The organism is Pontibacter indicus, assembly GCF_900156345.1.
Classification (GTDB): domain Bacteria; phylum Bacteroidota; class Bacteroidia; order Cytophagales; family Hymenobacteraceae; genus Pontibacter; species Pontibacter indicus.
The window spans coordinates 288357-346027 of the sequence record NZ_FTPP01000004.1 but is presented as its reverse complement, the minus strand read 5'-3'; the positions used below and the strand labels follow the sequence as shown (position 1 = coordinate 346027).

At 46.8% G+C, this 57671-nt stretch carries 53 protein-coding genes and 1 tRNA gene (2 of these 54 cut by a window edge); 27 read left to right on the top strand and 27 right to left on the bottom strand.

The window, feature by feature from the left end; all coding sequences use genetic code 11:
* The 6 genes from B0B12_RS18415 to B0B12_RS18395 form a co-directional block, all read left to right on the top strand.
* On the top strand, positions 1 to 79 hold the end of the coding sequence (locus tag B0B12_RS18415) for a TonB-dependent receptor (RefSeq protein WP_244554767.1). Its footprint begins 3290 nt before the window's first position; 79 of the gene's 3369 nt are visible here — the last part of the coding sequence; the start codon falls outside the window, past its left edge; its stop codon occupies positions 77 to 79.
* 119 nt (positions 80 to 198) lie between these two features.
* Positions 199 to 272, top strand: a tRNA-Ala gene (locus B0B12_RS18410).
* A 216-nt stretch (positions 273 to 488) separates the two neighbouring features.
* Positions 489 to 1268, top strand: coding sequence for a hypothetical protein (locus tag B0B12_RS18405; protein WP_076671929.1), 780 nt, complete (start codon positions 489 to 491; stop codon positions 1266 to 1268).
* Between the two features lie 30 nt (positions 1269 to 1298).
* Positions 1299 to 1547: a hypothetical protein gene (locus B0B12_RS20455; protein ID WP_170871913.1), complete on the top strand. Its 249-nt coding sequence runs from the start codon at positions 1299 to 1301 to the stop codon at positions 1545 to 1547.
* Between the two features lie 469 nt (positions 1548 to 2016).
* Positions 2017 to 5094, top strand: coding sequence for an Eco57I restriction-modification methylase domain-containing protein (locus tag B0B12_RS18400; RefSeq protein ID WP_076671927.1), 3078 nt, complete (start codon positions 2017 to 2019; stop codon positions 5092 to 5094).
* Positions 5095 to 5096: 2 nt separating this feature from the next.
* Complete coding sequence (locus B0B12_RS18395) at positions 5097 to 6755, top strand: N-6 DNA methylase (RefSeq protein WP_076671925.1); 1659 nt, start codon at positions 5097 to 5099, stop codon at positions 6753 to 6755.
* Positions 6756 to 6831: 76 nt separating this feature from the next.
* Here the strand turns inward: B0B12_RS18395 and B0B12_RS18390 are convergent, their stop codons facing one another.
* Positions 6832 to 7191: a hypothetical protein gene (locus B0B12_RS18390; protein ID WP_076671923.1), complete on the bottom strand. Its 360-nt coding sequence runs from the start codon at positions 7189 to 7191 to the stop codon at positions 6832 to 6834.
* A 438-nt stretch (positions 7192 to 7629) separates the two neighbouring features.
* A complete protein-coding gene (locus B0B12_RS18385) occupies positions 7630 to 8475 on the bottom strand; it encodes a hypothetical protein (RefSeq protein ID WP_076671921.1) in 846 nt (281 codons plus the stop codon).
* Between the two features lie 393 nt (positions 8476 to 8868).
* On the opposite strand from B0B12_RS18385, the gene B0B12_RS18380 reads away from it, so the two are divergent.
* The 8 genes from B0B12_RS18380 (at position 8869) to B0B12_RS18345 (ending at position 15519) form a co-directional block, all read left to right on the top strand.
* Positions 8869 to 9246 carry a hypothetical protein gene (locus B0B12_RS18380; protein ID WP_076671918.1) on the top strand — a complete coding sequence of 126 codons (378 nt, stop codon included), beginning with the start codon at positions 8869 to 8871 and terminating at the stop codon, positions 9244 to 9246.
* The gene (locus B0B12_RS18375; protein WP_076671916.1) at positions 9237 to 9725 is read left to right on the top strand and encodes a hypothetical protein; all 489 of its coding nucleotides are present in this window, start codon (positions 9237 to 9239) and stop codon (positions 9723 to 9725) included. The genes B0B12_RS18380 and B0B12_RS18375 overlap by 10 nt, the downstream gene beginning before the upstream one ends.
* Positions 9726 to 10305: 580 nt before the next feature.
* Entirely contained in the window at positions 10306 to 10887 is a 582-nt protein-coding gene (locus B0B12_RS18370; protein ID WP_076671914.1) for a hypothetical protein, read from the top strand.
* Positions 10888 to 10896: 9 nt separating this feature from the next.
* Positions 10897 to 12330: an ATP-binding protein gene (locus tag B0B12_RS18365; RefSeq protein ID WP_076671913.1), complete on the top strand. Its 1434-nt coding sequence runs from the start codon at positions 10897 to 10899 to the stop codon at positions 12328 to 12330.
* Positions 12331 to 12415: 85 nt separating this feature from the next.
* Positions 12416 to 12943, top strand: a complete 528-nt coding sequence (locus B0B12_RS18360; RefSeq protein ID WP_076671911.1) for a hypothetical protein — start codon at positions 12416 to 12418, stop codon at positions 12941 to 12943.
* A gap of 58 nt (positions 12944 to 13001) precedes the next feature.
* The gene (locus B0B12_RS18355) at positions 13002 to 13982 is read left to right on the top strand and encodes a hypothetical protein (RefSeq protein WP_076671910.1); all 981 of its coding nucleotides are present in this window, start codon (positions 13002 to 13004) and stop codon (positions 13980 to 13982) included.
* 151 nt (positions 13983 to 14133) lie between these two features.
* Complete coding sequence (locus B0B12_RS18350) at positions 14134 to 14889, top strand: DUF6602 domain-containing protein (protein ID WP_076671908.1); 756 nt, start codon at positions 14134 to 14136, stop codon at positions 14887 to 14889.
* A gap of 33 nt (positions 14890 to 14922) precedes the next feature.
* The gene (locus B0B12_RS18345; protein ID WP_139337841.1) at positions 14923 to 15519 is read left to right on the top strand and encodes a hypothetical protein; all 597 of its coding nucleotides are present in this window, start codon (positions 14923 to 14925) and stop codon (positions 15517 to 15519) included.
* Positions 15520 to 15619: 100 nt separating this feature from the next.
* Here B0B12_RS18345 and B0B12_RS18340 read toward each other — a convergent pair whose 3' ends face one another.
* From B0B12_RS18340 to B0B12_RS18320, 5 genes are all read right to left on the bottom strand, one after another.
* Positions 15620 to 16552: a DUF6371 domain-containing protein gene (locus B0B12_RS18340; protein ID WP_244554766.1), complete on the bottom strand. Its 933-nt coding sequence runs from the start codon at positions 16550 to 16552 to the stop codon at positions 15620 to 15622.
* An 82-nt stretch (positions 16553 to 16634) separates the two neighbouring features.
* Positions 16635 to 18059, bottom strand: coding sequence for a YfjI family protein (locus B0B12_RS18335; protein ID WP_083704300.1), 1425 nt, complete (start codon positions 18057 to 18059; stop codon positions 16635 to 16637).
* Complete coding sequence (locus tag B0B12_RS20795; protein ID WP_170871912.1) at positions 18056 to 18385, bottom strand: helix-turn-helix domain-containing protein; 330 nt, start codon at positions 18383 to 18385, stop codon at positions 18056 to 18058. Before B0B12_RS20795 ends, B0B12_RS18335 begins: the two co-directional genes overlap by 4 nt.
* A 69-nt stretch (positions 18386 to 18454) precedes the next feature.
* Positions 18455 to 19252 carry a hypothetical protein gene (locus B0B12_RS18325; protein ID WP_076671901.1) on the bottom strand — a complete coding sequence of 266 codons (798 nt, stop codon included), beginning with the start codon at positions 19250 to 19252 and terminating at the stop codon, positions 18455 to 18457.
* A gap of 3 nt (positions 19253 to 19255) precedes the next feature.
* Complete coding sequence (locus B0B12_RS18320) at positions 19256 to 20485, bottom strand: site-specific integrase (protein ID WP_076671899.1); 1230 nt, start codon at positions 20483 to 20485, stop codon at positions 19256 to 19258.
* A gap of 512 nt (positions 20486 to 20997) precedes the next feature.
* On the opposite strand from B0B12_RS18320, the gene B0B12_RS18315 reads away from it, so the two are divergent.
* Positions 20998 to 21423 carry a hypothetical protein gene (locus tag B0B12_RS18315; protein WP_076671897.1) on the top strand — a complete coding sequence of 142 codons (426 nt, stop codon included), beginning with the start codon at positions 20998 to 21000 and terminating at the stop codon, positions 21421 to 21423.
* A 211-nt stretch (positions 21424 to 21634) separates the two neighbouring features.
* Here B0B12_RS18315 and B0B12_RS18310 read toward each other — a convergent pair whose 3' ends face one another.
* The gene (locus B0B12_RS18310) at positions 21635 to 23362 is read right to left on the bottom strand and encodes an SIR2 family protein (protein WP_076671895.1); all 1728 of its coding nucleotides are present in this window, start codon (positions 23360 to 23362) and stop codon (positions 21635 to 21637) included.
* A gap of 259 nt (positions 23363 to 23621) precedes the next feature.
* On the opposite strand from B0B12_RS18310, the gene B0B12_RS18305 reads away from it, so the two are divergent.
* The gene (locus B0B12_RS18305; protein WP_076671893.1) at positions 23622 to 24056 is read left to right on the top strand and encodes a DUF2267 domain-containing protein; all 435 of its coding nucleotides are present in this window, start codon (positions 23622 to 23624) and stop codon (positions 24054 to 24056) included.
* A gap of 75 nt (positions 24057 to 24131) precedes the next feature.
* Here the strand turns inward: B0B12_RS18305 and cysK are convergent, their stop codons facing one another.
* From cysK to B0B12_RS18270, 7 genes are all read right to left on the bottom strand, one after another.
* On the bottom strand, positions 24132 to 25049 hold the full coding sequence (gene cysK, locus B0B12_RS18300) for a cysteine synthase A (protein WP_076671891.1): 918 nt from the start codon (positions 25047 to 25049) through the stop codon (positions 24132 to 24134).
* Between the two features lie 12 nt (positions 25050 to 25061).
* Positions 25062 to 25904, bottom strand: a complete 843-nt coding sequence (locus B0B12_RS18295; RefSeq protein WP_076671889.1) for a serine O-acetyltransferase — start codon at positions 25902 to 25904, stop codon at positions 25062 to 25064.
* 275 nt (positions 25905 to 26179) lie between these two features.
* Complete coding sequence (locus tag B0B12_RS18290; protein ID WP_076671887.1) at positions 26180 to 27349, bottom strand: MFS transporter; 1170 nt, start codon at positions 27347 to 27349, stop codon at positions 26180 to 26182.
* Between the two features lie 174 nt (positions 27350 to 27523).
* Complete coding sequence (locus B0B12_RS18285; protein ID WP_076671885.1) at positions 27524 to 27760, bottom strand: hypothetical protein; 237 nt, start codon at positions 27758 to 27760, stop codon at positions 27524 to 27526.
* Between the two features lie 263 nt (positions 27761 to 28023).
* Complete coding sequence (locus B0B12_RS18280) at positions 28024 to 28413, bottom strand: hypothetical protein (RefSeq protein WP_076671883.1); 390 nt, start codon at positions 28411 to 28413, stop codon at positions 28024 to 28026.
* Positions 28414 to 28956: 543 nt separating this feature from the next.
* Positions 28957 to 29451, bottom strand: a complete 495-nt coding sequence (locus B0B12_RS18275) for a hypothetical protein (RefSeq protein ID WP_076671881.1) — start codon at positions 29449 to 29451, stop codon at positions 28957 to 28959.
* A 4-nt stretch (positions 29452 to 29455) separates the two neighbouring features.
* Positions 29456 to 29950: a hypothetical protein gene (locus B0B12_RS18270; RefSeq protein WP_076671879.1), complete on the bottom strand. Its 495-nt coding sequence runs from the start codon at positions 29948 to 29950 to the stop codon at positions 29456 to 29458.
* Positions 29951 to 30077: 127 nt separating this feature from the next.
* Between B0B12_RS18270 and B0B12_RS20045 the strand changes: the two genes are divergently transcribed.
* On the top strand, positions 30078 to 32051 hold the full coding sequence (locus tag B0B12_RS20045) for a peptidylprolyl isomerase (RefSeq protein WP_083704298.1): 1974 nt from the start codon (positions 30078 to 30080) through the stop codon (positions 32049 to 32051).
* A 75-nt stretch (positions 32052 to 32126) separates the two neighbouring features.
* Here the strand turns inward: B0B12_RS20045 and B0B12_RS18250 are convergent, their stop codons facing one another.
* The gene (locus tag B0B12_RS18250) at positions 32127 to 32786 is read right to left on the bottom strand and encodes a thioredoxin family protein (protein WP_076671877.1); all 660 of its coding nucleotides are present in this window, start codon (positions 32784 to 32786) and stop codon (positions 32127 to 32129) included.
* Positions 32787 to 33190: 404 nt separating this feature from the next.
* Positions 33191 to 34120 (bottom strand): DUF1684 domain-containing protein, encoded by a 930-nt coding sequence (locus B0B12_RS18245; RefSeq protein ID WP_076671876.1) that lies wholly within the window; start codon positions 34118 to 34120, stop codon positions 33191 to 33193.
* A 299-nt stretch (positions 34121 to 34419) separates the two neighbouring features.
* On the opposite strand from B0B12_RS18245, the gene B0B12_RS18240 reads away from it, so the two are divergent.
* The 6 genes from B0B12_RS18240 (at position 34420) to B0B12_RS18215 (ending at position 39453) form a co-directional block, all read left to right on the top strand.
* Positions 34420 to 34674 carry an autorepressor SdpR family transcription factor gene (locus B0B12_RS18240; RefSeq protein WP_076672168.1) on the top strand — a complete coding sequence of 85 codons (255 nt, stop codon included), beginning with the start codon at positions 34420 to 34422 and terminating at the stop codon, positions 34672 to 34674.
* A gap of 5 nt (positions 34675 to 34679) precedes the next feature.
* Entirely contained in the window at positions 34680 to 35348 is a 669-nt protein-coding gene (locus B0B12_RS18235; RefSeq protein ID WP_076671874.1) for an SdpI family protein, read from the top strand.
* Positions 35349 to 35405: 57 nt separating this feature from the next.
* The gene (locus B0B12_RS18230) at positions 35406 to 36821 is read left to right on the top strand and encodes an alpha/beta hydrolase (protein WP_083704297.1); all 1416 of its coding nucleotides are present in this window, start codon (positions 35406 to 35408) and stop codon (positions 36819 to 36821) included.
* Positions 36822 to 36830: 9 nt separating this feature from the next.
* On the top strand, positions 36831 to 37262 hold the full coding sequence (locus B0B12_RS18225) for a GNAT family N-acetyltransferase (protein ID WP_076671872.1): 432 nt from the start codon (positions 36831 to 36833) through the stop codon (positions 37260 to 37262).
* 406 nt (positions 37263 to 37668) lie between these two features.
* Entirely contained in the window at positions 37669 to 38634 is a 966-nt protein-coding gene (locus B0B12_RS18220) for an NmrA/HSCARG family protein (RefSeq protein ID WP_076671870.1), read from the top strand.
* A 234-nt stretch (positions 38635 to 38868) separates the two neighbouring features.
* The gene (locus tag B0B12_RS18215) at positions 38869 to 39453 is read left to right on the top strand and encodes a flavodoxin family protein (protein WP_076671868.1); all 585 of its coding nucleotides are present in this window, start codon (positions 38869 to 38871) and stop codon (positions 39451 to 39453) included.
* An 84-nt stretch (positions 39454 to 39537) separates the two neighbouring features.
* On the opposite strand, the gene yidD is transcribed toward B0B12_RS18215, so the two are convergent.
* Positions 39538 to 39759 carry a membrane protein insertion efficiency factor YidD gene (yidD, locus tag B0B12_RS18210; protein ID WP_076672164.1) on the bottom strand — a complete coding sequence of 74 codons (222 nt, stop codon included), beginning with the start codon at positions 39757 to 39759 and terminating at the stop codon, positions 39538 to 39540.
* 95 nt (positions 39760 to 39854) lie between these two features.
* Between yidD and B0B12_RS18205 the strand changes: the two genes are divergently transcribed.
* The 3 genes from B0B12_RS18205 (at position 39855) to B0B12_RS18195 (ending at position 45613) form a co-directional block, all read left to right on the top strand.
* A complete protein-coding gene (locus B0B12_RS18205; RefSeq protein WP_170871911.1) occupies positions 39855 to 42182 on the top strand; it encodes a S46 family peptidase in 2328 nt (775 codons plus the stop codon).
* A 461-nt stretch (positions 42183 to 42643) separates the two neighbouring features.
* Positions 42644 to 43393 carry a PorV/PorQ family protein gene (locus tag B0B12_RS18200; protein ID WP_083704296.1) on the top strand — a complete coding sequence of 250 codons (750 nt, stop codon included), beginning with the start codon at positions 42644 to 42646 and terminating at the stop codon, positions 43391 to 43393.
* 18 nt (positions 43394 to 43411) lie between these two features.
* A complete protein-coding gene (locus tag B0B12_RS18195) occupies positions 43412 to 45613 on the top strand; it encodes a helix-hairpin-helix domain-containing protein (protein ID WP_244554765.1) in 2202 nt (733 codons plus the stop codon).
* Positions 45614 to 45615: 2 nt separating this feature from the next.
* Here B0B12_RS18195 and sigZ read toward each other — a convergent pair whose 3' ends face one another.
* From sigZ to B0B12_RS18155, 9 genes are all read right to left on the bottom strand, one after another.
* Complete coding sequence (gene sigZ, locus B0B12_RS18190) at positions 45616 to 46242, bottom strand: RNA polymerase sigma factor SigZ (RefSeq protein ID WP_083704295.1); 627 nt, start codon at positions 46240 to 46242, stop codon at positions 45616 to 45618.
* Between the two features lie 170 nt (positions 46243 to 46412).
* The gene (locus B0B12_RS18185; RefSeq protein WP_076671864.1) at positions 46413 to 46835 is read right to left on the bottom strand and encodes an ArsI/CadI family heavy metal resistance metalloenzyme; all 423 of its coding nucleotides are present in this window, start codon (positions 46833 to 46835) and stop codon (positions 46413 to 46415) included.
* A 120-nt stretch (positions 46836 to 46955) separates the two neighbouring features.
* Positions 46956 to 48848, bottom strand: a complete 1893-nt coding sequence (locus B0B12_RS18180; protein WP_076671862.1) for a DUF3857 domain-containing protein — start codon at positions 48846 to 48848, stop codon at positions 46956 to 46958.
* Positions 48849 to 48875: 27 nt separating this feature from the next.
* Complete coding sequence (locus B0B12_RS18175) at positions 48876 to 50813, bottom strand: DUF3857 domain-containing protein (RefSeq protein WP_139337839.1); 1938 nt, start codon at positions 50811 to 50813, stop codon at positions 48876 to 48878.
* Between the two features lie 80 nt (positions 50814 to 50893).
* A complete protein-coding gene (locus tag B0B12_RS18170) occupies positions 50894 to 52936 on the bottom strand; it encodes a DUF3857 domain-containing protein (protein WP_076671858.1) in 2043 nt (680 codons plus the stop codon).
* Between the two features lie 495 nt (positions 52937 to 53431).
* A complete protein-coding gene (locus tag B0B12_RS18165) occupies positions 53432 to 53800 on the bottom strand; it encodes a hypothetical protein (protein WP_244554764.1) in 369 nt (122 codons plus the stop codon).
* Between the two features lie 216 nt (positions 53801 to 54016).
* Complete coding sequence (locus B0B12_RS18160) at positions 54017 to 54796, bottom strand: TIGR03915 family putative DNA repair protein (protein ID WP_076671854.1); 780 nt, start codon at positions 54794 to 54796, stop codon at positions 54017 to 54019.
* Between the two features lie 15 nt (positions 54797 to 54811).
* A complete protein-coding gene (locus B0B12_RS20450; RefSeq protein ID WP_170871910.1) occupies positions 54812 to 54955 on the bottom strand; it encodes a hypothetical protein in 144 nt (47 codons plus the stop codon).
* A gap of 97 nt (positions 54956 to 55052) precedes the next feature.
* Positions 55053 to 56318 (bottom strand): putative DNA modification/repair radical SAM protein, encoded by a 1266-nt coding sequence (locus tag B0B12_RS18155; protein ID WP_076671852.1) that lies wholly within the window; start codon positions 56316 to 56318, stop codon positions 55053 to 55055.
* Between the two features lie 235 nt (positions 56319 to 56553).
* Between B0B12_RS18155 and B0B12_RS18150 the strand changes: the two genes are divergently transcribed.
* Positions 56554 to 57671: the 5' portion of a BamA/TamA family outer membrane protein gene (locus B0B12_RS18150; protein WP_244554763.1), read on the top strand. 772 nt of this gene lie beyond the right edge of the window; only the first 1118 of its 1890 coding nucleotides appear in the window; the start codon lies at positions 56554 to 56556; its stop codon lies off the right edge, out of view.

Sequence of the window (57671 nt, the reverse complement as noted above, 5' to 3'; positions counted from 1 at the left end):
TACAGCTCCTTTCAGAGACATCACAACACTTTCTACTACTTGGTATGCTCAGCTTGGTCTGCGTTACATCTTTAACTAAGAAGTAAGCAACCAGAGCAACAAAAAGGCGGGACAAATGTCCCGCCTTTTTTATTTTCAAAAACTAGCGCTCCGGCTTTTGCATATTCAAAATTTGTTCTAATTTTGTGACACTCAAACGGGGGATTAGCTCAGCTGGCTAGAGCGCTTGCATGGCATGCAAGAGGTCATCGGTTCGACTCCGATATTCTCCACATTGATTATCAAGCCCTTACGTCAAAAACGTAGGGGCTTTTTTGTTAGGGGGTCACACAAAAGTACACACAACCCCTCCAATTCTGTGTTTCACCTCTCCTTCTATCCTACATTAGTCACCTTTGAAGTCACACAAATAGGTCAGGACAGCATTAGCCTTTTTGCGGTTTGCAAGCTATATTTCTAAATAATTATGGCACTTTAAACTATAAGTCTTGAAATTAATCGACACAGCAAGCAATTTCTTCAAAGAAAGAGGTGTGGTTCAATTTGCAAATCAAATTTATTTTGATGAAGATGGAGAATCCTTTCTTAAAGGCTATAAAGAGGGGGAAAGCAACGAGCAATACCAAAAATATTATTTTATTCTAACCTTGACAAAAGAGTTAAAGAGGGGAGAAAAGTTAACTGAATTAGGTTTGAAGGGGGCTGTTATTTGGGAAACTTATGATGCAGAGGGTAATGTAACTTATAGAATAGGTAAAAGTAACACCCTAAGTACTTATGCCCCTTATGAACAATTATTATCCGAAAATAGCAGTCTAAATTATGCTGAAAAGCTCAAGGCTATAGAGTGGAGAGAAAAGAGAGAGAGTATTATTAAGAGAGAACAAAGCATTTGTGAAATCTGCAATTCTGAATGTTTCTCCAAAATTGAGCAGTACCTTGCCAACAAAGACAGAAAAGAAATCGATCTTAAAAAGAAATGGGCAAATGTTCACCACACCTACTATGTAGATGGTTGCCTACCTTGGCATTACCCGAATGAGAGCCTTAAATTGTTGTGCGCTGAATGTCACCAGAATCTTCATGAAAGTATCAAAATCGTTGTGTACGAGAATTTTGAATTCAATACAACGACCAAACATAAGACCTGTTTAAGATGCGTTGGATCGGGATATTTACCTGAATACTACTATTATTATGATGGCGTTTGCTTTAGTTGTGATGGCACAGGTTATGCAAGTTTAAAAACAAAAATATATAGTCGATAAGTGTTGAGGTTACTTTTCGTATGACTCCTTATGGAACTATACGAATTTAACTTAAAACCTCAGGCTGAACGAATTGCAGCGGTTTGGGAGCATGGATCTTTTCTCGCTATCAGGAGTGAAGCGTCTTATAGCATCGTTTTATACCACATGGGAAAGTTCTTTGCAGAAATATGGTATAATCCCAACAGCAACAGTGTAGAGCGAACCAGAAGCTTTAAGAGCCAAAGTTGCTTAAACCCTTACCTTGACTTGATTGATTTATCTGAATTAAAAGACTAATTGTAAAAGCTTATTACTGAGCTTTCTTTTTACTATCATAATCAGATTATAAAAATTAGTTCAGAACATACACTCAATTCAATTGCGCTTCATAAAAGAAGACGTAGATTCCGATTTTGTCCACCTCAAAAACTAATCTTCTACGGTTATTCTGTAGAGAATTTTAAGATGGATTTCTGGTTATACAAAATCACACACAACCTCTCGCATTTCTCCCCCCTACGCTTTTCAATACAACTCATTCTCTGTTTTGTATTCCACTCGTTGCTAAGAATTGAACGCTATAACCGAACTCGATTAAGTTAGGCTGTTCTCACTGCGTGTATACTTGTACGTGTATGCTTGTATTAGCTTTACAATGAAGAACTACATTGGCTTACCCCTAATAAATGCCTATATTTATTTCTTTGAATAATTACCATTACTGATTAATATCAGGACACACTTAGTGTTATAAAAGATATAGCCGATGCGTTTAATAAGAAGAGAAGAAGCACTTGAACATCTCAAAAGACTTGTAGAGGCCTTTGCTGATCAAGAATCATTTTATAAAAGTGACCGCTACAAAGAAGCTCAATTAAGGATAGACTTCTTAAACCCTTTATTAAAGATTTTTGGATGGGATGTGGATAATGAGGCAGGAAAATCACAGTTTTTGAGAGAAGTCATCCAAGAAGAGGAAGTAGAGGTCGAAGAAGAGGATGAAATAAGAATGAAGAATCCTGACTACACAATGCGTGTGTTTGGAGAACGAAAGTTTTTTATTGAAGCTAAGAAGGCCTCAGTAGCAATAAATAGCTCTTTAAAGCCTGCTTTTCAAACTCGAAGATATGGTTGGAGCGCTAATTTAAATATGTCAGTTCTTACAAACTTTGAATATCTAAATGTGTATGACTGTCGGACGAAACCTGACCCTACTGACCACCCCCACGTTGCTCGTCATAAAACCTTCCACTATAGTGAATTTGTAAAAAACTTTGACGAACTGTATGATTTGCTATCCTATGAATCTGTATCAAGTGGCACAATCGAAAAAGCTTTCGGCCAAGAACTACATGGCTCATATGCTTTCGATGAATACTTTTTAATCCAAATTAGGAGCTGGAGGCTGAAATTAGCCCAAAATATTTTAACTAATAACCCTAAGTTGAATGAAGAGGAAATCAACTTTCAGGTTCAACGCTTGTTAAACCGCATTATCTTTCTTCGTATTTGTGAAGACAGGGAAATTGAAAAATATGAGAACCTTAAGGAGGTAAATGGATATGAAGACTTAAAAGCTCTTTTCATTAAAGCAGATAAAAAATATAATTCAGGTCTATTCAACTTTATTGAGGATGAGCTCGCTCTTAAACTAATACTGGATTCTCAGGTCCTCATTGACATATTCAATGAACTGTACTATCCTCTAAGTCCATACGATTTTTCTGTTGTAGATCCTGAAATACTGAGTCAAATCTACGAACGCTTTTTAGGAAGTAGAGTAGTTGTGGAACATGAATTACAGGTGTATATCATTGATGAACCTGAAGTAGCTGCCTCTGATGGCGTAGTTCCCACACCAAAATCAATAGTTCGAAAGATAATTAATGACACTCTTATACATGTTGTAGATGGCAAATCTTTTGAGGAAGTACTTCAGCTTAAGATAGCTGATATTTCATCTGGATCTGGAACATTTCTTATATCTGCGTATGATTACCTTTTAAAGTACCTGACTGAGAAGGCCAGTACTGCTCAATTAAAAAATGGGTTAGCCAGATTAGGAGCAGGTGAAACAATACGGTTAACATTAAAAGCCAAACAATCAATATTACTGAATTGTCTATACGGTGTTGATATTAACCCTTATGCTGTTGAGGTCGCTCAATTTGGATTACTTTTGAAACTCTTGGAGGATGAAAATTCGTCAACTATCAATGAGCATATCAGTCTTTGCAAATCGAAAGTGCTCCCCAGTTTGGCTGAAACAGTAAAATGTGGTAATTCCCTTATTGATAATAATTACTTTTCTTTTAATCGGTCTGCACTTGAAGACAATACATTACTGCATAGAATAAAGCCTTTCGATTGGCAGGATGAATTCCCATTTCTTAAAATCAAAGGTTTTGACGCTATTATAGGAAATCCTCCCTATGTGCGCATCCAGCACATGGTCAAATATGCACCTGAGGAAGTCAAATACTACCAAAGTAAAAAATCAAATTATAGTGTAATAGTAGAAAAGTCTTTCGATAAATATTATCTATTCATCGAAAGATCATTGTCTTTACTTAACTCTACTGGTTATCTTGGTTATATTGTTCCAAACAAATTTTTTACGCTGAAAGGTGGAAGCAGCTTACGTAATCATATCATTACTAAAAGCTCTTTAGAAAAGCTGATATATTTTGGTGTTTTGCAGGTATTCCCAGCACGATCAACTTATACAACAATCTTAATCTTGAGTAAACAGGATAAAGAGGTTTTTTCTTTCATCAGAGTTAGAGAATTAGTAAAAGATTTAATAAAAGAGCCAGCACCAATCATTTACAAGAACAGTGAGCTTACTAAAGCTCCTTGGATGTTCGTTTTACCCGAGACACAGGAAATATTTGAACGAATAAGAACAGGGAGTGTCACCCCCCTTCTCTCCATAGCTGATATACCAGTGGGTTTACAAACCAGCGCAGACAAAATATTTATTTTTGAGCCTGACTATGAGACTGAGAGCACTATAACTTTTACTGATAAGGAAGATAGAGTCTGGGAAATAGAGCGGGGCATCTGTCTCCCATGTGTAATGGACGTATCGTTTAAAGTCTTCGATACTATAGAAGCAAATACATATTTAATCTACCCCTATAGAGAAAAAGATGGAAAAGCAGCACTCATTGATGAGGATACTTTGAAGTTAGAGTTTCCTCTATGTTGGGCATATTTGAGTCACTACAAACACAAACTTGTAAAGAGAAATATGAATGGAGTTAGAGACAAGATTACAAAAGAACCCATATGGTATCAATTTGGTAGAACACAAAGTTTAAACAAGTTCATAAACTCTACCAAAATAATATTCTCTGTTCTCTCAAAGGAGCCTAAGTACATTTTCGATGAATCAAACTTTCAGTTCACAGGTGGAGGAAATGGGCCTTATTATTCTATAATCAGCAAAACAGAATATTCCCCGTTTTACATCATGGCGATTCTAAGCCATCCAATTTTTGAAGCCATGGTCAGAGCAAAAACAAGTGAGTTTGAAGGGGATTATTATTCGCATGGCAAACAATTTATTTCGGAGCTCCCGATTAGAAAGATTAACTTTGCATCCTCAACTGATCGAAGAATCCATGATGAGGTTGTTGGTACTGTGAGAAACATTATTGACACGAAAAAAGAAATCAGAATCACAACTATATCTTCTAAGAGAGAAGGACTTCAACGCAAGAATAAACTCTTATACAACCGATTAATTGAACAGGTAAATATGCTTTATGGACTGTCTCAAGAAGATATAGAAACAGTAACAGGGGATGAACTACTTTATGCCCCTATAAACGAGGAATAATAATGGGGGTGGCATTAGAGGCAAAGATTGATAGTAATAAGCTTAGAGGAGGATACTATACTCCTAAGCCGATAGCGGATTTTATTTGTAGATGGGCTATCAGAAATACAGAAGAGAGGGTACTCGAGCCAAGTTGTGGAGATGGCAATTTTATAGAAGCAGCCATTGAACGTTTCCTTGATTTAGGTTTAAATCAGGAGAACTTGCACGGGCACATACAAGCTGTAGAATTGATTGAAGAAGAGGCCGCAAAAGCAAAAGAGCGTGCTGCTGTATTTGGTCTTAATTCTACTACTATTCTTAACTCAGATTTTTTCCGCTTTGTTAGGGACTTACCTGAAGACACTACCTATGATGTAGTAATTGGCAATCCGCCTTTTATACGTTATCAGAATTTCCCCGAGAAACATCGAGATCTGGCAATAACATTGATGTCAGAGTTAGGAATCATACCTAATAAGCTAACTAATATCTGGGTACCGTTTTTGGTTATAGCAGCTAATAAACTCTCTGATAATGGTAGGCTTGGGATGGTTATACCTGCTGAGCTATTTCAGGTAAAGTATGCAGCTGATACACGCGTTTTCCTTTCGCACTTCTTCCAAAGAATCACAATAGTAACTTTCAAAAAACTTGTATTTCAAGGTATACAGCAGGAGGTTGTTATATTACTATGTGATAAGCAAGTAGAGGATAATCAGGGTATCAGAGTTGTTGAGCTAAATAATCTGGAAGAGCTTTTAGAATTAGATGTTGCTCGCATCCAAGAAGCTCCTATAAAAGCAATAGACCATACCCGTGAGAAATGGACTAAGTACTTCTTGGATATAGAGGAAATACACCTCATGCGTGTTACAAAGGATGATGAGACTATAAGAACCTGTGGCTCTTACATGCAGGTAGATGTAGGCATTGTAACAGGCCGCAACGAGTTCTTTATGCTAAAAGAACAACAGGTTAGAGAAAGACATTTAGAGGAATATGTACGACGGGTCGTAAGTAAGTCGCCTCAATTAAAGGGAATTACCTTTAATGAGCAAGATTTTATAGATAACTCTAATTCTCAAAACACTACATACTTATTCCTACCTCCAAATGTCCCAGCAGATGAATTACCCCACGTCTGTCAAGAATACATTACTTATGGTGAGAGTAAGAAGCACCATACAGGCTATAAATGTAAAATACGCAAGCGATGGTATATTACCCCATCAGTAAGTAGGCCAGATGGTTTCGCATTACGTCAAGTGAATGAGTTTCCTAAGTTAGTGTTGAATCAAGGAGATGCATCCTCCACGGACACGATACACCGCGTTAGATTCAACCCAAATGTTAATCCTCAGTTAGCAGTCGTTTCTTTCTTAAACTCTTTAACTTTTGCATTTTCAGAAATCTTAGGTCGTAGCTATGGTGGAGGGGTACTAACTTTCGAACCGACAGAAGTTGAAGAATTACCACTGCCAATGCTCATAAGAGAGGACGCGGTTGATTTCAATCATATTGACCAGCTTATGAGGGAAAAGAGAATTGAAGAAGTACTTAATATAGTTGATAGAGCACTATTGATAGACCAATTGGGATATTCTAAAGAAGAGGCCACTCGCTTTCGAAATGTATGGAGGAAGCTCTCTAATCGTAGAATAAATCGCAAGAAAAAGTAGTTACCTTAATTCAAATGCAAGCGCCACTTAACTAAATTCAGTGGCGCTTGCATTTGAATTCTGTAGCTTTAACTGTCTATACACGAATTAACAAGACGTTTTCAGGATAATAGCCAAACTCCTGTTCATAAGACTTACATGCGGATTCTAAGGACTGCATTGCTTCCAACCCATTTCTATTTAAAGGGTCAAGATAGTTCATGTACCCAAAACCTGCATAACTTCCAATTTTAGGAGCGGGACTTACCCACAACTTCGCTTGAAACGGCTTCACACGCCTAACTGGCCCATCATAAACGAACTCAAAAGGCCGCCCTGCCATTGCCAGTTCTATTTGCTTCTTCTTTGGGTACATATCCTCAGAAGCCCTGCCACCAATCATAAACAGCCTTGTCGTATTGCTCTGCAAATATTCCCGTAGCTTTAGCTTATCCATACACAATCACTCTTTAGATTAGGGAATATGGCAAAATGATCGTTTGAATACAATACAACCTCTTGAAAAGGTCCACCTGACTCGAAAAAAGCTTTTACATGCTTATTAAGAAAGAATAAAACCTTTGAATTCGGAGTTGACAGAAAAAGGGACGGCTTTCCAAAGCTTGCTGATAGACGAAAAAAAATAAGGCGTTTATGGATGAGGTCGGCCTGCCCCAAGGAACACACCTTGAGCAACAAAACGCCGCCACTGGATCAATTTTGGGGCAAATTCGGGCATATTTTGTGCCACTCCCACCCAAAACGAAAATTTTATAAAAATTGTGTTTACAGAAGCCCCCGTTTTGACCCCCACCCCCTTTTTTTACCTCCCCCTGCCAGGATACCCCCAAGGGACGGTGCTGTATCTGGCACTTATGGGAGCTATAACCCCACGTTATGGTTTATATAAATTATAGTAGTGCTTCTTATACAAATAAACGTTGAAAACCTGTTTGCCATTATCTCCTTTCGTTGTACGAAACCTGCAAACGTAATTCTTCCCTTCGTAGTCCCCATGTGAGATAAGGGAATCTTCAACCTCTTCATGGTAGAAGTAGAAAGGCACGTTGTAGATGCTCATATCGCCCCCGTACTTTCTATGCAGCGTAGTGCAAAGGCTGTTATAGTACTCCCTATCTTCGTCAGTTACTTCTAAGTTTCGGCTTATCTTGTTTAAATCATCGCTGTACTCCATGAGCTTCTCACCGTAGGCATCCTCACAAAAGAGGTTCATCATGCCAATCCTGTTTTCGTGCGAGAACTTGTCTGGGAGCGGCAATGATCGGTGTATGAGCATTATCTCGATAAAGGACGCATTGAAAAATGGGGACCTAACGCTTTCCCCGTTCCATTCCACAACGGCGGCTTCTGGAGTAGTCCATATTTCAGCATCAACCCGTTCCCCGTCTAACGTAAAGGCTATGTAATCATTGGAATAGCCAGCAGGCATGACGTAGCAAGAACCCTTGCCCCCTGTTTGGCACTTAGTGCCGTTTCTGTATCCCTCTTGCTTAATTTGCTCAATCTTGTATTCTATTCGCCTGTCATGGTATGCGCGGTCAGTCCATGCCGTCGCAGGGACGCATTTAATCCCGAACAGGTCGTTAATTTCATCAGCCTTGCTGTCTGTTTTCTCTTCGTATCGCTCGACTTCATAGCGGCTTGTGCGCTTTATCTTCCTTGCCCCTTTGGTTAGATCCTCATAGGTTGTGTGAACAAAGTAATCTGGTATTAAAGACATTGGTAATAAGTATATGTGACTGCGGCAACCGCTCACATCCAATTCTATGTTTTATTCAGGACATTTACTTAATGAGAAGTGAAAAAAGTGAGATTTTTCCAAGTAGGTCAAAAATCTACTTAAAGATTAAAAACGCATTACAAATTATGAATAAGAGCGGCATTATCGATGGCCTACGTTCCGCAAAATATTGATGTCCTACAGTTTATATTTCATAATCTTTCCGACTTATCACTTACTTCTATTTAGAAAAACATATTATTGATTTAGATCGATGCAATAATCACAAAAAGAACTTAATATAATATGTCACTATCAAATAGAATAACATATAAAAAGCTAACTCATGAGGCATGCGAAGTGCTAAGCACACATTGGTACAATGTAGATAAAATGAGAGAGATTCAAGAGCCTAATCCATTTGCTTTCTTGGACCGCTGGGTCACAGAGAGCACTGTAAGCTTCTGCTATGATGAGCGTATTGGACAGTTAGGCAAAGACATTATTAAAGTGGTGAAAGAAGAAGTAGGTTATATACCCTCCATCACCTACGAACAAGAGATGAGTAACGCTTCTGAAGGAGCGGTAAATGATTATCGATGGGACATTATTGAGTTAGAAGTTGAAGGAGAAGTATACATAGGCCATATTTACAGGACACCTACTATAGCTACGTTAACTTGGGAGACCAATGGCATTTTTCACAAGGGATTTAATATCACCACTGGTAATATAGTTGTCATTGTGAAGGGAGAAAAGGGATGGGCTTAGATGTTACTGTACTTTTGAATGTTCAGCAGGTAGCAGAAGTAGACACATACTCAATGCACCTACAATCCTTTGAAAATTCGGGAACATATTTAATACACAATTTGGAGTACGTTAAAGATAGGTGTACCGCTTTTCAAGGGTACTGTGTAGGTGACGAGGCTATGAGCTTCTATGTAAGAAGCTACACTGATTATAGCGAGTATCGCCAGAGTCTGGCTGGACTGCTATCTACCACAGCTGAAGAGGTTTGGGATAATCCTGAAACCTACAAAGACAACGAATTTTATGAGCAAATATGCTTCCCAGATAATGAGGGAACGTTTGATCATATAGTATCTCAAAGGCTCTACAATGCCTATGTTAATAACAGCCTCAATGCGTTATTAGAACTTGATAAAGAGGACTACATCCTTTATATAAAATTTAAGGATGCTTTTCAGCTTGCTGCTGAAGGAAAAGGCATTGTAGTATACTATTAGTAATCGCAGGTAAAAGATTAACCTTGTGCTTTTGAATAATTAAATGGTTTTAACATTTGCCACAGTGAATAAGCACCTCTTGATATTCGTGATATTCCTGATATTCTTGATATAAGAGTGTATCACGAATATCAGGAATTCTGTGCTGGGTTTTTAAAGGGTCTTAGTAAGGTTAATGCAAAGGGTTAAAAGCTGCTAATACAACAAATATCATTTCAACATCTATCAGTAGCCACATAAAATAAAGTAGAAGTCAGATAATGCGACACACTTAGAGTGTTCAACTATGTTAGAGCAGGCACTCTAAGCTTTCTTATACCCAATAGTATTTCCTATAAATAACTGCTGATTTCTAAACCAGATTTTACTTAGTCTATCTATCAACTCTTTGTGAAAGGTCGGCAATATATTGTAAGGATTGATTGTATCTACTCTCATTAATAAAATTAGATGTCAACATAGCTGCCTTTTAAGTAAAGAATGATCAAATAAAATTAAGTATTAACAAATTTATATATTATCTTACTATTAGTAATATAACTTCTTTTTATACTTACTTTTAAAACTCTCTATACCATCCATGAAAGTAAAGATTGATTTTTATAGAAAATGCTTCAACTGCTTGTATGAGCCCCCCATTATGCAATCTCTGACATGGGATAATGGTTTTGATGAAGAATCTGACAAGGACTATGTTCCAAAGGATGAAGACGTTGAGACAATGCTAAGCCAGTTGCATTTATTCAGAAATATACGCTGTGAGAATTGTGATACTTCAGATAAGCTGGCTTTTTCTGTACAGTACGTAAATGAAAAGCCCTTTGGAGAAGAAAATGTTGCTGAGACACCTGAGGAGCTCTCTTATCCTGAACTTGAATACGAGATTCATAATTTCATATTAGAGAATGCAAAAGACGGCCCACTTGAGTTTACTCTTCACAATGGCGAAACCAAAGTAGGCGAAGTGGATGGCATTACAACGAGCATGACGGCTGGAAGCAAATCCTATGCTGTCAAAGTTTATAAAGATGTTGATCCTGATGAAGATGAATTTTTGCAGGAGAATTACGGAGAAGCTATAAGCTATGAATACATAAATCTTTCAGACATCCTCTATATTGATTTATGGACAACCTACCAAGAAATGCATTGGAGAGATTAACCAGCACTCATGAAAAAGTTTGATTTGAACATAGAGAAAATACTTGAAAATTGGGATTTAAAACACGCTGTTAGAGAGGTTATTGCAAATGCGATAGACGAACAACATCTAACTAATTCCAATGAAATTCAAATATTCAAAGATCAGCAAGGTGCGTGGCACATCCGAGATTTTGGAAGGGGATTACGGTATGAGCACTTCACACAGAAAGAAAATGACGAGAAGCTCTCTACGGATGGGATAATAGGTAAATTTGGGATTGGGTTAAAAGATGCACTTGCCACTTTTGAGCGTAAGGGCATCTCTGTAAAGATACTATCTCGGCATGGTGATATAACACTGGGTAAATCTCAAAAAAGCGGATTTGATGATTTGGTCACCCTACATGCATACATATCAGACCCAAGCATTCCAAGTTTAGTAGGCACTGACTTTGTGCTATATCAAATATTTGATTCAGATATCAACCTTGCGAAGCAGCTTTTTTTAAAGTTCAATCAAGAACAAGTTGTTGAAAATACAAAGTATGGTCAAGTCCTCCAAAAGTCGGGTTCTCAAGGTAACATCTATATTAATGGTGTGTTAGTAGCTACAGAAGATAACTTTCTCTTCAGTTATAACATCACACTCTTAAACTCAGCAATAAAGAAAGCCATCAACCGAGAAAGAGCAAACGTTGGAAGATCCGCCTACCAACTTATAGTAAAGAATATACTGCTTAGTTGTGAGTCAAAGGATGTCGCTGATTTATTAACTAACGATTTACGGCAGTATAGTTCAGGAAATGTGCACGATGAATTAAAGTGGCTTGATGTACAACAACATGCCGCAACAATACTGAACAAGTTTCAAAAGGTTATTTTTGTTACAGCCGAAGAAATAGAGAAAGGTACGGATTTAGTTGATGAAGCAAGAAAAGGTAATTTCCAAGTAGTAGCGATTCCTTCCAACTTACGAGATAAATTAATTGAACAGAATAAATTAGAATTAGAAAGGCAGATAGATAATCCAGAAAGCACTGTTGAAATGGTTAGAACTTTCAATCAATTCGTGCAGGAAAGAAATAATAATTTCGAATTTAAATTTATAGAAGAATCAGATTTAAGCTTATCAGAAAAAGCAGTGTGGAAGTTAAAAGATAGCGTTCTAACAATGATTGGAGGCATGCCTTTAAATGTACATGTAATCAAGATCTCTGAAACGATGCAAAAAGACAGCTTTACATTTCAAGCTGCTGATGGCCTTTGGCAACCATACGAGAATCGGGTAATTATTAAAAGAAGCGTTCTCCAATCAGAACAGAGATTCATTGGAGTACTGCTTCATGAACTTGCTCATGCAATGAGCGGGGCAACAGATGCAACAAGAGCATTTGAAAGTGAGCTTACGAGGCTTTTAGGAGTAATAGGTAACAGGGCAGTTTTAGCAAATCTTAAATATTAGCACCACATAACTTACCCACATTTCAATTTTTAGACTCGTTCCGCTTAAGAAATAAATTAGTCCACATAGAATTTAAGTGATTTTTATGCATCCCCTACAAGATAAATTGCGATTACAAACCATCAATTTACCAGAGACCGATGATTGTGAGTACATTGATGAAGATGTTTATTTATTAAAACTTCAAAACCCTGAATTTACTCTCTTTGATACAGTTATTATTAAACATCGCCCCGAGTATTTCACAAATAGATTATTTTTCATTTGCACTAATAATAATCTTGCAGTTGAAAACCTTGAAAGCTTTTTGAGTTTTATACTGCCAGTAATGGGCTATAGGTTAGAAGATGAAACAGAACTTGACAGATTGAAAGATTTGCTTAAGCGAGGTAAAGAATATTGGAAAGGAGAGTTCTCATTAAATACGGAAGATAAAACTACTTATCGCACTCGCATATCTATTGAAACAAGTGACTCAATAAAGGATTTAATCTATATAGATGAGGATGAGGCCGATACAATAGATGACATTTTTGAAAATTCACATTTTGTATTAGAGTTAGGACCTATTAAAACAATGCATGGCAGCGCAGGAATTACTTTTAACTTCTGATATTAAATGTGCATTCGAGCCACTGTAGTTCACAAGAATTTAATTTTACTGAAGTAATATGAGCAAAAGAAGCTATTGGTGCTACCGAGTAGATACAAGCAGACTGAAATTCTTCTGGAATGAATTAATTGAGGCTCGCTTACGCCAAGGATGGGGATGGGACTCAAAACAGGATCTGCGGAATTTTCAGTTAGATGAAGGAGCAGGACGTAATCGCCCCATGTTTAACAATGTAAAAAAAGGTGATGTTTTACTGATTCCGCAATTACCTAATTGGGGAGATGTTGCCTTAGTTGAAGCGACCGAAGACTGGAACAAAGGCTACAGATTTGACATCGATAAGAATACTGGCGACTTTGGCCATATTTTTCCTGCAAAATATTTAAAAAAGTTTACGAGGAATAATGAAAATGTAACAGGTAACATTCGCTCTACTCTTAAAAATCCATCACGCTTCTGGAGTATCAATCATTATTCTGAAGATGTTGAAAGGCTACTGCTGTCTCAGGAATCGGACCTTTCTAAAAGGCAAGATCATGAGAGTAGACTGGAGAGCTCTATTGGAAATGTTTTCAATGAGGTATTTGATGAAAAGTTATTTGCAGAAAAACTATTTGATAAGCTAAGTGAACAGTTCACCAGAGAAGAATGGGAGTATGCCTTAGTTTATGGCTTAAAGCAGTTGTTCCCATATTACCAGATCGATAGAGTAGGTGGAAAGGAAGAAAAGAATCACGGTACTGATATCTTAATCAAGCTCCCAAGTATCTTATCCAATCATGAGTATGCAATTGCGATTCAAGTAAAAGATTATGATGGCTTCGTTGGTGAGGAAGTAATTCGCCAGATAAATAGAGCCGATGCCTATTGGGCTACAGAGAATTTAAAGCTTATCGAAAAGATAGTCATCATTACAAAAGCGAAAAAAGAAGAAAATGTAAGGCTGCTTGAACATGATAAGAGTGTAAAATTCATTTTTGCTCATGAATTGAAGGGGCTTTTATCAGAAATTGGTAAAAGCTTCATAGGAATGAAATAGATTGATTATCCTGTTCTGTATCATCAAAGACCTATATCGTGTATCGTGCGATGTAGGCCTTTCTATTAAATAAGCATCTACAAAAAGCATGTATAGCTCTATATATATATTGATTAATATTTATTAAATAGCACCTATGTATTAAATATTAATGATGAATACATTAGATTTCCATAAATCGACTGCAGCAGAATTATTAGCTTTAACTAATAGGGTAAGGAACCTTGTTCGACATTGGGGAGAGGATGGCAGGTACAAAGAGGCTGTGTTAAAATCTGTTATTCAAAGGTTTCTTCCAGAGAAGTATCGCATCAGTACTGGGTTTGTTGTAAAACAAACTAATCAACGAGGCACGCATGAGTCCTCCAACCAGATTGATCTTTTGATATACGATACTTCTTACCCTGTGCTTTTTAGAGAGGGTGATTTTGTAATTGTGACACCCGATGCTGTGGAGGCCATAATCGAAGTGAAAGCAAACATTACAAATCAAGGGTTGTTGGGAGTAATCAATAAGGCTAACGAAGTTGGAGAATTCATATATAACGGTAGGTCTCCTAACAGTAAGCCCATATTTAATGGTATATTTTCTTATGCAGCAAATGTTAGACAAGTTTCTACTTTAAGAGAAGCTATTGAAACCAGTTCGCATGCAGAAAATTTCACAGGAGAAAGGTGTAAATACATGGTCAGCCAAATATCCTTTAATAAGGACTATTTTTACAAGTTTTGGCAGCATGAACAATTATTAGATAACCCAGCACATTATATCTATGAACTTCATGATCTCTCATTTTCCTTCTTTATCTCTAACCTAACCGATTTTCTGAGTGGTACATCAGTATTTGATAATAATCACTTATGGTATCCAGTAGATAAATCTATTCAGGTGCGTAGTCACTTCTAATGCCAGCTATCTAATCTATTAGAATTAAAAATAATGAACATAAAGAATAAATTGTACTTAATATTAGTAGGAATACTTTTTAGTGCATGTGGTAATAATACAGCAGATACCCCCTGTCAGGGTATCCCAAATTGCCAAATGTATGAAAGAGGTCCACATCGTTACACTATGGTGTATGATCAAAATATTGATGCTTTAGCAATTGAGTTTAAAATTGAAAACTTAAAAGATGATTTAAGAAATGTGGAAGGCCCTTTAGATGGGGGAAAAGTGTTATTACTGTTTGTGAATGGAGATGGGGAATATTTATTTGATGGCGCTCTTCAAAAACTACTGCCACAGCAGTTTCAACCAAATTCTTTTTCAGAAACTGACTTTATTGTGCTTAGAACCTTTTCAAAAAACCTTGCAGGGTATTATAGTAATAAAAAGACTGTTGGCTATTCCATTGACAATACACTGCTATTTATCAATCCTGTTACTAAAGAGATAGTGAAAGTTGAACAATTGAGTGGTGGGACCCCTGCAAAATCAATAAGTTATAGGGGATCTGCGCCACAAACTCAGTCATCTGCAGTTTCTCCTGAAAATATTATAAATACAGTAGTAGCAAGTTTAAGTAATATCTAATAATAGCCACAACTTGCTCTGACTTTATGTACTAACAGTTTAATATAAACTGATAAGTACATTAGGAAGAGGAAATGCATCTGCGGAGATCTGCCATTACTCAAGGCTTTATTCCCTGCTGATTTACTCTAATAAGAAAATCTGCTAAGTCGAGTCCGTTCTTCCTATCAACTTCAGTACCCCATCTTTCCAGTATATCGGAAACCTCAAAAGTGCTAATGTTACTCAATTGTATAGCTTTATTTGACCATTCCTCAAACCCGTTCAAATCAGGGTATAAAATAATCTCACGTCCCCGCAGTACTTGACACTTCTTATAGCTTAACCCATTTATACTACCAGCTGCCAACCAAATTAACTCTGGGAAATAAACACTTGCCACAATAGCAGTCTTTTCACTTTCAACTATAGCAACAGTTTTTTTTTGGCCTATGCTCAGTAAATGCTCCCCAAAGAAACACTGCTCTAAGTTATAATCAGGTAATTTTAGTGCACTATGCACCCAACTTACATGGTCCCGTGGATTTTTGATCCTCTTGCCTGTTATAGGATTGTATTGTATAATTTTTCCAGCCCTTACTCTGCCTTTAGTATCAACCTGATAGAATACCGTTGCTCCCTTCCAGCGTTTCGCAGTACCTATAAAATAGCGGCTGATCAATTGACTTATTTGTTCAGAACTAAAAAGTGTATTTATATATGCAACAAAGTTGTTTTGGTCATACTTCCGTAGGCTATTTCTAAATACAGTATCAGGTACATAACTAACTCCCTTACGAAAAGTTAACGGCTCCTCTTTTGGAGAAACATAATTATCATGTTGGTCAGGATTATTCTCAAAGTACTGACTTGGGGTGTAGTGATAGGAACATTTACTTATACGGTTACATCTACCGACATTAGCATTTAGATATTGCTCTGTATTCATGTCGATATAACGGGTAAACTCATTTCGTTTCTCACAACTTGGACAAGTATGCCTGCTCTTCTTTCCTGCGTATGGCTCCAAACAGAAGCGGTAATCATTATTCATAATTAAAAAGAATATTCTTGATATTCTTGATATTCTCTTAGTTTAGAGTTTCAAGAATATCAAGAATATCGGTCAAGAATACTTAAATTTTCTTGGAGTAATTGCCGTAGGACACTCTCTCAAATAAGGAATTATCGTTAAGAAAGCGTTTGAATGTTACTTCCGCTACGCCCTGACTTTTTGCAAGTAATAAACCTTGACCTGTTGAGAAATTAATTGGTAAGGACTGGTAAAGAAGTTTCTTCTCACTCGTCAGCTTATCTAAAGGAGAACTATCAAGAAGGTAGCGCTTTACCTTCATTCCCGTATTCCTAAAATATTCTATCAAATCAATAGCTCGGGCCACAGTATTCAATTCTACTGTTCGTTTATCGCTCTCACCAGCTGCCCATTGCATCATCTGCAGGATAAGAGAAAGACGTATTACGTAAACCTCGAGCTTACTATATAGCCCTTTAACCATATCGTTATCGGCACTATTACACTTGTCAGTGTTTTCCCGCTGCCACTCCTTTAACCTCGCATACCCTTCATCAGTAAAAGAAAGGACAGTAGGCGAAAGAGAGTCTGTTTCATCAATTGGAACAGGCAAATCCAAGAGATTGTTTACCATCACATGCCAGTTTTGAAGGTGTTGAGGATGAAGTTCTCTGTCACTCCAATAGCTTTTTTTTAACCCCTCAGGCATAGCAAACAATATACGGTCTGTGAACCCGTTTTGACTTCTGTTCCCCCTGCCAAGTTCTGACAGTATACTTTCCTGTATTGTACCTGCAACTGAGATATATGAACTTTTAATGAAGATCGGATCACCAGTTTTCCTATCAATAATAATAGGCTTGCCACTCCAATTGCTCAACCAAAATTCCTGATCACTCCCATTGTTATAACGATTAAAATTTTTGAACCAACTTGCCAGTTCGTCTACATATACCCCTATGCCTCGTTTGTTTAATCTGTGCGTTTCCGTCAAAGACTCAGGTGTAAAATCCTGAACTAAAAACTTATGCAGCACAGGCTTTATAGGTTCATCATATTCTGGTTTTGTCCTTCCTTTTGCTTTTATTGATATCGCTTTTTTATACTCATGTACTTTCTTCTCATACTCTCTGAATGTACTACAATCCCTATCTATTATAGGTCCTATGGAAAAACTCAGGGGATGACTTTTCATCGTTCCAGGAGCACCTACGAGTGCGATGTAAAGCAGAGCACTCTCTGTCCAGTTCTCTTTTACTTTTACCTTATGAGTGTTGCCTATAGCAAGTGAAACAGTATATAACATAGCTGTTCCAATAAAGTCAACAGGATATTGAAGGCTCTCTTGTAGTGCCAGTATTATGTGTTGAACTTTCTCTGGAAAAGCTGAAATTGGAAAAGAAATAGAATTATGTCGATCCAGACCCTGATAATTAGCACTTTTACCGTTAGCTTCTGCTCTGACTTCATCTAAAAAAGTTAACCCCGAAAAGTCAAATTCAGGGGATAAGGAATAACGATTACTCATTTATTCCCTCCCTTTTTTCGTGCAGAGCGAGCGAGCACAATACTAACTGTGTCTGAATCAAACTCATTTACCGTATGAGATTCAACCCATTCAAGTAATTCTCTACGGGAAAAAATGAGGCGATTGCCGTACTTCTTATTTGGGATCTTGTTTGTGGATGTAAGTTTGTATAGTTTAGACTTGCTTAGACCTGTTATTAATAAAGCATCTTTAAGAGTACATCGATCACTCTTCTGCTTGGTTCGGGCTTTTGTATTTAATGCATTACCTATGGCTAAGCGTATAATTCCCTCTAACCGTTCGGGTGTTGTGACTATTAATTCCATTGCGCTATAAGTTAAAATTGTACAGCGCAAAGGTAAAATCATGAAAAACGGCAGACCGATTTTGACTGGTTAGAAACGGTCGCTATTTTTCATATCGTTATTTCTGTTTTCTTCAAATTCCCTCAGCTCACACTTAGCTTCCTGATTATCAAAACCTTTCTCTCTCAAAAAATCTATTACTCTTTTGAAGTCTTTCTCTTTTTGTTTATTATTAACATCAGAAGCCGTTCTATCTGACGCTGTATAATATTTCCTATAGTGCCTCATCAGCTTCTCTCCGCTTTTAAGGCCAAACTCTTTTGCAATGTCGTCCGCATTATTAATATTCAATGGCCGCTTTGTATAGATGCAAAATAGAGCTATTTGAGCTAAGGTAATTGGCTGCTCATGTTCTATATCTGACGCCTCCTTAGCGTTCGCTTTCATATTCCTTGGAGTAAATTCCAACTCATGTAACCTGTCTTTCAAGAAAAGAAGTGTTATCTCGAAAAGCCAATGTCTTGACCATCGATTAGTTCTTTCAAAATATCTCTTATTCAGTTCTTCTTCACTTAAGTTTTCAGATTTATAATCAGCCGCAACCTCATTAAAGCTTCTTCTCCATAGCAAAGAAGGCTCCTTGTTAATTTCCTTAAGCTCAGACTTTATGTGTTGTCGGTACAGTTTTATAAATCGTTTCTCAGTACCTAATTTGCTGGAATCCAGATAACGCTTAAGCTCTATCTCATATATAAGCTTTGCTCTTGCCCTCCAAACTGAGTACTGCCCTATATGCGATGACTGCCTCTCTTCATCTTGTACTATTGCTTCCCAGAAAGCTGAGCTTTTGTATTTTGGGTAATCTGTTAGTTTCGAGTTATCTATCATATTTTAGAAGTTTGTTAACATAGTTGCATTCTTCACTCGCTCTTCCTTCTCGAATGACGCCAAGTAATTTTCTGTCGTCTTCAAATCATTATGCCCTAAACTCTCTGATATAAAGGCTATATTTGCGCCTGATCGCTTTAGTACCGTAGCGTAGCTGTGCCTTGCTGTGTAAGTGCTAATACTCGGAATACCCAGCTTTTTACCAATGGCCTTCAACTTGGTATTCATCAACTTTGTAATATTCTTAATCTTGGTGCGCTCTTCTTCTGGACTTTCTTCACCTTGTAAGATGGGGAACACAAAGGTTTCGGGGCTTTCTTCTTCATTACCCCAACGGCTTATAATAGTCTGCATTTCGGGTAAAAGGGTAGCGTATATCAACTTCTTTTTCTTTGCCTTTGCCAACGTCTTTTGTCGGTAAAAACATACCTCTCCATTAATAATATTAGTATATCTTAATTTACAGATATCAGTAATGTTTGCCCCATTGCATAGGTAAGAGAAAAACCAAAGATCACGGCATTTCTCTATTGTGTCGGTTTCGCATTCATACTGTACTATCTTCTTAATGTCGCTTAGGTTTAGGGCAATGTTTCTGCCTGCATGCTGTGGTATCTCGTACCTGCCTTTACCGAATGGGTGTTGAGCGGGTTTTATGATGTCTGCTGCTTTTGCTTCGTTTAGGACAACCTGCAAGGCTCGCATGTACATTGAAATAGTGGTATAGCTCTTACCCTCATCTAATAGATATTGCTCGTACTGCTTTAACCAATCAACTGTAATATGTTTAAACTCTACCTTTTTACCTTTTTTGAATAGGTCAATACTTCTAAGCGTATACTTATACCAATCAGAAGTACTTATCTTACCTTGGGCTTTCAACCCTTCTATCTTAGCTGTGAATGCAGCATTTAGGGTACTGCTCTGACCTTTGCTCAATTGGGCTTGTAAGCTATCAATACTGAACCTATCGTTTTTGATAAGCTGCCTGACCGTATCTTCAAACTCCTTAGCGAATTTCTGTATTGATTGTCTGATGGCTTTCAACTCCCTTGCTTTTGTGTTCGGTAGCTTTTCCCAATCTTCAACCGTTAGCCGCTTTCCTGTGGAATAGTAAGCCCGCTGCCGTTGGTAGGTGACTCTAACCTTAACAGGGCATAACCCATCTGTATTGGCTTTGCGGGTTTCAAGTATAGTAGCCAACGTAACGCCACAATCAGAAAATTCAAACATACTATTTGTGTTTAAATGTGTGGCCTATTAGGGGAGGGTCACACAAAGGTACACACAAATATAGCAAATGAATGAAAATTAAAGAAATGATATGCAAACTAAAATAGCACCTTAATCACTAAATATCAGCAACTTATAAAACACATATCAAAACATAAAAATAGAAGAAACACAAACTGTTTTGCATGGCATGCAAGAGGTCATCGGTTCGACTCCGATATTCTCCACTCTCAGTATCAAGCCCTTACGTCTAAAACGTAGGGGCTTTTTCGTTAGAGGAATACACAAAAGGACATACAACTTCCCCAATTCAATTCTTTTCCCTACAGAGCAACCGCCCTGTAGGGAAATCTATATTATGATTAGTGGCACAAGCGTGCATTACTGGCACATGTGGCATATATACTTGGGATTTTTTGTTTATATTTTTTAATATTAAGATAGATTGCGGTTATACATAATAAAATCGGCTCACTTTATCAGTTTCCCAATGGTCAATGCAAGTTAAATAAATGGAAAGTAAACTCGAGTTACAGCCTGTATTCCAAAATGAATACATCAAAGTATCTGAGGACAGAGTCCAAAGACTTATCTATGTAGAGTGGTTACAGCATCCGGACAGCCAAGCCCTGCGGGATGGATTTCGAAGGCTCGCCGACATTGTGTTGGAAAGTAAAAGCAAGTATTGGCTGAGCGATGCCAAGGCAATCCACTATTTGGAATTCGCTGATCAGAACTGGTTGCTGAATGAAATGGCGCCAGTGCTCAAACAGAGCCAGTTAGTCAAGTTTGCCCGCCTTACTACCCAGGAAGGAATGTTGATGATGGATGCAGCCCGGCTGTATGAAATGGTTGGAAAGCTCACAGCACTGGGTATCACAACACAGCTGGAAATGTTTACCAGCAAGGAAGCAGCACTGGAATGGCTCCTTTCATGAAAACCTCAGTATTAAAGTGAGCCTGCAGGTGGTGGATTTTATCATTGCCTATCGGGATCATGGAGTATGCTAAGCATGTATGTTGGATGGGCAAAGAGAGAACCCGGCTATACTGCATGCATAGACATTAACCCCGCCCATACTTTACTCACAGGACTTGCTTTCACAAACCATCCCTCTTTTCGAAATCGGTGTAGAGTTGGCTTTGCTACTAAAAATAATACCCCGACAGCTTGTCAAAATATTCCTTAAACTTCTTCTCGGTGTGTTTGAGGTCGGTTATATCGACAAATAGCGAGGGAGAGAACAAACTGCTGCCTTCTGCGTGGCTACTGATTTCTGAAGCGATCTGCTCGAAAGGATGCTTGACGCCGTTCTGTTTTACTCTATACCCGAACCTGCCGACAGGCGTCCTGCCTTTGCCAATTATTTTGGTGTGCGATAGAGCTAATAGGTATTCGAACCTGTCGAACAGGTTTTCATAGTCTTTGCTGTGTGGCAGGAAGGAATTGAAAAGCGGCTTCAGCTCAGAGAACAGCAATTCAGACATGGGCACGAGCTGCCTGTTCCCGAGCGCATCCCGCAATGTATCGTAATCGAGTACCTTTGCCACATGAACGTGGTCCAGAATAGGCGCTTCCCCATGCTTGACGTAGGACGTCATGGAAAACATACTGGACAATAACCTAAAGTCTTTCTTCAAAATGCTGGCGAGCCCTATGCTGTAAAGCAAGATGAGCCCAGGCAGTGTTTCCAGATCATGCCAAACGCCTTCCTCACTTGCCCGCTCCTTTTCAGATGTGAAGCAGGCCAGGCTGTTGAGCCAGATGGAATGGTGCTTTTCTGTTCCCCAATACACACCGTTCACAAATAGGCCACTAAGCGCGCTGGTTTGCTTGAAGTAGTAATTTACCCTTGCCTTTATTTCCTCACGCGTAGGTATAGCATTAAGCGGCAGCGCATCAAAACTTTTGTTTAACTGATCAACCTCTACCCTGATCAGATCATGAAGCGGTATAAACTTATCCTCCTGCGCAATATACTCCTTCAGTCGGGCGACTGCGAGCTGTAAATTTGACAGGTTTGAAGGCCTGGCACTTTCGAGCGTCTCTATTTTTTCGTGCAGCTCTTTGAAGAAAGAGTCGGCGTTCGTCATGCGCACAGCTTTTCCCCGCCTAATGTAAGCCAGTTCCTCCAGTTCATTGCCGACTTTGTCGGTGTAAGTGAAGTAGTTCGAGAACCTGAACTTATTGGACGTCTCCAGCGCCTCTTTCAGCACGCTGTCGCTCTCGGCAGACCAACCGCAGGAAATCAGGCCGAAGTTGTCCGACACATAGCGCAGTAATTCTGAGAGTCGTTCTTCGTATTTGTCCGCCTCACTTTTAGCATTCAAAAAACTTGAGTCGATGTAGTCGCCGTTGATCTTGATGACTGTAACTTTTGCATGAACGATCGGAAGAGAGTTCACGATATGACCGGGGCAGCTGATCACGACAGGTTCAATACCGATGCAGCGCAGAGCATTTTCCATCAACCTGTCCAGGGTGGTGGTCAGAATTACGCGTACATACCCTTTGCTAACCAAGCGGGCGATGGTCTGGTGCGCGAGTGTTGGCTTCTTCAGCCCTTGCTCCAGCTCTGCCTCACTGGGCTCGAAGTATCTCCGCAGCAGGTTGTGTCGTTCCGTTTCCGTGTTGGCCAGTGGTTCAAGTAGACTTGCGTAGCCTGGTTTTACACCAAAGCGCTCCACAAACCAGTTCTCCGGATTTGGCTCACAGCCCGAATCCTCCAAAACAGCGATCTGCCTGATCAAGTCCGAGGCGATGTCTCCGGCAGTAAGTATACCGGCGCCTTCGGCCACATCGGAGCCAAGCAGCAGCGCAAATGCGCCCTTATTGTTAAAAACTGAGTGAGCAACGGAGGAGACCAGCGTATTCATACTATGCAATGCTTCTATACCGGTACAATATATAGAACTTTTTATACTTAATCCACTAAAAGTTTTTCTAATTCAATTCTGCCTCAGGTATATACAATCTTTACCCCATCTTCCCGCACGCTACCATCAGATTTCGGCAGGAAAGTGAAACCTCCTCACATCTAGCACCATAGGACAAATTGTACCTAAGCCTCGAATAAAACGGAACATGTTCCTCCCCGTACCATATAGGACATAACGCTTAAAGAAGGGAGGATCTATGCCATTTATTTTTGAAGAAAACATCAGAGATGCAACATTGCTGCTCCAAAATGTGGCAGCGGAGCTGCAGACAGAAGATCTGAACAAAGCCGGTCGAATTTTCAGGGCTGTGCTGCAATCCATCAGGGATCGGCTGCCCGTACATGATGCCATCCAGTTTGCGGCCCAGCTCCCCACACTTTGGAAAGGCATCTATTTCGATCAGTACGAACCGCACAAGGTACCCGTAACGATCCGGGACTCAAACGATTGGATCAATTACATCCGGAGCAAGAACGCCTTTGCGGCTGATAATGATTTTCAGCAGGACGAAGAAATTTCCGCCTCCTTCCAGGCTGTGTTCCGGGTTTTGCAACGCACCATGCCGGAAGACCACCTACTGAAAGTGAAAGAATCACTAAAAGAACACCTGCAGGAACTACTGCCTGCCTAAACAAAAAATGCGCCGCCTGTTGCCAGATGCAACAGGCGGCGCATTTTTTAGAGAGATAACTTACTGTAGTATACCCTACACAAAAAGCCCCTCCACAGAAAGATAACGCTCACCCGTATCGTAACAGAAAGTCAACACCCGGGCACCGTTCGGAATCTCCTCGTCCAGCTTCTGCTGCACAGCGGCCAACGACGAACCTGATGAAACCCCCACAAACAGCCCCTCCTCTACAGCGGCTCGCCTTGCAAAGTCGTAGGCATCGTCGGCTGCCACCTGCACCACGCCATTGAGTAAACTGGTGTCCATAATAGAGGGCACAAACCCGGCACCTATACCTTGAATTGGGTGCGGGCCTGGTTGCCCCCCGCTCAGTACCGGCGAGGCAGCAGGCTCCACCGCGTATACCTTGAGGTTAGGGAAATGTCGCTTCAGTACCTTGGCCACACCCGTAATATGTCCGCCGGTCCCCACTCCAGTGATCATGTAATCGAATCCTTCCGGGAAATCAGTCAGGATCTCCTGCGCGGTGGTTTCGATATGCACCTGGGTGTTGGCCTCGTTGTCGAACTGCATGGGCATCCAGGAGGAGTCATACTCTTCGAGCAATTCGCGGGCCCGCTCGATGGCGCCCTTCATACCCTTTTCGCGCGGCGTCAGCTCCAGCTTGGCTCCGTAAGCCGCCATCAGCCTGCGTCGCTCTATAGACATGGATTCTGGCATCACCAGAATCAAGTGGTAGCCTTTTACGGCCGCGACCATCGCCAGCCCTACCCCCGTATTGCCGGATGTTGGTTCAATAATCACACTATCTTTCTTTAGGAGACCCTTTGTCTCGGCATCTTCGACCATGGCCAGGGCGATGCGGTCTTTGATGCTACCGCCCGGATTGGCGCGCTCCATTTTCATCCATACCTCGGCTTTGTCTCCGAACAAGCGGTTTATTCTTACGTGGGGCGTTCTGCCTATTGTTTCCAGTATGCTATTCGCTTTCATATGTGTGTCTTTTTAGATTGAAAAATTCAGAACATCGGCTCTATCTTCGTAATAACTCACTTTGATCTGCGGACGGTGGTATACCCTGGCAAAAGGAGGCACACTCTCGGTGAGCCACACATTTCCGCCTATGATGCTGTCGTGCCCCACCACCGTCTTGCCACCCAGTATGGTGGCGCCGGCGTAGATGACCACATTGTCCTCAATGGTCGGGTGCCGCTTCAGGTTAGCCATCGATTTCTCAACACTGAGCGCTCCCAAAGTCACACCCTGGTATATTTTCACATCGTTCCCAATGTCGGCCGTCTCCCCGATCACAATACCGGTACCGTGGTCGATGCAGAAGCGTGCGCCTATGTTAGCCCCCGGGTGGATGTCTATACCTGTACGGGCGTGGGCGTAAGTGGTGAGCACACGCGGCAGCAGGGGCACCCCCATGCGGTAGAACTGATGTGCCAGCCTGTACACAGCCACTGCGAAAAAGCCGAGATAAGTCCGTATCACCTCGTCTATGTTTACGGCGGCCGGATCGCCTGCCTCAATAGCGGCGGCATCGTCCATGAGCTGCTGCTGCAGGTCGGGGAGACTTTTAAAGTAGGCGTCGGCAATTTCGTCGGGTTTGCCGGGCAGGCGCTCCTCAATCCTGTACAAAATCTTCTCCAGATCGGAACGCAAAAGCAGCACATAGGCCTCCACTTCTGAGCGGGAGTTGAAAGAGCGCTCTGAGTGGGACGGGAAGAGCAATTGCAGCAGCCCCTCCAAGAAAGCGCAACTCATGGAGTGTGGCACCACATGGCGGGCCTGCTGGTGCACCGTCGTGAGGTGGTCAATAAAAGCTGGGCTGATCCCTGTCATGGTGCTAGTGAAACAACTGGTCCTGGCTATTGTTTTATGGCAGTATACACAACAAACTGCTATACGTTCAGGCAGTGCTCTCCGACCACTTCTGACACGAAATATTGTCAGCGCACGCAGTGTGGGCAATAAAAAGAGACCTTCCTTGCAAGGAGGCCTCTACAAATAAGTTACAGGTATAAATGAAAAGCGCACACCGTCACGGCGCTCTGCACAGCATTCAGGTATAGGCTATACCTGCTATTCTATACCTTACATGCCGTTGGAACACTAAATCAGTATTTCCGGTCTTTCACAATAAAGTTGAGGTATAGAAACCCGAGGAGGGCAAATACGCCGCCCGTCCAGAACACCAGACTGAAGCGGGTGGGGTCGTTGGCATAGATCCAGCCGGAGGACAGGGCGCCGAATCCTATACCTGCCTCCAAGGCAATGTACATGGTGGCCATCGCCCGCCCCCGGTGCTCCGGGTGGCTCAGGTCGATGGTCCAGGCGAAAACCGTTGGGGAATTCATGCCCACTGCCACGCCAAACACAGCCGCCGCCAGCAGCAGTTCAGTCGCCGTGTCCGCCAAGCCTACCAATCCCATGGCCACCACCAGCAACCCTGAGCTAATCTTTAGCACCCGTATACGCCCGAACTTATCGGAGGCCCGCCCCGCCAGGAAACGGATGGCCAGCGAGGAAAGCGTGAAGCTAGTGAAAAAGAGACCTTTGTTCTGAATGCCCAGGTGCTCGCTGAAATCCGGAATGATCGTGAGGATGATGCCGAAGGAAACTACGGTCAGCATCATCACAATAGAAGGATCGAGCACGCGGGGCTCGAAGATTTCTTTGCGGGAGATTTTGAGTAGCCCCATCCGGAAGCGGTTCGGGTTATCCAATGTTTCGTGCATGCGGGCCACCACGGCTACCGACAGGAAGGCAGCGGCTGACGAAGAGTAAAACATGGCATCGAGCGAGAAACTGTTGGCGATAGAGGCCCCCATGGCTGGCCCGGCTGCCATCCCCAGACTGCCAGCCAAGCCCAGCAGCCCTGTTGCCTCGCCCCTGCGCTCCATCGGAATAATGTCGGCCACGTAGGCGGCCGTGCCGGTAGGTGTGAAACCAGTCGAGAAGCCGTGCACCAGGCGGAGCAGCAGAAACGCCGCCACCGAACCGGTAACAGGGTATAGGAAACCACACAAAATGCAGACAGTTCCCCCGATCAGCATGACAGGTATGCGCCCCATTTTGTCGGCCAGCTGCCCGCTAAAAGGCCTTGACAGACCAGCCGTCAGGGTAAAAAGTGAGATGATCAGTCCCTTGTATTCAGCACCGCCCAGCTGCGTGATGTAGTTGGGCAGCTCCGGGATAATCATGTTGAAGCTTGCAAAAAAAAGAAAAGAGCTCAGGCACAGCAATCCAAATTGAAGTCCATACACACGCGTTTTCAGCTCGGCCATAGTCGGTTCAAAGCCGCAAGTTCCGAAAACAATTGCTTCAAAGCTATAACCAGAGGGGGCAATCCGCCTTGTTTGGGTTGCCAGTATGCGTATACCTGGTTTTATGCAAGGCCTATGCTTAAAAAAAGCAGCTCTAAGGCTGCCTAAGACATTCTACTGGGGAAGGTGTGAGACTTAATCGAAGCCAGGGCAGCTGCCTTTTTTATAGCGCTTCCTTTTTACCAGGCCGTCTTTTTTGTAAGCAGAGGATTTAAAAGAAAAATAGGAAGCTGTTTTATTGCCGGATACTGCCTGCTTACTGGCCTTGGTCGCTTTGTCGTACCTGGCTGATTCCAGTTTTGTGCCTGCGTTGCTGGCAAATGAAAGAAGCATCATGGCGCTGATCAAAGCAGTATAGAATTTTAACTTCATGGGCTAAAAGGTTAGAGCGTGGGATAACTTACATTGCAATATTAATATAAAAATATATATTAAAAAATTAATTAATTATATTTTATGTGTTAATAATTACAAAATATTATTACAGGCTGACTAATTGTAAGCTGAAGTCAGTTTTGACATCACTAAACAGGATGGTTTGCGGGTTGCTGAGTTAGAAAGTTTGGAAAGGGAAAGGGAAGCGAAGCTTTAATGGTATGAGAGCGCTGCAAAGCATCTAGAAAAAGCGAGGCAAATTACAGGTCCGCAATTGACCCAGGCACGTTAAACCGGATACCGTTAACGGTTATGTTATGCTGCAGGGCGGCTAACTGCAGGTTAACTGCCACCTGGCTGGCCAGGTTGTGACTCTCGATGTCCGCCAAGTGCAGTGACCGCTGGTTTCCGCCTTGCAGGTCGAAAATGATACACTGGTCGCTAAACTGCATAGCCGCAATGCTTCTCCAGTCCAGGCTATGCTCTCTGCTGTAAAAATTTAGCCTGTAGGAAATCTTGTTGGGCGATATGGCAACAAACACATTTTTGAGCGATACTTTATCTGTACCAAGCGCCACCAGGTATAGCCCCACCAATGCAATTATACCCGCTGCCGCTCCCCACAGCCAGCGGGCTTCCTGACGCAGCAAAAGATTGTAAATTAGTGCTCCCCCGCCTCCACATGCCATAAACAACCCTAACCAAAGCAGCCTGTCTTTGATCCTACGCAGTTGTCGGGCTGTGTAAAAGCTTATGTACATGGAAACTATTGTAAATGGATGACTTACAGCAAGACGGAGGCGACTAGCAGCTAAGATACTAAATAGTAGAAATTAATGAATATAATTGAATTAAAATACAATACGACAGGATTTTATTCAGGTTATATTTTGTTTAGAATATATTAATTCCAGTTAATTATAATTTATTTTATTATATTTATAATAAATTTGTGCATCATGAGCTAACTGCAAACAAATAGTACAATTATAATGGAGGTAATAAACATGGCACGAGCGTAGGTATAGTATTAGTTGAAAGCAGGCTGTGAATGAGGAAGAAGTTATCTAATAGGGCTTATCACCTATACCTGCGAGTGGCTTACCCATAGAGCACAGGACTATATGTCGGCAGCTATAAAAGTAACGGGGTTTTAGAGATAAAGCTAATTGGGAAATGCTAGGGCCAAGTCTTTACTGCCTGACGCCCTGTGCACTTACCGGCACCTTGTTTACTTCGACTTGCTGCTGTATGGCGGCTAACTGTATACTGACGCTCACGTGGTTGGCCGTTTCGCGACTCTGGATATGCCCGAGTCGCATGATCACCTGCCTGCTGTCTTTCAGGTCGAACACCAGGGTATGCGCAGTTGCTTGAATGCTGTCGATAGTGTCCCAATAGATCGTGTGCTCGGTTCCGTACAGGGTAAGACGGTAAGCAATCCGCTCCGGCGTCATCGAAAAGTAAGCATCCTTCAACTGCAGGTGGCCAGCCCCTACGGCAAACCCCAGCGAGCCAATGGCACTTACCACCAGTGCACCCACTGCCCAAATCCATCTGATTTCTTCACGAGCGATAAGCTCACCGGCCAGGGCAGTCAGTCCACCGCAGAGTAGCAGTATACCTGTCCAGAGCAGTAGTTGCCTGGTCTTTTTCAACTCTTTGTGAGGGTAGAGGTTTACGTACATAGGGTTAGTGCTGCGTTTCTTCCAAGGTTATGCCTTTTGATTCTGCAATCTGAGCCAGTACCTTGCGGACGCGCTGCAGCTTCCGGGTATGATTGACCGTGTCCAACGCAATTTCATGCCGTTCCTCATTCTTGAGCTCAAACTCCAACACAGACCCTCTAATGCTCATCCGCTCCACTTCTTCCCACTCAAATTCGTGCTCTCGCTGCATAAAACCGAGCCGGTACCGCACGCCCAGCTCCGAAATGCTCAGGTGGCGCTGGTAGCCGGGGTTATGGTCGAGCCACACGGAAACCATGAAAAGCGCGAAAGGTAACAGGCTAAACAGGTATAGAAAGGTCATGGCCGAGTGGAAGTCCCGGACCGTAATAAGCTGATACAGAAGCCAACCGTGCAAAGCCACTGAAAGCAGGGCCAACACGAAAAGCAGACGCTCCACCTGCGACCGAATGCCGTAGGGTTTGGAAAACAAACGTATGCTAATGCCAGTGTGCTGCATCGGAAGATTTAGTTTTAAGGATTCAATATACTAAAAATCCAATGGATGCCAAACTAATTAATAGCAAAACATTTTAGCAGGGCTATATTACAGGCATTTAGTATATTGATGCGCTTAAGCATACACGATGAAAAAAAGCTATACCCTCTTATTTGCCCTCGCCGCCTTTGCAGCCTGCCGACAGCAGCCGCAGCAAAGCACAGCGGTGACCACCGACACTGCTACCCAACAAATCAATAAGTTCTCGGACGCCACCTTACGCGAACTCTATACCTTGCAGGACGAGCGCAAGACTACTGAACTGCTCAACTTCCTGAACCACCCAAAGCCGCAGTACCGCCAGGAAGCAGCACTCGCCTTCGCCTCGGTGCAGGACACGCTGGCCATCCCGCAGCTACTCATTTCGCTATCCGACACCAGCACCTCGATCCGGGTGGCGGCAGCTTATGCCTTGGGTCAGATCGGGCATAAGAAAGCCCAACAGGCCATGATCCGGCACCTGCAGCAGGAGCAGCAACCGGCAGTACAGGCAGAGGCCCTGGAAGCGCTCGGCAAATTGGCTGACAGCGGCGGCCTGAACTTTTTGGTCAACTACCAGGCTGCTACGGCAAAAGCACAGGCTGGTCAGGCCTGGGGGTTATACCGGGCGGGCTTACGCCAGGTCAGCAGCGAGCAGGCCGTGAAACAAGCCGTGCAATGGCTGACAGAGAACAAATCGGAGGAAGTGCGACTGGCGGCCGCGCACCAATTGGCCCGCACGCCCAAGATCGATCTGTCGCCCTACCGCCAGCAACTAACCACTGTGGTTACTTCAGACCCATCGGCGGAGGTGCGCATGGCGGTGGCGCAGGCTTTCGCTAAGGTAAACGCCCGCGACAAGGCTGCCCTGCTTTCCGGCGTTGTGCAGAGCGACCCGGACTACCGCGTTCGCCTGAGCGCGATCCGCTCCATGACGGGGCTCGAGTTTGAAGAAATAGACAAGGCCATCCTGACGGGCCTCACCGACCGGAACATTAACACGGCAGTTGCCACGGCAGAATTTTTGCAGGCCAACTTTGCCGGCGTGGACAGCAATACCTTGCGCAAGGCCCTGGCGCAGGTAGAGGACGGCCGCGTGCGTGCCGGGCTGATCTGGGTGATTCTGCGCAACAGCCCTGATAAGACCAAACTGAGCCAGGAATACCAGCAGCTATACCTGCGCACTCAAAACCCATATGACAAAGCACATCTGCTCAAAGCCCTCTCCGCCGACTACAACAACCATCAATTCATCGCCAAAGAGACCTTTGCCGCCCCGCAGCCCGTTATTGGCACCTATGGCATGGAGGCCCTCACCGCCATGCGCCAGCAGGGAGACTTTCCGAAGGCTTTGGAGCAGGAATTCGCCAACATCTTTAAGCAAGGTATAGCCTCCGGTGATGTGTCGTTGGTGGGCCTGGCAGCGGGTGTGATCCGCAATCCAAAGCTTAACTTCCGGGAGGTATACCGCGACCATGCCTTCCTGACCGCGGCACAACAGAAACTCGTGCTGCCGCGCGACATGGAAACGAACATTGAACTACAGAAGACCATCGACTACCTGAGCGGCAAAGAGCAGTCCGAGACTCCGCAAAACCCTTTCACGCACCCAATCGACTGGAAACTAGTGCAGACCCTGCACCCAGACCAACAGGTGGTGATCGAGACTGAGAAGGGCACAATTACCCTGGAGTTATTTGTGGAGGACGCACCGGGCTCGGTAGCCAACTTTGTGGAACTGGTGAACAAGCAGTTTTTTGACGGGCTGTACTTCCACCGCGTGGTACCCAACTTTGTGGCGCAGGGTGGTGACAAGCGCGGCGACGGTTGGGGCAGCTCCGACTACTCTATTCGCTCAGAGTTTGCCCTGCTCCATTACCGCGAGGGTTATGTAGGTATGGCCTCTGCCGGAAAAGATACCGAGAGCAACCAATGGTTCATCACTCACTCCCCTGCCCCCCACCTAGACGGCCGCTACACCATTTTCGCGAAGGTGGTGGAAGGTATGGAAGTAGTACACCAACTGGAAGTGGGCGACAAGATCAAACAGGTGAACCTGATTCTGCGGGCTAAAACCAATTAATAACCCACCATCCAGGTATAAAAAAAGCGGCGGCCTTCATTAAAGGTCGCCGCTTTTGTATAAATGGAACTGCGATTAGAGGCGTTCCATTGGCTGCTCTTCAATTGGCTGCAGGCGCGCCCATTGCGGAATCAGTTGTCTGAACTCCTGCAACAGAGTTTTGCTGCGGTCTTTGCCATACCAGCCGTGTAGCTTTTCTGCAAACTCCTGATAAGGTACGTTCTGCGCTTTCATATCCATGAACAGCTCCTGCGCAGCCACCGGCCGTGGGCCCCAGGTGCCGAGTTCTTCCATGGTTTCGGCGTCGAGCACGATCAGCTTCGGAATGGAGCGGCCACCGTTGGTCAGGTAAGCGTCTATCACCTCTGGGTACTCATCGCGCAGCAACAGCTTCACGTCAATCAGCGGCGAGGCTTCGGCTACTTTCACAATGGCTGGCACCGTTTGAGCAGCGTCGCCACACCAGGCCTCCGTCACAATCACCCAAAGCATTTTGTTCTGCACCCGCAGCATCAGCTCCACCAGCTCATCATCCAGCACAGTGGTCTTTTCGACACGCCGCATGCGCTGGGCATTCATGCGGGTATACTCTACCATGGCTTCAGAATGGTCTGTCCCCGTGGTTTTGTTCTCGGCAAGTAGTTGGTCAATTAATTCCCGGTACTGGGTATAGTTCATGGCCTGCGCCAGATGTACACTCGTAATTACTGTATTAGGTTTGGTCTCTTCAATCATAATCTACATTTAAATTTTCACGGAACTATATATTAACAGTTATATGTTCCATTAAGTTCCTTTTGCCCGAAAGCTCCTGCATCCCCTGTCATATACTACCCTTTTAACATTAAATTGTTTAGAGTTTATGTCTGGCGCTTTGCAGAACCGTTAAGGTATAGCCAAAGGCATTTTGCCCTCCTGACTTGCCGCAAGGGAGCCGAGTCCGGGAGCGCAAACGACGCGGACAACATATTCTGCTGCGCTAGCTATACTTGAAAGATACTAAAACATACCAGCCAGCGGAACGATGCCAAGATCCAAGTTACACTACCGCCCTTGCCTACTTGTGTAAATAGCACCGGGTGCATCCCTATTGAGCTGCCGCAGAGATGCCCGCATTGGGTAAGTTTTTAAGGTATAGCTTAGTATTCGCCGTAGGACTTTTCTCCGGCTTCGATCATGATGGGAAGGAAGTTCTGACGGGGAGGCAGTGGGCAGGTGGCGTAGGACACAAAGTCGCAAGGCGGGTTGTACGCCTTGTTGAAATCTAGCACGGTGGTGCCGTCCGGCCCCGGCTTGTCGGTGTTGATGTAGCGGCCAGCGCCATAAGTTTCGATGCCGTTGGTTTTATCGGCGAAGATAATGAAGAGCTCCTCCCCGTCCAGCAGCGCGTCGAGTTGGTACTGTTGCCCGTTCAGGGTAAACACCAGCGTCCCCGGTGAGTCCTGCATGGAGGTTTGACCCACAATATTGGTAATGGCTAGCTGCTTCGGGGTAGGGTGCGGCACAAAAGTGGCCTTCAGGCGCCAGTCGGCCTTTACCGGAAAGCGCTTGATGCCCTTGAAGTGCACCAGGGCATCGTTCTGCAGGTCGCGGAGGCGAATGCCATACCGGGTGCCGCGCTTGATCACGAACCAGGTAAGCGTGCCGTGCGACAGCCTGGGCACCGAGTCCATCGCGGAGGTATAGAGCAGGGTTTCGCGCACGGGCATTCCTTTCAGCAGCACTTCCACGCCTGGTCGTATGGTGGTCGTTACGGTATCGCCTTTTAGGGTGATGATGCCTGCCCGGGTCGGAATCTTGCCCTCCGGAAATGTGAGGTCGTTGTCGGGCCCGCTGCCAAACGTGTTGGCGCCCTCCTGCAGCCAGAACAGACCGGCCAGCGTGAGCCATCCATCGGGTGCCTTCAGCTTCGCCTCACGCTTCTGGTGCCACTCGTCTACACTGGCCACATACGCGGCCGTGGTTTCTGCCGGTTTCCTGGCAGACTGGTCGTATTCAGCGCAACCGCCAGCCACTAACAAAGAGACAAACAGAAAAAAGGAGTGGGGGAAATTCTTAAATCGAAACACGGTAAATAAGGGGTAAGGCAAGCAATGCTGCAAATTTAAGAAAAATATGGACCAAGCCCATACTTTGCGAGAGTACCTTAAAATGCTCCTGACTCGACTCATATCCTAGATAAATTAACATAAGCAAGGGGAGCAACTGAATCTCAAGGTATAACCCTACAATCAGGTGACTGTACCTTATGGTAAAAATTCATTGATCAGGCAATAAAAAAACACTCCTTAATAGGTATAATTTTTAAGGCAATATTTTGAACTTTCAAATTATATTTAGATATTTGTCTAAATACCTAACCAACCTTGTGAATAAAGTTTTCAAAGCCCTCAATGACCAGACGCGCCGGGAAATCCTCAACCTGCTGAAGGAGAAGGACCTGACGGCCGGCGATATTGCGGAGGCTTTTCAGATCACCAAACCCAGCATCTCGCACCACCTCGACATCCTGAGCCAGGCGGAGCTGGTCACTTACCGGAAACAGGGGCAGTTCGTGATTTACTCCCTCAACACGACGGTGCTCGACGACTTAATGAAATGGATCATCACGCTTAAAGATTAGACCTTATGAAAACCAAGAACCTGACCCGAGAAATCATCCTTTGGGCGATCGTTTTGATTCCGCTCGTATACCTGGCATTGGTTTGGAACAGGCTGCCGGAGCAAGTGGCGGTGCACTTCAACCTGCAGGGCGAGGCGGACGGCTGGGCCAGCAAATCCTCCCTGATCCTGATTGTGATGGGCACAACCGCCCTGCTTAACCTCATCATGCTGGCCCTGCCGCACATCGACCCGAAACGAAAACTGGCCCAGATGGGCAGCAAGTACCACCAGCTGCGCTTCATCCTCGTTGTTTTTATGGCAGCGCTTTCGGTGTTCCTCATCCACCATGCATTAAACCCTGATATCGCCCGCCAAAACATACATTTTCTGTTAATAGGCGGTCTGTTCATTGCGCTGGGCAATTACTTTCAGGCGGTGAAGCCCAATTACTTCATCGGTATTCGCACCCCCTGGACACTGGAGAGCGAGCAGGTATGGCGCAGGACGCACCGCCTGGGCGGCATCCTTTGGATCGTAGGCGGCATTTTACTCATAGCACTGGCTTTCCTGCCGGAATGGGGCATGCAGCAGGCGCTCTACATCACCGTGATCGCCCTGACAGTGCTTATACCTGTAGTGTACTCATTTATGATTTACCGGCAGGAAAGATGCGGGTTAGGGCAGCAGACGTAGCATCGAAACATTCCCACAACTACCATCCTTCACACCAAAACTTACAAAAACATCAACATGACGCGCCTACTCATTTCGTGCTGCCTGATCCTACTCAGCACCATGGCCACCGTGGCCCAGCAAACGACTACCGCACAGGTGCTCGGTCCGTGGCACGGTACCCTGGAAGCCCCCGGGACACGCGTAACGGTGATTTTCAGGCTGAGTAGCAGCGAAAGCGGACAGTTCGCTGCCACCATGGACGTGCCCATGCAGGGCGTGAAAGGCATGCCTATACCTGAAGCAGAGATTAAGCAAGACAGTCTATACCTGCGCATACCGGCAGGTGGCATCGCCTTCGCTGGCAAGTTAACGGGTCCGGAATCCATAAGCGGCAGTTGGAAGCAGGCTGGCATGGACTTCCCGCTAGCCCTCAGCAAGGGCGAAGCACCCGTTGCCCGTCGTCCGCAAATGCCCGTGAAGCCCTACCCCTACCTGGAGCAGGAAGTAACGGTGGAGAACAAAACGGCAGGTATAACACTGGCCGGCACACTCTCTATACCTGAAGGTAAGGGCAAACATCCGGCCGTGATCCTGTTCACCGGCTCCGGCAAACAGGACCGCGACATGTCCCTGATGGGGCACAAGCCTTTCCTGGTGCTGGCCGACCACCTCACGCGCCAGGGCTTTGCCGTGCTGCGCCTCGACGACCGCGGCGCCGGTAAGTCGGGCGGCAACCATGCCGTGGCCACTACCCAGGATTTTGTGTCCGATGCGCAGGCGGCCTATACCTTCCTGAAAACCCACCAGCAGGTGAATCCCAAAAAGATTGGTTTGCTAGGTATAAGCGAGGGCGCCCTGATAGCGAGCAGCGTGGCCGCCGCGAACAAAGACGCGGCCTTTGTGGTGTTGATGGCGGGCCCCGCCGTGCCAGGCGTGGACTTACTGGTGTCTCAGAACGAGGCGCTTCTGAAGTCACAGCTTCCGGAAGAGTCCCTGCAGAAATACCTCAAACTGCGCCGCGCCCAGTTCGAAGTAGCCGCTTCAACGACGGAGGTTTTTGAAGCCTCACGGAAGGTGCGCGAGCTAGAAAAGGATGCCAGAGCCAGCCTGACTGAGGAAGACAAACAGCTCGCACAGCTGCTTGTGCCACAAGCTGAAAACGCCGTTGTCGCTCAGATCATGACACCCTGGATGCGCCATTTCCTGGCCTATGACCCGGCCCCTGCCCTGCAGCAGCTCAAAATGCCCGTGCTCGCTCTGAACGGCAGCAAAGACCTACAGGTGCCTGCCGCCGTCAACCTCGCCGCCACTGAAAAAGCCCTGCATTCTGCCGGCAATAAGCGTTATACCATTAAAGAACTGCCCGGCCTTAACCACATTTTCCAGACCGCTGACACCGGCCAGGTGCACGAGTACGCGACCATAGAAGAAACCCTGGCGCCCGTGGCGCTGGAAACGATCAGTACCTGGATGAAGGGGGTAGTGAAATAGAGCTAGCATATGAAGGTCACACTCAGAAAGATCACGGAGCAGGATGCTGCTGCTGTCGCCAGTCTGTCGGGACAGCTTGGCTATAGCACCACTGCGTCGGCCATGACGCAGCGCATCCGGGCAGTTCTGGCAAGTCATGACCACTGCGCCTATGCAGCCATGACAGCCGGGCAACTAGTGGGCTGGGTGCACGGCCGCTATACCTTGCAGCTGGAATCTGATGCCTTCGTGGAGATTGGCGGTTTGGTGGTGGATGAGCAGCAGAGAGTCAAAGGCATCGGTCTGCTGCTGATCGAGGCTGTCAAACAATGGGCTCGGGAGAAAGGTGTAAACAAGATCCGGGTACGCTGCAACACCAAAAGAACCGACACGCATACCTTCTACCGGCACATCGGCTTCAGCGAAACAAAAGAGCAGAAGGTTTTCGATAGCAGTCTGTAAAAGGAAGGTATAGGAAAGCCCCGGACTAAGAATTTCCATAGCGCCATCCAGGTATAGCTTGTGGTCCTAACTGATCTCCTAATGCCGTCGATTTAAGGAATGACATCCCCTATTTGTCATTCCGACAGACTGAGGAGATTTGGTTCATCTCAAGGGTTTAGCTATACTTCTGATTTCTCACTTCTAGTGGACTCCTTCCCCCAGTTCGAAATGACAGAATAACCTTAAGCTGAGAACATTGGCTATTTGCCACTCTCCTATTTACCAACTCCTCTCCAATCATACAGCTTTTTGGATCATACCTCTAAATGCGTCCAATGCGGTATTGTAATAACGTACTTAGCTACACATCTCAAAGCCACAGCCAGCGTAAGTATAAAAATAGCTTACTATTATACTAAAACTTATGGCTTCAAAAAAGATCATCACGGTATTCGGTGCAACAGGAGCCCAGGGCGGAGGAGTTGCACGCGCCATTTTAGGTGACAGCAACAGCGCATTCGCCGTGCGCGCCGTAACCCGAAATCTTTCCTCTGAAAAAGCCAAAGAACTGGCCGACCTGGGAGCCGAGGTAGTGACGGCAGACATTGATGACAAGGCAAGTATGAAACGGGCGTTGGACGGCGCTTACGGTGCCTACTTTGTCACCTTCTTCTGGGCGCACTTCTCTCCGGAGAAAGAGTATGCCGAGGCAAAAAACATGGCAGAAGCCGCCAAAGAAGCCAGTTTGAAACACGTGATCTGGTCGACGCTGGAAGACACCCGTCAGTGGGTGCCGCTGGACGATAACCGCATGCCCACGCTGCAAGGCAAGTACAAAGTGCCGCACTTTGATGCCAAAGGCGAAGCCGATCATTTCTTTACCGATCTGGGCGTGCCTACGACTTTTATGAGGGCCTCTTTTTACTGGGATAACTTTATCTACTTCGGCATGGGACCCAAAAGAGGGGAAGACGGTAAGCTATACCTGACGCTCCCGATGGGCGACAAGAAAATGGCAGGTATAGCTGCCGAAGACATTGGTAAATGCGCTTATGGCATTTTTAAAAGAGGCGAAGAACTGATCAGTAAGACTGTAGGCATAGCGGGTGAGCAACTGACCGGACAGGAGATGGCGCAGGCCATGGGCAGGGCACTGGGCCAGGAGGTGCACTACAACAGTATATCACCCGAGACTTTCCGCAGTTTCGGCTTTCCGGGTGCCGACGATCTGGGCAACATGTTTCAGTTCTACCGCGATTTTGACCAGGTCTGTAACAGCGTACGCGACGTTAGCTTCTCAAAAGAGATCAATCCAGAACTCAAATCATTTGACGCCTGGCTGGCTGAAAACGCCAAACGCATGCCACTGGAACCAGCTACAGCTTCTTAGTATAGCCTCGCTATCCGGGTAAAAAAGCGATCTTCTGCAGCAAAAGCGCTAAATGGGCAAAGGATGGCTTTGTGCTATACCTTGGATGATCTTTATGGCTGTCCGATAACACGTCCGCTCAATGTACTTTTGGAAGCGTGTACTTATTACAGGAGCCTTCATCCAGGCCGGCCCAACGCATGTTACCCAGCTTTCAATAATGAACACATAAGCAGGTTTCTGAGTAAAACGTGTATGAAAGCAATCATTTTACTCGGCACACTCAAAAAAGAGGGCCTATCGAACACAGAAGTTCTGTCTGAATTTCTGGCGGGCTATTTCAAGAAGCAAGGCATTGACTGCACCATCATCAAACTGATCGAGCATAACATCCTGTCCGGCACTTACAGCGACATGGATGAAGGCGACGACTGGCCCAGCATCCTCAAACAGCTTCTTGCAGCTGACATCATCGTATTTGCCACGCCTATCTGGTGGAACAACCAGTCATCGGAAATACAGCGGGTGATCGAGCGACTCGATGAACTGCATGACGAGATTCTGGAAGGGAAGAAATCGAAGCTGGAGGGCAAAGTGGGCGGCATCGTGATCACGGGCGACTCAGACGGGGCGCAGCACATCATCGCCAACATCAGCAATTTCTACAACGCCGTTGGCATCGTGCTGCCACCCTATGCATCGCTTTCGGTGCTCTGGGAAAAGCAGGCCAAAGGCGAAAAACCTACCCGGGAAGAGCTTCTGAAGAAATACGAAAAAGACTACGCCAGCACTGCCGATAAGATGGTGAAGCAAATGCTGCAGTACGTGCCGAAAAACTAAGGTATAGCTTGAAGCCTTTTTTATCCAAGTAGTCTTGCCTGCGCAGCTAGGGCCCGCCTATACCTGAAAGATAAATTCTAATTTCTACGGCACAGGGTCATAGCCACTTCCGCCCCACGGATGGCAGCGACCGATCCGCTTCAGTGCCATCCAGCCACCTTTAAAAGGACCGTACTTGTTCACGGCTCCCACGGCGTAGGTGGAGCAGGAAGGGGAATAGCGGCAGGTGGCGGGCTTCAAGGGCGAGATCATGTTGCGGTATACCCAAAGAAGCGCCAGCAGTAGTTTTTTGAATAGCCAGGTCATGGTGTGGTTGCTGCGTTTAAATTTACCGAACAACTGTTAGGAAACGCATTTTTTAGGTAGATTTGTCACAGTTTAACTAATCTAAACATAATTTCATGTTAAAAAGAATCCTTTCACTCCTTCTTTTAGTTTCGCTGAGCGCGCCCTTCGCCAAAGCGGACGAGGGTATGTGGCTGCCGATGCTGATCAAGCGCCTCAACCACGCTGACATGCAGAAAAAAGGCCTGCAGCTGACTGCCGAAGAAATCTACAACGTGAACAACTCGAGCCTCAAAGACGCCATCGTGCAGTTTGGCGGCTTCTGTACGGGTGAGTTCATCTCTGCCGAAGGTCTCTTGCTGACAAACCACCACTGCGGTTACGGCCAGATTCAGTCGCATTCCACTCCTGAGAAAGATTACCTGACCAATGGCTTCTGGGCCGCAGACCGCAAGCAGGAACTGCCAAACGAAGGCCTGTTCGTGGACATTCTGGTGCGCATGGACGATGTGACAGCGAAAGTGCTGGAAGGCATCAACAACAACACGCCAGAGCAAGAGCGTCTGCAGTTGGCCTCGCAGCGTGCGCAGGCCATCGCCAAAGAAGCCAGCGAGAACGGCCGCTACGTGTCTTACGTGCGCGACTTCTTCAATGGCAACGAATATTACCTGTTCATCTACGAGCGCTTCACCGACGTGCGTCTGGTAGGTACGCCTCCGTCAGCGGTAGGTAAGTTTGGTGGCGACACCGACAACTGGATGTGGCCACGCCACACCGGCGACTTCGCGATGTTCCGCGTATACATGGCACCGGACGGCAAGCCAGCCGACTACGCTGCCACCAACGTGCCTTACAAGCCAAAGCACCACCTGCCGATCAACATTGGCGGTGTGGAGCAGGACGACTTTGCCATGGTGTTCGGTTTCCCGGGTCGCACCAAGCGTTTCATGACCTCCGAAGGCCTGAAACTGGATGTGAACCAGCTGAACGAGTCCCGCATTAAACTGCGCGAGCAGAAGCTCGACATCTGGAAAGAAGAGATGGACAAGAGCGATGCCGTACGCATCCAGTATGCCTCTAAGCATGCCTCTACTGCCAATTATTACAAGTACTCCATCGGTCAGAATGCCGGCATCAAGCGCATGAAGACCGTAGAAGGCAAGCAGGCCGACGAGAAGAAATTCCAGGCTTGGGCCGATGCCAATCCGGAGCGTAAGTCACTGTATGGTTCTTCGCTGAGAGAAATGAACGAAGCCTATGCTGAGATTGCGAAGTACAACCTGGCCAGCGTATACCTGAACGAGGCCGTGCTGGGCACAGAGGCGCTTCTGTTCGCCTACCGTATGTCGGCCCTGAACAATGCCCTGAAGTCTGGCAACGCCGAGGCTGCCAAGAAAGCGGCCGAGGACCTGAAGCCAAGAGCAGAGACCTTCTTCAAAGACTACTACATGCCGGCCGACAAGAAAGTGTTTGCCGCCATGATGAAAGCCTACCACAATGACATTGCCAAGGAACAGCAGCCGGACGCTTTCAAGCAGTTGGTTGCTAAATACAAAGGCGACTTCAACAAACTGGCTGACTATGTTTACAGCAACTCGTTTGTAGTGAACAAGCAGAAGACGGAGCAATTCCTGAACAACCCGACGCAGAAGCAACTGGCCAACGACCCGGCTTTCGCTCTGGTGAACTCCATCATCGAGCATTATCAGGCGAACATCTCGCCTAAACTGGCTGAGAGCAACGCCAAGCTGGCCCGTGCCAACCGCCTTTACATAGCCGGTCTTCGCCAGATGAACCCGGACAAGGTATACTACCCGGATGCGAACTCGACTATCCGCCTGAGCTATGGTTCTGTGAAAAACTACGAACCAGCTGACGGTGTGACTTACAATGTGATCACGACACTGGAAGGCGTGATGCAGAAGGAAGACCCAACGAACGATGAGTTCATTGTGCCGGCCAAGCTGAAGCAGCTGTACGAAGCAAAAGACTACGGCCGCTATGCCAACAAGAACGGCGAGCTGATCGTGAACTTCATCACCGATAACGACATCACAGGCGGTAACTCCGGTTCCCCGGTGATCAACGGCAAAGGTGAGCTGATCGGCCTGGCCTTCGACGGCAACTGGGAAGCCATGACTGGTGACCTCGTGTACGATCCGGACTACAAGCGTTGCATCAACGTGAGCGCCAACTATGTGCTGTTCATGGTAGACAAGTACGCCGGCGCCACCAACCTGATCAACGAAATGACGATCGTAGACACTAACAGCCCAGGCCCTGCTGACGCTGGTGCTACGACTGCTGCTACTGCGGATAACGCAACGGAACTGCTGAATGCAGCCGTTGAGCAGGCAGAGGCTGAGCTGGCGGCTGGTAAAAAATCAGTGAAAATCCAGAAGAAAGACGGCAAGAGAAGAGCTAAAGTAGAAGTGAAGAACTAAGCTGAAGCTTCATGCCAATAGCAAAGGCGCTGGGGGAATACCTCAGCGCCTTTTTGTTTTGAACCAGGATTTACCGGATTAAAGGATTTACAGGATTGATCAATCAGAAGGAACAAATCGGCACACACATCACCAACAGATTATTATGTCATTTCGACCCTTGGGAGAAATCTGAAAATTGTATAAACCTTGAAGTAATCCAGATCTCTCAATTCTTTCGAGATGACACCTGAAGTATTCATTTCTTAAGTCGGAGACATCGAATCGCGACTTGTCCCAATGATGATGCCCATCCTGTCCTGATCCCGCTGGTTCAGACGGACACAACCCTCTCCCTACACCCTCGTACATAGCACTTTATCTTTAAAGCAGCTTCGCATGGGATAATAAAACCTCTACAAAACAAACTTTCTTTCCTGCTTCTATACCTCCTGCCTTGCCTCGCGCAGGCGCAGGCCGATGTGCCTGCAGGTGCGCGAGCCGCTGCGCTCGGCAACGCCTCTGTCACGCTGCCCGACCTGTGGGCGCTTAACAACAATGTGGCAGGTATAGCCGGGCTCGAGAAAGCGCAAGTGGGTGCCTATGCTGAAAATCGGTTCGGTGTCCGGGCCTTCTCCACCATGGCATTGCAGGCCATCTACCCCACTGCCAAGTATGGCAACTACGGATTGAGCCTGAGTCGCTTCGGCGATGAGCTGTTCAGTCAGCAGCACGTGGGGCTAGGTATAGGCCATAAGCTCGGGCAGTTCAGTCTGGGTGGCAAAGTGGATCTGTGGCAAGTGGCAGCGGAAGGGTACGGCAGTCGCAAGGCGGTGGCGCTGTCGGTGGGCGGACAAGCGGAGATCGTGCCGGGCTTCTTCTTCGGGGCTTATGCCTACAACATCAACCAGGCCAAGCTGACCGCCTTCGACGATGAACGGCTACCCACCATTATGAAAGCCGGGCTCGGCTACCGCCCTTACCAGAAACTCCTCCTGCTGGCCGAAACCGAGAAGCACATCGACTTCCCCGCTAACTTCAAGGCAGGTATAGAATACCAGCTTTTGCAGGAAAAGCTGGCCTTGCGCTCCGGCTTCAGCACCCTCACGAACCGTGCTACCTTCGGACTTGGCTTCAGGGCGAGGCAGTTGTTTGCTGATTATGCTTTCGGCTCCACCACCCTGCTTGGCCAGAGCCACCATTTGTCCTTAGCCTATACCTTTCAAAAGTAGATGCCCATGAAGCAAGGTATGGCAAAAAGCTTCAGGTATAGTGCCCATCGTTTGCAGCTGTGGTTTGCAAACCAATTGGCAGATATAGCGGCAAGTTTCAGGTATAGCACAAATGGGCTTACAACTGCTGCAAAGCAAGGTATAGCGACGTTCTTTCTGCTGCTTTGCACCTGGCTGCCAAGTCAGGCGCAGGATTACCCACGCCAAACCTTCGACTTTGACCTTTTCGTGCAGGAGCTTTTCGCGCAGCAGGAAGACGAGAATGTGCCGTACGAAGACTTTTATGAAACGCTTTTCCAGTACTTTCAGCGCCCCATCGACCTCAACCGCACTACGCCTGAAGAACTGGCCTCGCTTTACATCCTGTCGCGCCCGCAAATCGCTTCCTTCTTCCGGCACATCCGCGAAAACGGCCCTTTGCTGAGCATCTATGAGCTGCAGGCTATTCCTGATTTTGACCTGATCACGATTTACAAACTCGTTTACTTTGTGCGGGTGGAGGATGCAGGCCTCAGTGCCGACCAGCGCCCGCTCTGGCAGCGCATCGTGGGCGAAGACAACAACGCCCTGCTCCTCCGCTACGAACGCACCCTGCAACAGCGCCGCGGCTATACCTCCGTCGACACCACGAGCCGCTCGACCACCCGCTACCTCGGTTCTCCTGACAAGGTGCTGATGCGCTACCGTGTCAGCCATACCCGCGACTATAGTCTGGGTTTCACGGCCGAGAAAGACGCTGGTGAGCAGTTCACCTGGGATCCCGCCACCCGCCGATACGGTTTCGACTTTTACTCGGCCCATCTGCAGCTCTACAACAAAGGCAGGTTTAAGACGATTGCGCTGGGCGATTATCAATTGCAGTTTGGTCAGGGCCTCTTGCTTTCGTCGGGCTACACGGTGGGCAAGGGCAGCGAGACGATTACGACCGTGAGTCGGCCGAATGTAGGTATACGCCCTTACAGCTCGGTGCTGGAGCATGCTTTTTATCGTGGCGCTGCGGCTACCTATACCTTAGGACGTATGGGTGTAACGGGTTTTTACTCGAGCAAACGCGTGGATGCCAACCTGCAGGCACAGCTCGACACGCTGGATAACTTCGGGGATTTCTTTACAGGTATACAGACCACGGGCTTCCACCGCACACCTACTGAACTGGCCAATCGGAAGCGGGTGGGCGAGCAGATTATCGGTGGCAATGCCACGTACCAGAGCCGCAACCGCACCCTGCTGGCAGGTATAACGGCCATGGCGACCAGTTACAGTTCCCCCATCCAGAAAGCGGGACAGCCCTATCAGCGTTTTGAGTTCGGCGGCACGAGCAATTACAACATCAGCGCGAATTATGCCTATACCTGGCAGAACGTCTACCTGTTCGGCGAAACGGCTATCTCCAAAAGCGGCGGTATGGGCACGGTGAACGGCCTGACCGCCAACCTCTCCAACAAAGTGGAACTGGCCATGCTTTACCGCTACTACGCCCGCGATTTCCATACCTTCTATGGCAATGCTTTTGGCGAGGGGACGCGTAACATCAACGAACAGGGATTCTACACAGGCATCAAAATAAAGCCTTTTGCCAAGTGGGAGCTCACAGCGTATTATGACCGCTTCCGTTTTCCGTGGCTGCGCTACCGTGTCGATGCGCCTTCGCAGGGCGACGAGTACCTACTGCGCCTCCTCTTCCGCCCCAGCCGCCAGAGTTCGCTTTACGCCCAGTTCCGCGCCGAAAGCAAGGGCCGTAATGTAGCCGACAACCTCACCAGCATCGATTACGTGGGACAGGCCAACCGCAAGAACTACCTCCTGTACTATGAATTTACGCCGACACCAGTCGTGAACCTTCGCTCGCGCGTACAGTTCAGCAGTTTTGAGTTGGAGTCACCGCAAACTTCGGGGTACTTCATTTCGCAGGATATCAATTTCAACTTTAGCAAAGTCCGCCTGAGCACCCGCTACGCCATTTTCGACACCGACGACTACGAAACCCGCCAATATGCCTTTGAACGGGATGTGCTCTATGCCTTTTCTATACCTGCCTTTCATGGCCGCGGCACTCGCCTGTATGGGATGTTGCAGTTCCGGCCGATGCGCCGCCTGGATGTGTGGGTGAAATATGCGCTGACGCATTACCGCAACCAGCGTACCATCGGTTCGGGGCTAGAGATGATTGAGGGACCGCGCAGGTCCGATATCCGGGTGCAGACCAGGTATCGGTTTTAAATTCAGCTGTCTTTCAGCTGCACTTGCAGGGGCTTGCAACTCTCCTTGGCGGCAGCGCTTACCAAAGCGCCTTTTCGGTCGAGTTCCAGATGGCAGCACTCTAGAAACAGTTCTCTGAGTTTCTCCCGTCCGCGCTGGACCCGCGACTTGGCCCCGGAGTAAGACATACCCAATCGCTCAGCGATTTCTTTCTGGCTGATGCCTTCTATTTCGCTCAGGCGCAGCGGCTCGGCATATTCGGGAGGCAGCATGTTGATGAGGGGCAGCACCAGGCTCTCGGATTCCTGCTGTGGAGCGTCCTGCACAAACTGCTCTTCGAGTCGGCTTTCGTCTTCGATTGGGATGCTACGGCCTTGCTCACGGTAATAATCGTAGACGGCGTTGCGGGCAATTTGGTAGAGCCAGGCATTCAGGTTGCGCACTTCGGGCAGTTGCTCGCAGTTTTTGTAGAGCTTCACATAGAGCTGCTGTAAAATGTCGTTCGCCTCGTCTTTGTCGCGTACCCGTTTCAAAACAAAACCGCGCAGTTTGGCCTCGTACTCCAGGTATACAGGCGCTACGGCAGCGCAGGAATCCACCGGGGTGATCACCTGGGTTCCGGAACAGGTATGGCAACTTTTCTTTTCCATGGCGCAACGATTGAGCGGCTAGTGTGCAAGCAAAAACACACATCAATTTACGAAGAAAACACAAAACCAAGCCAGGATAAGCCTACTCGTTTTAGTCAAATAGAAAAACTTCTGTCTGCAGGTATAGCGCTATACCTGCAGACAGAGATGTTCACTCGTTTTATCTTGTACTAATGGGCAGTTACCTCGTCAGTCGTGGTGGTGCGGGCGTTGGCTCCTTCGCCGTACACCGTGGATTCGCCGAAGGTATAGAAGGCCTCCCAGTCTACGCCCTGTGGGTCGGTTATCCACGATTTTTCGGATTTGGCGTAGCAGCAGGTACATTTCCCCTCTTCCCGAATGGCGCCTTTAGCCCGCTTCAAACGACCGTATACCTCTGCCAGCTCCTCCTCACTCTCGGCCTGTATGCCTAGGTGCTCTATACCTGCGTTTTCGGGATGCAGCGAAATGGCGAAATTAATGCGCGGGTCTTCCAGCATCCATTTCGCATAGTCTTCTTTCACAACTGTGGGCTTTGCGCCGAACAGCGCAGTATAGAAAGCAAGGGATTCGTGCAGGCTCTTGACGCGTACGTTCACGTGAAATCTTTTCATGGTTTTGTCTTTTTAAGGTGATGTTTGATTTACACCTTGATGACGGCGGGACGCCTGAAAAGACGCAGCCCCACGAAAAAAAAAATTTCGTGGGGCTGCTAATAGGTCTGAACGAACTGTTTACTGTATACTCTTCACAAACACAACCTGCTGCTGGTCCGCTTTGTAGACATCATTCATAAAGGCCACCATAGCTGCGTATACCTCGGGCTTGTAGCGGCCCTTGTCCATCCGCAGTGTTCTGATATAGGTCACCTGGCTTCCTTCAATCGTAACTTTCGACTCAAACTTCCCAAACGCTGTGCTGAAGGAAAGGTCGTTTGGCTTAAATTCCGGCACGAAGCCGGCCGGCATCTCGTAGACGATCGTGTCAACATGGGTATAGGCACTCGAGCGCACGACCTCGTACTTCCGCTTGCCTGTGTTCTGGGGAACATTGGTCCAACGGTTCATCAGGTTAGGCGTCAGGAACATGCGTTTACCGCTCACCGTCACGAATTGCCGCAGGCTGAGCTCCAGTTTTTCGTTCACCTCTGGCATCCGTCCTTTTTTCAGATCAAAGGAAAAACTCTTCAGATCGAAGGCCGGGATACTGATGCTGCGGTACAGCCATTTGCGTTGCTCTTCGGGTGAGAGGTGATGGATCACGTCGCGGTGATCTTCGTGTTCTATACCGGTATACCTGGTCTGGACCTGCGCTACGGCATTGCCGCTTTCGTCCAGCTTCACAGTGGCCAGTCGGCTCTTCACATTGTCTGTAGCCGTGTAGTTCTGTGTTTTTACCAGCTTGCCTCCTTCGGGCGTGATGAGCAGCGCATGGCGGTCGCCTGTAAAACTGCCGGAGAAGCCAGCTGACTCAAATTGATTCGTACACTCCAGCCAAAGCGTGTCCTGCTTCATCGGCACACTCAGGATTACGTGGTTAAACTGGCTGCTCGGGAAATCGGTCAGCACAGCCCGCTCATTGGCCCCACCGTTCACAAGGGCGTAGATGGAATGAATGCCGACCGCCTGCAGCATGGCTTTGGTGTAGTTGGTGAGCGCCTTGCAGTCGCCGTAGCCCTTCGAGTCGACGAAGCTGGCCTCGAAAGGCTGCCAACCACCCAGCCCCAACTGAATGGAGACATAGCGCGTGTTCGACTGCAGATACTGGTATACCTTGTTGATTTTCTCCACCGGGTCCTCAATTCCGGCTACCATGGCTTGCAACTTGGCTTTCGTGGCTTCAGGCAAGGCATCGCGCCCTTGGTTCAGTTGGTTGATCCACTTCCCGTAGGCTTCCCAGGTATCCATGTTGCCTTTGTAGCCCTGTACTTCGAAGTCGGAAGGGGCCGTGCGCACCATGGGCAGCAACTCAAGCATGTGGGGTGCATAAGGCTCGCCCTCCACCGGCGTCAGGTTGCTCACCTGCCAGCTGTACATGTCATGCGTAGCGGTAGACCACTGATTCGCTTTCTCCGCCAGGTTACTCTCACGGTAGCGCAGTTTCATCCCTTTTGGCATCATCACCTGAAAAGAGGCTTTGGCAACGGAGGTTTTGCTGTTGCTGAGCGGCACCCAGGTCGGGTAAAAGAGCATGTTGCTGGAGGTGGTCTGATACTCAAACTCTACCTGGTAAGGGTATACCCGATGGGTCAGTTCAGCGATCATAATCCGGTTATCCAGCACTTCATTGTCAGAGGTCGAAGCACTCACGTTCCTGATCTCGCTGTTTTTCAGGCTTTTGATCTTCTTCCCGTTCGCGTCATAGCTGGTTCCCTTAATAAAGTCGACTTTGTTCAGCTTATCATGGTGCACAAACAGCTTGGCATGGTCGTTTCCGTGTTCGTTGTAGATGGTTACTATGCGCTTGACATGGGTGGTGCCCTTGCTGAGCGAGTGTACCGTAAACACCTTCTCTTCCTGGTTGATGATGGCATTGGCACCCTTCAGCAGGTCAGGGTCAGCGCCCAGCACGGGGCTGGCCACCAACCAAAGCATCATTAGCAGCAGTTTATGTAAGTTTCTTTTCATGATGATCGGATTCAGATCGTCTTGGGTTTATTTTCGTTTCAGAACAATTTGTTCGGCGTGCTTGGCTACAATGCGCGCATACAGCTCTTTCAGCTGTGGGTACTCGGCCGCGTAGTAAACTGGTTTTGAAATATCAATTTTGCTGAGCACTTCCACCACATTGCCTTGTTTCTCCACCACGTACATAAAGCTTCCACTCTGGTTTGGTAGGCTTACTTTCACATTATGAGGCACATCGTCCAGCTCGTAGTTATCCGGTATGGTGAAACGGCAGACAAATGTCTCGCTGATCGGGAAGGCGAAATCAACCGGGTAGGCTCTTTGCTCCAGTTTAAAAGGATTTTCGCTTTCTCCCTGCCCCAGCATCGGGTTGAGGTAAATCATATCCTGCGCCTGCCCGCTTCCTGAGGCAGAAACCTTGTACTTGAGTTCGAGGGGGCTGTTTAGTTCTTTCAGGTTTTTAAAAGCAGGGCTGCTGAACTTGAAGGTTCCGATCTCCTTGTTCAGCTTTTCGGTGTAACTGGCTTCGCCTTCCTCTTTCACCTCCTTGCGCAGGTAAAAGGCCCTGTAGCCACTACTTACCTCTGTCGCGTCGCCTTCAATTTGCCCGTTCTCACGAATGGTCAGATCACCCGTATACACCCGCTGGTATTTGTCCGAAGGCTTCAGCGCAACCCACTGGTCTGAACCGGCCTTGATCAGTCGCCCCTCGCCGTTGAGGCTGCGCATGGGCAGCATACCGGCCGGCAGCAGCGGGTCCGTGGCATCCAGCAGCACCGACTGGCCACCCAGGTTGACGTGCGCGATCACGTAGTTGAACTTGTTGAGCATGGGCGTGCCTTTGTATACCTTGCCGTGCTCGCGGGTGCTCACCAGCACAGGCGCTGCGTCCAGTCCGGCTTCCTGCAGCATCGCTGTGAGCAGGAGGTTCACTTCGGCGGCGCTGCCCGTTTTGTTGTCGAAGGCTTTGCGCAGCGTACCGGTCGTATAAATGCCGTACTTGCCATTCCACTTCATTTGCTGCTGCACCATTTCGTAGATTGCCTTCATCTGCTGTTCTGGCGCTGTGGTTTTTTCGGTGATGGCGGCAATGTCTCCTTTGAAAAAGCCTTTACGGTTCAGCTGACTGCCAAAGCGCTCCTGTCGCAACAGGTCCTTGATCACCTCGCCCCATTCACCCGTCATCACTTTAGACTCCTCTCCGGGCACATGCAGCATCTGAAGCTCAAACTCGATGCGGGCTTGGTAATCGGTCAGGGTAGTAATGTAGCGCTCCGGACGCAGCGCTGGCAGGTCTACCATCACCCAGCGGTACCCGTCCCGGTTCGTATCATAGTTGTCCTTGGGCTCGTAAATCCCGTGGTAGCCATGTTGCAGGGTTTTGTAGTCGAAGTACTGCGGAATCTTCACCCTGTATTCGCTCCAAACGGTAGGGATCGTGCTCTGAAACTCCCAGTCGCGCAGGTTGTAAATAAAGTCTGAATTGACGGTGTAGGAATACTCAATCACGGAGCCCTCCTTCACATTCGGCATCGTGAATTTCTTGGTCTGCCGGTACTCCGACTGCCGCTCTTCAAATACAGCACTAGGCTCCAGTTTGTCTTTTATGATTTTGCCATCCTGCAGGTTGTAGGTATAGCCTTTTATACCCGTGATGGTCTCCTTGCTGCTGCCGTTCTGGTACATGGGCACTTCCACGTTTGCCCAGGTATAGCCTGTCTTTTTCAGGATCTTGATACGGGTGCGGCGCTCCGTGATGAGCTTCACGTCACCGTTGAGTCGAAAGTGCGACACGGCAAAATCAGACAGGATAACGGCTGCCGCGCTAGTGTCTTTGTCGTAGGTCCGCATCCAGAGTTCTTCTTCCTGCACTTTCCCATACTTGTAAGGACCGGACTGCGAAAAGACCTGCAGTACCGACAGGCAAAGGATCGGGACCAGAATAAATGTATGCTTTGCTTTCATGAAATATGTAGAAAAGAGGGTGAGCGCAAACACCAGCTTACGCCTTGTATACACTCACCCCAGCTTGTGCTGCAAAATGATTAGTTGGTCGATACCTTTTTCAGCACGATCTGTTCGGCATGCTTGGCCACGATCTGGCTGTAGAATTCTTTCAGGTAGGGATACTCAGGGGCAAAATAAACAGGCTTGAGCATGTTTATTTTGCTCATGATCTGCAGCACGTTTCCTTCTCGCTGCACGATGTACATGAACTTGCCCCCATCTTCAGGCAGCGAGACGATGGCTCCTTTGGGCGCCTCCTCTACCTCATAACCCTCCGGTATCACAAACTTGATGACATGGGTATAGTCGATGGGCACGGCAATATCTACCGGGTAGAGCCGCTCCTCCAATTTGAAAGGATTTTCCTTTTCGCCATTGCCCAGCATCGGGTTCAGGTAGATCACATCGACGGGCTGGCTGCTGCCGCTGGATGTCAGGCTATAGTTGATGTTCAAAGCCTTGTCCAAGTCGTCCACGTTGTGGAACTTCGGCTTTTCAACTTTGTAGTTACCAACCTCCTTGCTCAGTTTTTCGGCGTATTTCTCTTTGCCATCCTCCAGTATGGACCGGCGTATGCTCAGGGCATCGTACCCACCACTCGACTCGGACACTTTGCCTGTCAAGCTACCGTTCGGGTTGACGGTCAGTTCACCGTTAAAGAATTTCGTGATTTTACCAGTCGGTGTGAGCGCCACCCAGCGCTGATCGTCTTTCTTGATCAGGCGCCCTTGTCCATTCAAGCTGCGCACGGGCAGCATTCCTACCGGCAGCAGCGGGTCTGTGGCATCCAGCAGATACTCTTTGTCACCGAGCTGCACATGCGCGATCACGTAGTTGAACTTGTTGAGCATAGGGGAAGCCTGTGGAACACGACCGTGCTCCCGGGTGCTCACCAGTACAGGTCCTGCATTCAGTCCGGCGTCTTGCAGCATGGCTGTCAGCATCAGGTTGATGTCGGCTGCGCTTCCGCTTCGGTTTTCAAATGCTTTCCGGATGGGGCCGGACGCGTAGATGCCGTATTTGTTATTCCACTTCACGCTGCTTTTCACTAGGTTGTGGATTGCGACCATCTGCTGCTCAGGATTGGTGTGCTTAGCAGTGATGGCTGCTATTTCAGCCTTGAAAAAGCCTTTTCTGTTCAGCTGGCTACCAAACTTTTCGGCCATCAGCAGGTCTTTTGTCACATCGTCCCAATTCCCTGTCATAATTTGAGGCAGCTGGTTCGGATATTTAACTGATTGCAGCTCGAAATCGATCTTAGACTGGTAGTCGCGCAGTGTGGTGATGTACTTTTCAGGGCGAAGGGCGGGAGCGTTCTTAATCACCCAGTGATAAATGTCGCTGCTTGCCTCTATTTGTCCGGACCCAGCCGAAGTGCGGCCGCCCCCCACGCCCGGCGTTAACTCCGAAGACCAAGTAACAGTGAAATTATCTTTGGATCGGGTCTTGGTAGACTCGTCGAATCGTAGATAGCCCTGCTGCTCCTGCTTGTAGTGAAAGTATTCTGGAATACGCACATTGTACTCACTATACGCTACGGGAATGGTGCTCTGGAATTCCCACTCGCGCAGGTTGTAGAGAAAGTCAGAGGTGATGGTATAAGAGTACTCGATCACAGAACCTTCCTTCACGTTCGGCATCGTAAACTTTTTGACAAACCAGTTTTCGTTTGTCTGCTCGTCAAACACCGCCTTCGACTCCAGCTTGTCTTTAGTCATCTTGCCACCGTCGAGGTTGTAGGTGAAGCCTTTGATGTTGTAGACGCTTTCTTTCTTGGCGTTGCGCTGGTAATAAGGCACCGATATATTGGCTACGTCGTAACCCGACTTCTTCAGCACCTTAATGCGTGTGTGTCGCTCAAATACGACTTTGAAACCTTTGTTGTAAGTAAAGTAGGAATAACCGTAGTCTGACAGCACAACAGCGGCGGCACTTGTGTCCCGGTCGTACATGCGCATTTTGAGCGTTTCATCATCCACCTTGCCAAACTTGGCTGGCAAGTCCTGAGCAAACAGTGGCGAGAGCCCCGCGCTAACTAACAAAACAAAGGAAAAGAATAGAGTAGAAGTTTGTAATCTCATAGGCTGTTGAGGATTTATTACATGATATGTTATGAAGTTGCAGTTTGTCTAAGGACTTCATAAAAGGGTACTATCATTTATAAAGCAGTTCAACAGACCGATATATAAAACAAATAATATTATTCTATATTATCAACTCTAAATCAAAATTTTGTCTTGAATTTCAACAAGCGCCTGTTTTGTCATACACTTTCGTTGCTTTGTTCAGGGCCTATACCTATACAAATGCAGCATTTTACTTCAATAGTATTATTCAAAGTGCCAGAAGCTGGAAGCTTCCAAGATGTGATTAGCACATCGCACTGTATTGTGCTTTTTAATTAAAAGTCAGATGCGGGCCTTTCGTCTGAACTTGTTTTTACCCAACCATTTCGGACATAAAAAAAGCAGGGCCATGAAATTAATCATAGCCCTGCTACCAATAAGTGTACAAGAGTGAAATCGGCAAAGAAACGGGCCCAGGGAGTGAAGGCGGGCCCGCCTCTTTGCACAGTATTACAGGAAGGATGAAAAATTTTTGCTGTCTTGCCAAAATTCACGGCAGGTCTCGCGCTGCTTCTCCAGGAACTCCTGGTCGCGCTTCAGGCTCTTCCAGTCACCGTAGCCGAGGCGTTCGCAGAGTTTAAAGAAACTGTCGCCCTGGTTCTGGCGGCCTTTGATACGAACCAGCGAACTCAGCAGCGGGCGGCCCGCAGCATGTTCTGCCTCAGAAATTTCGTCGATGACGTCGTTCAGTTGTGCTTTCTCGTAGTTGTTCTCGAGGTTCAGGCCCAGTTCGGCTTCCAGTATCAGGTTTTGAAACGACATCAGGTGAGCGCGACCGCGGGCTACTTGAATAAGTTTTTTTCGTATGCGTGAATTCATTGTGCCTTTTTAAATCATGTTTACAGCCGACAACACTTACCGCTTCTTAAAACGGACACCGGCTGAATGATTTTCATAAAATATCTATATACACGTATACTCCGAAATTGGCTTTCGGGTTGTCCTGTGTTGCGAAAAAATATCAGTGAGGAGGATACAGGTATAAGCCTTGTTATGAAACAAGCCTGATTAACAAGAGGTTACTGACACAGCCTTTTACTGTAATCTTGGCTGTTTTTCGGATAGGTATTTCCAGTAGCGCTTCGGGATGTGGCGCAAATGCAGTTTGGGGTTCTTTCGCTCCGGAATGTTAACGTGGTCAAAGTATACCTGCCAGAGCATTTGATAACGGGTTTCGTTTTCGTCGAACTGGTCGGTGCTGAGCTTGCCTTGTTGCTTTGGCGTTATGCCCGGGTTCTCCAGCTGCACAAAGCTGGTGTGCTTCAGATCGTAGTAGACCCCATACCGGCGCGAAGCATCGTAAATGGCCCAACGCTGATCGGCGTAGCGTTTCTCGAAGTGGCGCACGATCAAAGGCAGCACATTAAAGTCGGGCGAGATGCTGGCGTAGTACAGGCCATCGGCTGTTTTCTGGAAGCGCACAAAGGCCTCCATGCGGTGTTTCTCGCGGTGCACTTGCTTGTGGATTTGCTGTACCTGCAGGATAAAGGGCGCCGTGTAGTTTCCTTCCACACTTTCCGGCGAGTCAAACACAAGTCGGGCGTAATCGAATATCAGCCGCTCAAAGCCGGTCTGCTCCCACAGGTAGGTATAGTACAGCGACTCCTGCGCCGTGACAGACAGTCGTTTCTTCAATCCCTGCCATACCCGGTTGGCCTTTTCCTCGTCCGTCACCACCCGCACGGTCTCGCCGAACATGGAGGGTTGGGCCAGCTGCTCGGGCTCGATGGCGGTGGGCCAGGCTTTGCGCTCGTAGGCCTCAAACACCACCGTGAGTAGCCCCTCAAAAGAACCGTCGTAGGTATAGAAGTACATCGGCAAGTATGCGGACTACTGCTTTGCGCTGAAGTTCACGCGGCCTTTGTCGCGTTTGCCATCGGTCTGCATTCTGGAAGATAGGCTCTTCAGATGCGGCACCAGCATGTTGAGTTTGCAGCAGCAGGAAACACGGGCAACTTTAGTAGAATTTCTCATGGTCTTCTGAATGGTTTGAAATGATGTATGATCTTTTTGGTTACACAACTCTGTTTGATGCTCTTCTCTCCCCTCTTCCATGTCACGTTTTATTTTTCTAGCCTACCTGCCGAAACAAGTCGAGCTGCTGCGTCAGCAAGGCACTTCGCACGGAGCCCTCGCCGAACAAGATGCGGCGGCGCAGTTGCTCTGAGTCAAAGTCCTGCCGCTGCAGGCTTTTGGTCTGGCAGGTGATAAAATACTTGGCCCGCTTCAGCACCACGCCCATCTGGCGCAGGTGGTCGAAGTGCAGCGGCGCAAACCGCCGGGCCGACACAATCTTCTTTGCCGATTTCACGCCTATTCCTGGCACGCGCAAAATCATTTCGTAGTCGGCGGTGTTGATCTCCACCGGAAAGAAATGCCGGTTGCGCAGCGCCCAGCCCAGCTTCGGGTCGATGTCCAGGTCCAGGTTCGGGTTGGCCTCATCCAGAATCTCCTTCACATCGAAGCCATAAAAGCGCATCAGCCAGTCGGCTTGGTAAATGCGGTTCTCCCGGATAATGGGCGGCTCCGTGATGATCGACAACCTGCTGTCGGTGCTCACCGGCACATAGCCCGAATAGTACACCCGCTTCAGGCTATACCCTTTGTAAAGCTGGTCTGAGAGCTGCAGGATCTGGCGGTCGCTCTCGGCGGTGGCTCCCACAATCAGCTGCGTGCTCTGTCCGGCTGGCGCGAACTTTGGAGTTGCTTTAAACAGTTTGCTTTCTTCCTTGGCCTGCACCAACTGGTCTTTGATCGACCCCATCGGCAACAGGATCTCGGTATAGTTTTTCTCCGGCGCCAGGCTCTGCAGGCTTTGCTCCGAAGGCAGCTCAATGTTCACGCTCAGGCGGTCGGCGTACAGACCGGCTTCTTTGATTAGCTCCTCGCTCGCACCCGGTATGGTTTTGAGATGGATGTAGCCATTGAACTTCTCCTCCTGTCGCAGCTTTTTGGCCACCCGTACCAATCGTTCCATGGTATAGTCGGCATTCTTGAAAATACCTGAGCTCAAAAACAACCCCTCAATGTAATTGCGACGGTAGAAATTGATCGTCAGGTCCACCACCTCCTGCACCGTGAAGGCAGCTCTTTGCACATCGTTGCTTTTGCGCGTCACGCAATAGGCGCAATCGTAAATGCAGAAGTTCGTCAGCAGGATTTTGAGCAGCGACACGCAACGACCGTCTTCGGTATAGCTGTGGCAAATACCCATCCCCTCTGCGTTGCCCAAGCCCTTGTTTTCGTTCTTGCGCTTTCCCCCGCTCGACGAACAGGAAACATCGTATTTGGCAGCATCTGCTAATATTTTTAGTTTACCTATTATCTTGTCGTTCATCTGCTCTATTCTTATCTGCTTGACGGTTATAAAATTACAAAATCATTAGCACAAACCCCAAATATTTTAGCAACAATAGTTATCAACACGCTATCCACACCCAAAATATACTAATATGATTAGCATACGCCATTTTCAGGATTTGGGGCTCAAATTTTCCACATAAACCCGAAAACACTATATTCGGAGGTTGTATTGTCCACGTACGTATAACACCCTAAGCGCCCCTATACCCATGGCATTCCCACGTTCGCCCATTCTCTGCTGCATAATAGCCTGCCTGATGGTGGCATGGTTATGGGCAGGCAATGTGCAGGCTCAGGAACTCCCTCCCCGACGTGACAGTCTGGCTGTCCCGGTCGATACCATTAAGCAAAAGTTTGACGAACGCGTGATGAACAACTTACGCGAGATCTCGGAGCGCAAAACCATTATGGGAAAGTTGCTGAAGGCGATTCTGGTGTTTGACAGGCGGGATGAGGAAGTGCTGGGACTGGACGCGGAATTGATTCAGCGCGAGTACGAACGGCACAACTACAAAGTGGTGCGCAACATCCGCATCATGACGCTGGATGCGCTGGGCTATTCCATAAACGACACCACCCGCGTGCCGCGCAGCTTCCTGGAGAAGGCCGGCAACTCGCTGCACGTGAAAACCCGCCGGCACCTGGTGCGCAACAAACTGCTGTTTGAGCGAATGGAGCCGCTGGAACCGCTGGCACTGGTTGAGTCGGAGCGTTTGCTGCGCCAGACGGAGTATTTGCTGGATGCCCGTATCATTGTGGACGAGCGCACCACCACCGAAGACAGCGTGGATGTGCTGGTGATCACCAAAGACATCTTCAGCCTGGGTGGGTCCGGTTCTTATACCCCTTCGTCGGGCGCGGGCCGGGTGGCCTTGCGGGAGCTCAATTTCCTCGGGCTCGGCCACCAGATCCGGGGCTCATACCGCTTCAACATGAACGCGCCCCGCTCCTGGGAGACCACCGCCGGCTATACCGTGGAGAACATCGGCAACACCTACATCACGGCCGACATCAATTACTTCGATCAGAATTATTACAAAGAGCGCAGCGCCTTTTTGCGTCGCGACTTCTTTGCCACCAACACGCGTTACGCCGGGGCCATCGGGGCCAGTAAAATTGACGAGCGGCTACTGCTCCCGCCTGTGCCCGAGGACACCATCCAGCGATTTGCAGATGTTGGCTACAACAGGCAGGATTTCTGGCTGGGGCGCTCCTTTAAGTTCAAGAGCTACAACCTGGGCTTTGAGCCGCGCGGCCGACTGATCACGGCGCTGCGGGTGATCAACACGAACTTCTACACCAAGCCCACCGAAAACTTTCAGGACAA

What these genes read in the sequence shown, in the direction of transcription:
- B0B12_RS20455 (WP_170871913.1), top strand. Translation starts at nt 1,299, where the DNA reads ATGGAACTATACGAATTTAACTTAAAACCTCAGGCTGAACGAATTGCA.
- B0B12_RS18400 (WP_076671927.1), top strand. Translation starts at nt 2,017, where the DNA reads ATGCGTTTAATAAGAAGAGAAGAAGCACTTGAACATCTCAAAAGACTT.
- B0B12_RS18395 (WP_076671925.1), top strand. Translation starts at nt 5,097, where the DNA reads ATGGGGGTGGCATTAGAGGCAAAGATTGATAGTAATAAGCTTAGAGGA.
- B0B12_RS18390 (WP_076671923.1), bottom strand. Translation starts at nt 7,191, where the DNA reads ATGGATAAGCTAAAGCTACGGGAATATTTGCAGAGCAATACGACAAGG.
- B0B12_RS18385 (WP_076671921.1), bottom strand. Translation starts at nt 8,475, where the DNA reads ATGTCTTTAATACCAGATTACTTTGTTCACACAACCTATGAGGATCTA.
- B0B12_RS18380 (WP_076671918.1), top strand. Translation starts at nt 8,869, where the DNA reads ATGAGAGAGATTCAAGAGCCTAATCCATTTGCTTTCTTGGACCGCTGG.
- B0B12_RS18375 (WP_076671916.1), top strand. Translation starts at nt 9,237, where the DNA reads ATGGGCTTAGATGTTACTGTACTTTTGAATGTTCAGCAGGTAGCAGAA.
- B0B12_RS18370 (WP_076671914.1), top strand. Translation starts at nt 10,306, where the DNA reads ATGAAAGTAAAGATTGATTTTTATAGAAAATGCTTCAACTGCTTGTAT.
- B0B12_RS18365 (WP_076671913.1), top strand. Translation starts at nt 10,897, where the DNA reads ATGAAAAAGTTTGATTTGAACATAGAGAAAATACTTGAAAATTGGGAT.
- B0B12_RS18360 (WP_076671911.1), top strand. Translation starts at nt 12,416, where the DNA reads ATGCATCCCCTACAAGATAAATTGCGATTACAAACCATCAATTTACCA.
- B0B12_RS18355 (WP_076671910.1), top strand. Translation starts at nt 13,002, where the DNA reads ATGAGCAAAAGAAGCTATTGGTGCTACCGAGTAGATACAAGCAGACTG.
- B0B12_RS18350 (WP_076671908.1), top strand. Translation starts at nt 14,134, where the DNA reads ATGATGAATACATTAGATTTCCATAAATCGACTGCAGCAGAATTATTA.
- B0B12_RS18345 (WP_139337841.1), top strand. Translation starts at nt 14,923, where the DNA reads ATGAACATAAAGAATAAATTGTACTTAATATTAGTAGGAATACTTTTT.
- B0B12_RS18340 (WP_244554766.1), bottom strand. Translation starts at nt 16,552, where the DNA reads ATGAATAATGATTACCGCTTCTGTTTGGAGCCATACGCAGGAAAGAAG.
- B0B12_RS18335 (WP_083704300.1), bottom strand. Translation starts at nt 18,059, where the DNA reads ATGAGTAATCGTTATTCCTTATCCCCTGAATTTGACTTTTCGGGGTTA.
- B0B12_RS20795 (WP_170871912.1), bottom strand. Translation starts at nt 18,385, where the DNA reads ATGGAATTAATAGTCACAACACCCGAACGGTTAGAGGGAATTATACGC.
- B0B12_RS18325 (WP_076671901.1), bottom strand. Translation starts at nt 19,252, where the DNA reads ATGATAGATAACTCGAAACTAACAGATTACCCAAAATACAAAAGCTCA.
- B0B12_RS18320 (WP_076671899.1), bottom strand. Translation starts at nt 20,485, where the DNA reads ATGTTTGAATTTTCTGATTGTGGCGTTACGTTGGCTACTATACTTGAA.
- B0B12_RS18315 (WP_076671897.1), top strand. Translation starts at nt 20,998, where the DNA reads ATGGAAAGTAAACTCGAGTTACAGCCTGTATTCCAAAATGAATACATC.
- B0B12_RS18310 (WP_076671895.1), bottom strand. Translation starts at nt 23,362, where the DNA reads ATGAATACGCTGGTCTCCTCCGTTGCTCACTCAGTTTTTAACAATAAG.
- B0B12_RS18305 (WP_076671893.1), top strand. Translation starts at nt 23,622, where the DNA reads ATGCCATTTATTTTTGAAGAAAACATCAGAGATGCAACATTGCTGCTC.
- cysK (WP_076671891.1), bottom strand. Translation starts at nt 25,049, where the DNA reads ATGAAAGCGAATAGCATACTGGAAACAATAGGCAGAACGCCCCACGTA.
- B0B12_RS18295 (WP_076671889.1), bottom strand. Translation starts at nt 25,904, where the DNA reads ATGACAGGGATCAGCCCAGCTTTTATTGACCACCTCACGACGGTGCAC.
- B0B12_RS18290 (WP_076671887.1), bottom strand. Translation starts at nt 27,349, where the DNA reads ATGGCCGAGCTGAAAACGCGTGTGTATGGACTTCAATTTGGATTGCTG.
- B0B12_RS18285 (WP_076671885.1), bottom strand. Translation starts at nt 27,760, where the DNA reads ATGAAGTTAAAATTCTATACTGCTTTGATCAGCGCCATGATGCTTCTT.
- B0B12_RS18275 (WP_076671881.1), bottom strand. Translation starts at nt 29,451, where the DNA reads ATGTACGTAAACCTCTACCCTCACAAAGAGTTGAAAAAGACCAGGCAA.
- B0B12_RS18270 (WP_076671879.1), bottom strand. Translation starts at nt 29,950, where the DNA reads ATGCAGCACACTGGCATTAGCATACGTTTGTTTTCCAAACCCTACGGC.
- B0B12_RS20045 (WP_083704298.1), top strand. Translation starts at nt 30,078, where the DNA reads ATGAAAAAAAGCTATACCCTCTTATTTGCCCTCGCCGCCTTTGCAGCC.
- B0B12_RS18250 (WP_076671877.1), bottom strand. Translation starts at nt 32,786, where the DNA reads ATGATTGAAGAGACCAAACCTAATACAGTAATTACGAGTGTACATCTG.
- B0B12_RS18235 (WP_076671874.1), top strand. Translation starts at nt 34,680, where the DNA reads ATGAAAACCAAGAACCTGACCCGAGAAATCATCCTTTGGGCGATCGTT.
- B0B12_RS18230 (WP_083704297.1), top strand. Translation starts at nt 35,406, where the DNA reads ATGACGCGCCTACTCATTTCGTGCTGCCTGATCCTACTCAGCACCATG.
- B0B12_RS18225 (WP_076671872.1), top strand. Translation starts at nt 36,831, where the DNA reads ATGAAGGTCACACTCAGAAAGATCACGGAGCAGGATGCTGCTGCTGTC.
- B0B12_RS18220 (WP_076671870.1), top strand. Translation starts at nt 37,669, where the DNA reads ATGGCTTCAAAAAAGATCATCACGGTATTCGGTGCAACAGGAGCCCAG.
- B0B12_RS18215 (WP_076671868.1), top strand. Translation starts at nt 38,869, where the DNA reads ATGAAAGCAATCATTTTACTCGGCACACTCAAAAAAGAGGGCCTATCG.
- yidD (WP_076672164.1), bottom strand. Translation starts at nt 39,759, where the DNA reads ATGACCTGGCTATTCAAAAAACTACTGCTGGCGCTTCTTTGGGTATAC.
- B0B12_RS18205 (WP_170871911.1), top strand. Translation starts at nt 39,855, where the DNA reads ATGTTAAAAAGAATCCTTTCACTCCTTCTTTTAGTTTCGCTGAGCGCG.
- B0B12_RS18195 (WP_244554765.1), top strand. Translation starts at nt 43,412, where the DNA reads ATGGCAAAAAGCTTCAGGTATAGTGCCCATCGTTTGCAGCTGTGGTTT.
- sigZ (WP_083704295.1), bottom strand. Translation starts at nt 46,242, where the DNA reads ATGGAAAAGAAAAGTTGCCATACCTGTTCCGGAACCCAGGTGATCACC.
- B0B12_RS18185 (WP_076671864.1), bottom strand. Translation starts at nt 46,835, where the DNA reads ATGAAAAGATTTCACGTGAACGTACGCGTCAAGAGCCTGCACGAATCC.
- B0B12_RS18180 (WP_076671862.1), bottom strand. Translation starts at nt 48,848, where the DNA reads ATGAAAAGAAACTTACATAAACTGCTGCTAATGATGCTTTGGTTGGTG.
- B0B12_RS18175 (WP_139337839.1), bottom strand. Translation starts at nt 50,813, where the DNA reads ATGAAAGCAAAGCATACATTTATTCTGGTCCCGATCCTTTGCCTGTCG.
- B0B12_RS18170 (WP_076671858.1), bottom strand. Translation starts at nt 52,936, where the DNA reads ATGAGATTACAAACTTCTACTCTATTCTTTTCCTTTGTTTTGTTAGTT.
- B0B12_RS18165 (WP_244554764.1), bottom strand. Translation starts at nt 53,800, where the DNA reads ATGAATTCACGCATACGAAAAAAACTTATTCAAGTAGCCCGCGGTCGC.
- B0B12_RS18160 (WP_076671854.1), bottom strand. Translation starts at nt 54,796, where the DNA reads ATGTACTTCTATACCTACGACGGTTCTTTTGAGGGGCTACTCACGGTG.
- B0B12_RS20450 (WP_170871910.1), bottom strand. Translation starts at nt 54,955, where the DNA reads ATGAGAAATTCTACTAAAGTTGCCCGTGTTTCCTGCTGCTGCAAACTC.
- B0B12_RS18155 (WP_076671852.1), bottom strand. Translation starts at nt 56,318, where the DNA reads ATGAACGACAAGATAATAGGTAAACTAAAAATATTAGCAGATGCTGCC.